A 57,671-nucleotide genomic window follows, 5' to 3' on the forward strand; every position below is an offset into this window, starting at 1 on the left:
CCGTCGATGTTCCTGGCCGTGTTTCTCAAACGAGCCGGCTACCGTGTGAGCGAACGCGAGGTGTGTCACCGCGAGCGCCAAACGGGCATCATTTCGATTCGCCGCTGGAAGCTCCTGCGGTTCTGTTTTCGCGGTTTTCGCCAATTGCTCGCGTTTCGCCGGAGGTTGGGCGCATGGAAACCGGGCCACGCCTGCTGATCGTCGGTGCCGGCCCGACAGGGCTCGGCGCGGCGTGGCGGTTGCACCAGCGCGGCGCGACGCGCTGGCTGCTCGTCGACGCGGCCCAAGAAGCCGGCGGTTTGGCCGGCTCCGTGGTCGATCCGCAGGGGTTTGTTTGGGATCGCGGCGGGCACGTGCTGTTTTCGCACTACGAGTATTTCGATCGGGCCGTAAACACCTGGTTGGGCGACGCGTGGGTCGAACACGTACGCGAAGCCTGGGTCTGGATGCGCCGGCGATTCATCCCCTACCCGTTGCAGAACAACATCTGGCGGCTGCCCGACGCCGAGCTCGAACGCTGCATCGCAGGACTGCGGGCAGCGCGGAAAGAGACCCACGCCGAACGGCCGACGCAGTTTCGCGAGTGGATCTTGCGTCAATTCGGCGCCGGCCTCGCCGAGTCGTTCTTTCTGCCCTACAACCGCAAAGTTTGGGCCTATGACCCGGCGCGGCTGGGCACCGGTTGGATGGGCGAGCGCGTGGCCACGGTCGACCTGGCACGAGTTCTGGCCAACGTCGAACGCCGCCAAGACGACGTCGGCTGGGGGCCCAATGCGCGGTTCCGCTTCCCACTTCGAGGCGGAACGGGCGCCATCTGGCGGGCCGCACTCGACCGCCTTCCGCGCGAGCGCGTGCAATTGGGGCGGCGCGTGGTGCGCATCGATGCGCAGCGCAAGACCGCGGTCTTCGCCGACGGCGGCGAATTGACTTACGACGTGCTGCTCAGCACGATGCCGCTCGACCGGTTATTGACGCTGCTCGTCGACCAACCCCAATTGGCTCAGCAGGCCGGCGAATTCGTCCATTCCCGCACGCACCTGGTGGGCGTGGGCATCGAAGGCGACACGCCCGAGGTGCTCCGCACGAAGAATTGGATGTATTTCCCCGAGCCGGAGCTGCCGTTTTATCGCGTGACGGTGTTCTCGAATTACTCGCCCCACAACGTGCCGTGGCCCGGGCAGCAATGGTCGTTGCTGTGCGAAATGAGTTCGACACCGGACGAGAGCTTCGACGACGAGGCACACGAGCGCGACGTCGTGGCGGCCCTCCGTGGCGAAGGCTTCCTGCAGGCCGACGTAACGCCCGTCACACTCTGGCGCGAGCGGCTGGAATACGGCTATCCGACGCCGTTTGTCGGGCGCGACGAGCTGCTGGCTCGAGTCGATTCGCGGCTCAAGGCCCTGTCGATCTACAGCCGCGGGCGCTTCGGCGGCTGGAAATACGAGGTCTCGAACCAGGACCACTCGCTGATGCAAGGCGTCGAATGGGTCGAGCACGTCCTCGCCGGCGGCGAGGAAACGACTTACTACGATCCCGACACGGTGAACCGCGGGCCCCAGCGCGTGGGTCCCGATTGATCCTTGCCCGGGCGCGCGCCGATCAGCCCACGGGAGCCGCGGTCGGCGCCAACTCGACCACCGGCATGGTGGCGGGCTGGCGAGCGGCCTGCGGCTCGCCCTGTTCTTCGGTCGAATACAGCCGGGTGAGCGACTGCAGCGCTTCGGGCAGCGGCTCTTCGGCGCGATCCTGGCGCGGCGCGATCCCGCTGATGTTCAGGAACAGCTTGAGCCCCTGGACCAAGCTGGTCCACGAGGTGTTCTTCCAGATCCGCCACATCCGCCGCGGGCTGGTCAGATAGAACGTGCGGATGGCATTGCGGCGCATCTTCATCAGGTCGATCTTGTACGCCTCTTGATACCAGCACGTCGGACTGTACTGGTCCAGGAGGATCATCTTCTCGAGCGCCGTCTCGTTCTCGCGCTTGGCTTGCTCGTACAGCGGCGTACCGGGCTGCGGCACCACCTGGAAAAAGCCCGCGTGGGTCAATTGCGAATCGATGGCCCAGTTGATCGTGGCCTTGATCTCGTCGACCGTCTCGGTGGGGAAGCCGATCATGAAGAAGCCCTTGACCACGACGCCGCGCTGGGCCATCCAGGCCACCGAGCGCTTCAGCGCGTCGAGGCGGAGACGCTTCTTGATCAAGTCCTGCAGCCGCGGCGTGACGGTTTCGATGGCCACGGCCGTGAAATACATGCCTGCGCTAGTGAGCGCCTCGACGTCGTCCTCGTCGAGAATGTCGGCCCGCAGGCCGTTGGGGAACGTGATTTTGAAATGGAATGGGGCCAGGCCGCGACAGATTTCCTTCATCCGGCCCGAGTTCATGTTGAAAATGTCGTCGACGATCTGCAGTTCGTCGACGCCGTACTTTTCTCGCAGCAGCCGAACCTCGGCCAGCACGTTTTCCGGCGATCGCCAGCGGAACTTCTTGCCGAAGATGTCGTGGCAGTAGGTGCACAGAAACGGACAGCCGCGCGAAGTGAAGATCGGCGCGTAGCGCTTGCCGCGCAGCATGGCCGCCATGTTCGGCCGCTCGGCATAGGCGTCGAAATCGACCAGGTCCCAGGCCGGGAACGGGATATCGTCGAGGTTTTCGACCGCGCCGACGAGCGGCTTTCCGCCGGGCCCCGCCGAGCAACCATTGGTCCGATAGCCGTCGGCGTCGCGCCAGGTCAGGCCGACAATGTCGTCGAGCTGCCCGTTGCCGCGAAAATGACGCTCGAGCGCCAGCGGAAACGCATAGTCGGCTTCGCCGTCGAAAATCCAGTCGTAGACGCCCGTATCGACGAGCCGCGCGGTGCCACCATGCGCCAGGGGGCCGCCCAGTACGGTGAGCGTGTTGGGCCACCGCTGCTTGACGCGGTGCGCGATGCGGCCCGACTCTTCCGCCTCGAGGTTCAGCGCCGAAATGCCGATCACATGGGGCCGGAACTCGTCCATCACCCCGTCGATGTCCCAATAGCGACGCTGGTCGAGCCGTTGGTCGATAAAGCGGATCTCGAGCGTGTCGCCAAAGCGCTGCCGCAGCGTCGAGGCCAAATACAACAGCCCCAGCGGCGGCATGTGGATCAAGGCCGTCGTCGTCTGATACGGCTTGATCAGCAGGATGCGCAGTTTCTCGGGCCCGGTCGCAATCAAGTTTGCACCCCCAGAAGGCGGGTCGATTGACCTATGCCAGAAGCGCGCAGGGAATCAGCGCGATGAAGCGATTCTAATGTCGTGGCGAGACGGTGCCAACGATTTTTTGCAGAAAATGCTGACAGAATCCCTGCGCGACGTAAACCGTTGGCAGCACAGCCGTAAAATGCCAGCCGCGATTGTCGAAACTTGCCCGTTGAACTGCTAGTCTGAATCCGTAGCCGGCGATTGCGACCTGCCACCTCGAAGCGATCACGATGGCCGTACTTCCCACGGCGCTGCCCAAGCAAATCTACGAGCCGGTGCCGCTGCCTTGGCAGGCGGAACCGTCGGGCACCCACACCCCGGCCAGCGCGAAGCGCGTCTTGCTGGTCAGTCCGGCCTACCGCGCGCATATCGTCGCGCCTCACCTGGGGCTGGGCTACCTGGCGACCGCGTTGCGCCGCGCCGGGCACGAGGTGCACGTCGTCGACGGGCTACGCGAGCCGGTCGTGATTCGGCCCGAATGGGACCTGGTCGGCGTGACGGCGATGACCACCTATTTCCCCGAGGCGGTCGCATTGGTCCAGCAGGCCAAGTCGCTGGGGCTGCCGGTGATTCTGGGTGGGCCGCACGCGATTGCCGACCCGCAAGGCAGCCTCCGTCAAAGCGGGGCCGACTACGTCTGCGCCGGCGAAGGCGAACTGGTGATCACGGCGCTGGCCGGCGGAGTGCCGGCCGCGCAGATTCCCGGGTTGCTGTGGTGGGACCAAGGGCAAGTGCGCCAGAACGGCCAGGCCAATTTCCTGCCGACCGTCGACGACTTCGGCGAACCGGCCTGGGACCTGATCGATCCGCGCAGCTATCCGCCGGCGCCACACGGCATGATTGCCCGGGCCTTTCCGCTGGCGCCGGTCATCACGACCCGCGGCTGTCCCTACACCTGCAGCTATTGCAGCGCTCCGATCACAGCAGGCCGGCGGATGCGTTACCGCGACCCGGTGCGCGTGGTCGACGAGTTCGAGCGGCTGGTTCGCGATTACGGTGTGCGTGAAATCCAGGTCGAGGACGACAACTTTACGATCAAGCGCGAGCACGTACTGGCGATTTGCGAGGAGCTGGTACGGCGCAACGTGCGTGTGCACTGGAGCCTGCCCAACGGCGTGCGGATCGATCGGCTCGACCCCGAGTTGCTGCGCTTGATGAAGCGCAGCGGTTGCTACCTGATGGCGCTGGGGATCGAGTCGGCCAACCAACGGATCCTGGACATGGTCCACAAAAAGCTCGACGTCGGGCTGGTGCGGCGTGTCGTGCAAGACGTCGTCGACGCCGGGATCGAGGCCTGGGGCTTTTTCATGATCGGGTTCCCCACGGAGACCCGGGCGGAGATCCAAAACACCATCGAGTTTGCCTTGAGCCTGCCGCTTACGCGGCTGCAATTCACCCGCACGACACCCCTGCCCGGCACGCCCATCTACGAATGGTGGAAGGCCGAATGGGGGCGCGGGCAGGACATCGATTGGTCGAAGTTCAACTACTACGAGTTCAAATGCGACTGGTCTGAGGTGCCGGCCGACGAGCTGGGTCGGATGCAGCGCCGGGCCCATTGGCGCTTCTATCGCCGGCCGCGCAATTTCCTCAAGATCGTCGGCTCGTTGCGGCCGGCGCAGTATCGCTATGCGTTACGCCGGCTGACCAACCTGGGAGCGTTTCGCTCGCACGATATGCACCGCCCACTGGACGCGAGCGCGGCTCACGGCGTGGTGTCGTCGGACAATTCGCCGCCGAGTTGATCGAAGAGCCAGTCGACCACGGCCGAGCCGCTTGCCGTCTTGCTGACCAGGTACCAATCGCTGTCGGCGCCGCCGGCGATGAGGTCGCGCGAAGAGTCGCTCGTGGCGGTCCCGCCGCCGACGAGGAAATAGTCCTCGTTCAACCGCTCGCCGACCCCCTGGCCGCGAAGATTGGCGACGCGCTCGTTGTAGGTTCGTGCACTGCGCCATTCGGCATGAATGGCGTCGAGCGCGTACTGATCGAACGCCGTGCCCGGATCGGTGAAGTACAGTAGGTCGGCGATGATCAGGTCGTCGCCATCCTCGCCGCCGAGCACGTCGACCCCGGTGCCGCCGACCAGCAGGTCGCGGCCTGCGCCACCACTCAGATTGTCCTTGCCGTCATGGCCGATGAGCTGGTCGTCGCCGTCGTCGCCCACGAGGACGTCGCCGCGCGAGCCGCCGGCCAGCGAGTCGTTCCCCGCTCCGCCGAAGAAGCTGAACGACCGGCGCCTCGAGGTCGTGGACAGGTTGTCGTTGCCGTCGCCGCCGTAGGCATTGACGCGCCCGCTGATTCCCGGCACGAACGTAATCAGGAGATTGCCGCCGCTGAACTCCCAGACATTGATCCCGCCGGTGGCCTCGAAGAACGCCAGGATGTCGTCTCCGGCGGTGCCGCCGTAGTACAAGTCGAGCTTCGCCGGATTGCCTTCATCCGGCCTTGTCTCGTAACGCACGGCGTCGATCGTCGCCGTTTGCGCCGAGCTCGTCGCGCCAAAACTGTTGGTTGCTGTGACGCGGTACGTGTGGCTGCCCAGCGACTGGAAGGCGTGTTCGACCACCGTGCCGCTGGGTCCGTTGACGACCTCGTCGACAATCGTGTCGTTGTTCCAGTCGAAGGCAAAGCCGAACTCCGCGTCGGGCGGCACCGTCGGGTCCGTCACGTTGAGCGTAATGCTCGTCGGCGCCGAGCGCACCGTCGTGGTTGGCGCGTCGATGGCCAGCGTGGGAGGGAGATAGTGCTTGTCGAGCGACAGGCGGTAGTCGCCGAAACCGGAGCCGGCGCTGACGATCACACGATAGGTGTCGGCCGCCGCGGAGAAGAACGTCCACTGAGCCGAGCCGTCGGCCGCCGTCGAGAGCGTCGGCACGACCGGATTGCCCAGGCTGTTGATCACCGCCAGGCCCGGCTGCAGGGTGTTGGCCGGCGTCGTGGCGGCATCGCGGAACAGAGCGTCGGCCGTGAGCGTCACTTCTTGGCCGGCCGCGGCGGTGAACTGGTAGACGTCGTCTTCGAGCACCGGCCGCGGCGCCGTCGCCACGATCTGGCCGGTGAATTGCAGGTTGACGAGCAGCCCTGTGTTGGGCTCGGTCACTACCACGAGCACCCGTAGCGGAATCGTAAGCTGTAGCGTGCCTGGCAGGTCGAGCAATTGGCCCGATACCAACGGCTGATTGCCCGTTTCGGGCGTGGCGACAGGGAACGTGCCAATGGTGCCCAGCAGGTCGTACGCGATCGTTCCATCGATGAATTCGAACTGGACGTCCGAGCCGTTGAACGAACCATTCGGCGCGAGGTCGACTTCGCCGCTGTAGGCCCGCAGCAACACGCCGGTCATCGAGGCGTAGGCCGTGAGCGTGAGGATTTGCACCTTCGCGGCCAGGTCGGCCTGCATGTTGTTCGGCTGATAAAGTCCGGCCAGCGGCAGCAGGTCGACAGTGCTGTCGGTCACCTGCAACATCTGTCCGTCGGAGTTGAGTTCGAGCGTGCCTTGGAAATGCGTGGTCAGGCTGCCCGGCTGTTGGGCCACGATGGGCAACGGGTTTTCACCGTTGGAATCGGTGATCGCGCCCGAAAGCGTGACGGTACTGGCGTTGCTGTCGATCGTGAAATGATAGGCCCCGTCGATCGGCGGGACGCCGATCTGGCCGAGCGCGGCGCCGGCCAGGTCGAGGCTGCGTAGCGGCGCCGCGGGCGTATCGTTCGGTTCGCTATCGGTCACGTTTGATTCGGTGACCACCAAGGCATAGCGCCCGCTGACCGCCGAGGTCACGCGGACGGTGTAGATCCCCGGCTGAGCGACGACGTAATCGAAGATCCCCAGGTCGTTTTCGGTCAGGCCGATGCCTTGCGGCGTGGCGCTGGCCGTGGCCACGACCGTCGTGCCGTCGGGCCCGATCAATTGCACCGTGGCGCCGGCCAGGCCTGCTGCGTCGAGGGCCTGGAAGGCGATGTCGATCGGCTTACCGACGTCGCCGGTGAGGTCGACCGTGTAGTTGTCGACGTCCGGAGCCAGGGCCGTGACGACGACGTCGTCGATATTCCAGCCCGAGAACGTCGTGGTGGCGTTCGTCGTGCCGTGTTGCCAGCGCAGGTAGAGCGTCCCGGTGCTCGTGGCGTCCGCCGGCAGCGCGATGTTTTGCAACGACCAGCTCGTCTCGACGAGATTAGTCGTCGGGTTCTGGTAGAGGTTCGTGAAGTTCGTGCCGTCGGTCGAATACTGAATGCGGGCCTTGTCGAACGAGAAGCCCTGAATTCCCAGCCAGCGGCGGAACGAGAGATTCACGTTCTGCATGCCGGCGACGTTGATCGCTGGCGTCGTCGCGTTGATCGGCACCGCCAGGTTGTTGGTATAAGCACCGGCCAGGTTGACGCCGATCACGTTGGCGCCGGTGTAGCCGTTCGACGGGTCTCCGCCCAAGCCTTGGGGGTGGCCGTAGGCCCAGGCCCCGGTGAGCGTCCAACCGGGGTTGGCGGACATGTCGGCTGAATAAACCGTGGGAGTGGTCGGCGCAGCGTCAGCCACGACCGCCATACGGCCCGACGAGCCAAAACTCAAACGCGATGCGGCCAGCGAAGTCGGCGTGGTGTCGGTCCAGGCCACGGCCGCGTTGCGGTACAAGTCGAGGTGGTACGTGCTCGACGAATTGCCACCGACGCGCACGTCGTAATAGCCCGACGAATTCACTTGGGTTGGCGCGAAGGTCACTGCCTGGCCGGCGGCTCCCGCCACGAGACTCGTCTGGCCGACCAGCTCAATGGTCATGGCCGTCGCACCGCTGCCCGGAGTGACTCGAGCCGCGAGCGTTTCGCCGGCCGCGAGAAAGACTCGGTAGCTGTCCAGGTCGCTGCCGCCCTGGAGCAGTCCGTCGTTCGTCGTGCTCGCGTAGATCAGCCCGCCCTCGGGCCCGAGATGGACGAACCGGTCGGCGTCAGTTTCGGAGACGTCGATCGTGATGGGCAGCGACCAGCTCGACGAGGGATTGCCGAACCCATCGACCAACGCGGCCGGCGGCGAGCCGATCAGCAAAGTGCCCTCGGTCAGAATCCCGGTCAGCGTCAACTGAATCGTCGAAGGGCCCGTGGCCTGAGCGGCGACGACCTTGCCCTCGCTGATGATGAAATCGGTCGGCTCAACGCTGCCGGGCTGCAGCGGCTCGCTGAAATTCAGCGTGACGGTCGACAGGCCGACGTTGACGCTCGCTCCTGCGGCCGGGGTGCTCGAGACGAGCGTCAGCGGCTGCGAGTCGTAGCGGAAATTGGCGCTGAGCGCGAGCGTGCTCTGGGCTCCGCCGCCGGAGGTCAATGCGCCGGCGACCAGGGCGATGGATTGCACGCCCTCGGTCGTGACGGGCGACGACGCAAACGTGTATTGCAGCGTGGTCGCGTTGACCTGGTTGACGCCGGTGGCGGCGATGCCGTTGACGGTCAAATCGCTGGCCTGAACGCTGGCCAGGTCGTAGGGGCTCGACAACACGACCTGAAACGACGTTGGAGGCGCCGCGACGGTCGATCCGGCCGCCGGCGTCAGGCTCGTGATTCTCAAACCCAATTCCTGCAGGCCGCCGGCCGCATTCAGTCGCGCGCCGGTGATCGTGAGGCCGTCGAGCGCGGGAATCGGATCGGCGCCGTCGAGAATCGCCGTCTTGATCTGCTGGTAGCTGGCCAGCGGTGCGGCATCCCAGAGCAGGGCTGCCACGCCGGCAACCATGGGTGCCGCGGCCGAAGTACCGGAGAAATTGCGATAACCGCCGCCCATGGCGGTCGTGTAGACGTTCTCGCCCGGCGCACCCAGATGAACGGTAGCGGCTCCGTAGCTGCTGAAGCTGGCCAGACTGTCGGTCCGCGTCGTTGCCGCGACGGAAATTACGTTGTCGATCTCGAGATTCGCCGGATAGATCGGGCCCAGATCGTTGTCCGAACTGCTGTTGCCCGCCGAGGCGACAACCAGGATGCCCACACCGGCCGCCTCGGCGACCGCGTCGTACAAGGCCTGCGAATACCCTGCCACGCCGTAGCTGTTGTTCGTGACGCGGACGTTGATGCCAAAATCGCGATTCATCCGGGTGACATAGTGAATCGCCGCGATGGCGTCGGCCGTGTTGCCCACGCGCTCGGAGTTCAAATACTTGAGCGCCATCAACTGCGAATCCCAGCTGAGGCCGGCCACGCCGAGATTGTTATTGCCCACGGCGCCGATGATGCCCGCGACGCTGGTGCCGTGCCCTTCGTCGTCGAGCGGATCGTTATCGTCGTTGGCGAAGTCCCAGCCGTGGACGTCGTCGATATAGCCGTTGAAGTCGTTGTCCAGGCCGTCGCCGGCGATCTCGCCCGGGTTGACCCAGATATTGGCGGCCAGGTCGGGGTGGTTGTAGTCGATGCCCGTGTCGATGATGCCCACGACCACATTGCCGTTGCTGGTGGTCGTTTGCCAGGCTTCGGGCGCATCGACGTCGGCGTCGACGACCCCGCCGCTTTGCCCGGTGTTGTGCAGGGCCCATTGCGTACCGAAGCTCGTATCGTTCGGGAACACGGCGTCGGCCCAAAGCACGAGATTGGGCTCGAGGTAGCGAAACTGTGGCTGTGTCGCCAGGGCGGCTTCGAGGGCCTGGCCGTCCGCGCCCGGCGTGGCGTGCAGCAGGAATGTCGCCCCGGCGCCGCGTACCAGCTCCAGGTCACCGGCCACCTGCGCCGCCGCGAACACCTCACGCCCGGTGGGCAGCAAATCCTCGGGCCGCGTGTTGCCCAGGTTCAGCGATACGATCCATTGGTCTTCGTACGCGTAGCTGGTCCGCCCGTCCCAGTCGAGCAGTGTCGTGTCGTCGACTGCGGGGGCGCCGAGTGCGACCAAGGCCGCCGGATCGACGCTCAGGACCAGCCTCGTTTCCAGCGGTTCGGACCGGAGCCAAGCGGCGCGGGGCGAGCGTGTCGAAGCCGCCAGACGGAATCCTCGCCATCCGTGGGAGCGATTGCGCGATGATCGAAGCATCAGGGCCTTCCTCTGTTCTCTGGGGTGGACTCAGCGCATGCGCAGGGAAACACGCAATCCATAGCGATCTCGGTTCCCCCGAAACGGAAGGCGTGCGATGGTCGGCCGACAACGCCTGACGGCGTTGCGCCCTGGGGACACGCCCCCGCGCGCCCTCGGACTTTGCTGGTCGACCACGGTCCGCCTTGCAGCCGCACCACCCAACTGCAGTTCCGGGTAGCAGTCTGGCAGAGGCTGCCGATTGGATCAAGATTTCCACGCCGACGGGCGGCCCCCACGGTACAGCCCGTCGCAGCGCCGCGAACGCCGTGTCCCCCGTTCCCTGACGCTGTTGCGCAGTCTCCGATCCGAAGCCCTATTCGCATCCCAGGCTGAGACTATTCCCGCGACCGGGGGTTCCGCCTGGCAGGCCACCGCCGACAGCTCTCCGCAGCTCGCGGTTCCCAGCTTGCGGAACCCGGCCGGTTGAGGGCATTTCGATGTTGGATTTCCCGTTTCCGCGGGCGTAACGATTGTGGCGATTGCAGCGTCGCGAGCCTGGATGCCGCCGTGCGGCTTTTTTTCCCGGAGCCCCCGATTTCTGAACTAGGCTTAAGCAGCCCGCCTTTGGGTCACGCCTGTTCTCTGCCCTTGGTCAGCCGCTATGTCGCGTTACACACTGCCCCCGATCTCGCAACTCAACGCCCGATTGGCGCGGAACAACGCGCGAGTCGCGAAGCTTTTGGATCTATTGCCCGAGCGGGTCGACGCCTTGATCGCGGCGCTGGAGCGGGAAGATTGGCGCGAGGTGCAAGAGCTGAGCGAGTATTTCGCACGTTTCGGCCTGACCTACGACCTGCCACACCTGCACCGGCCGGCACAGGCCCTGTGCGAAGGGCTACAGCGGCGGCAGTCGAACTCGTTCAACCTGTGCCGTCATGTGCTGCACCTGATCGGTGCCTACGGCCGGCTGCGTTCCCAAGCGACCGTTTGACGCGGTCGGTTGCCGGGTTTCCCAGTCTCGCTTCGGGCGGGTACAATCCCGCCCAGTCTTCCCGGCCCACGCCGGTTGTCGGCCCGTGAAGTCCGCGATCGGGCTTACGGTGTACCCGGCGCCGGTTGGCCGCCCTCCCCGGTTCAATGGATTGATCCTTGCCCGCCATGTCGCGTCCTCGAAATCTCGTTGTTGCCCAAAGCGGCGGACCGACACCGGTCATCAACAACACGCTTCGCGGAATCGTCGAAACTTGCCGCGCGCTGGTCGAGATTGGCACCGTCTACGGAGCCCGGCACGGCATCGAAGGCGTACTCAAGGAAGAGCTGCTTTCGCTTTCGGCGCAACCGGCTGAAGAGATTGCCTTGCTGCGCGTCAGCCCGGCAGCCGGGTCGATTGGCACGTGCCGCTACAAGCTCAAGCCGGCGCAGACCGAAGACTTTGAACGCGTGATCGAGGTGCTGCGCGCCCACGATGTGGGCTATTTCCTGTACATCGGCGGCAACGATTCGATGGACACGGCCCACAAGGTGGCCGAGCTGGCGCGGCAGCGCGGGCTCGACCTGGTCGCCGTGGGCGTGCCCAAGACGATCGACAACGACGTCGGCGACAGCGAGTTTCGCCTGATCGACCACACTCCCGGCTACGGCTCGGTGGCCAAGTACTGGATGCACATGGTCCAGAACGCCAACGAGGAAAACGCCGGTTCATGTCCGGCCGACCCGGTCTTGGTGATGCAGGCGATGGGCCGCAAGATCGGCTTTATTCCCGCCGCGGCCCGCCTGGCTGATCCAGAGCGGGAGATGCCGCTGTTGATCTACCTGGCCGAGCGGCCTTGCACGCTCGACCAGTTGGCCGACGAAGTGAACGACTTGTTGCGGCGCACCGGGCGGGCCTTGGTCGTGGTCAGCGAGGGTTTCGACGTCGGCAATCTTGGCGAGTTGCGCGACTCGTTTGGCCACGTTTCGTTCAGTTCGAGCCAGTTGACTGTGGCGCAGGTGGTCGTCAATCACCTCAATCGCGTCGGCTTGCAGGCCAAAGGTGCCGCGCGTGGCAACGTGTCCGGCACCGATCAACGGCATTCAATGGCCTACGCTTCGACCGTCGACCTCGAGGAGGCCTACCGCGTCGGTCAGCAAGCCGCATTGCTGGCCGCCTCGGGTACCAGCGGTTTCATGGCCACGATCCTGCGAGCTTCGGGGCCGACCTACAACGTGCGCTACGACCGGGTGCCGCTGGTCGAGGTGGCCGGCAGCGACCGGCACTTTCGTAAGGATTGGATCGCCGCCAGCGGCACAGACGTCACCGACGATTTCGTGCGGTACGCCCAGCCCCTGGTCGGTGAAGACATGATCAGCCTGCCGCTCGTGGCGGGGCGACAACGGCTGACGCGGCTCCAGCCCATCTACGCAGCTCAAAAACTGCATTCCTATGTCCCTCAAGCTGACCGGCCGAAACCCGGTGCGGCGAAGAGTTGAGTCCGGCGATTCCCATGTTCACATTCACGCCCCAACACAAGTTTCTCGTCGGCATCGATTCCGACGGCTGCGCATTCGACACGATGGAGGTGAAACACAAGGAGTGTTTCATCCCCAATACGATCAACAGCTACAACCTGCAGGGCATCAGTAAATATGCCCGCGAGGTGGCCGAGTTCGTCAACCTGTATTCGAAGAGCCGCGGCATCAACCGCTTTCCGGCCCTGGTCGAGACGCTCGAGCGGCTGCAGCAGCGGCCCGAGGTCCTGGCCCGGGGCGTGAAGGTCGCGGTGCCGCCCGGGCTGGCGCGGTGGCTGCAGACCGAAACGAAGCTGGGCAACCCGGCGCTGAAGGCCGCCGTGGCGGCCACGGGCGACCCGGACCTGCGGCAGGCGCTCGATTGGTCGGTGGCCGTCAACGCGTCGGTCGAGCACATCGTCCGCGGTGTGCCGCCGTTTCCGTATGTCCGCGCGTGCCTGGAGAAGCTCCAGCCGCAGGCCGATCTGCTGGTCATCTCGGCCACGCCGAATGAGGCGCTCCAGCGCGAATGGGACGAGCATGACCTGACGCGGTTCGTGGCAGCGATCTGCGGCCAGGAGGTGGGCACCAAGAAAGAAACGCTCGCCGTGGCGCGCCAGTATTCGGCCGGCCACGCCTTGATGATCGGCGACGCGCCCGGCGACCAGAAGGCGGCCGAGGCCAACGGCGCGCTGTTCTTCCCGATCAATCCCGGCAGCGAAGAGGCGAGTTGGCGGCAGTTGCTCGACGAGGGCATCGAGCGGTTCTTCGCCGGCACGTTCGCCGGGGGATATCAAGACGAACTACTGGCCGAGTTCGACCGCTGCCTGCCCGACCGTCCGCCCTGGGAAGCCAAGTAGGCCGCGTTCGGCTGGCGCGGCCGCCGGGCCGCCCGCCGCTGGAAACATTTGCCGGCAAGGAGAGACGACGCCATGGCAGAATCCTGTGATCTGGGCCTCATCGGCCTGGCCGTGATGGGCGAGAACCTCGTGCTCAACGTCGAGAGCCGGGGGTATCGCGTCGCGGTGTTCAATCGGACGACCAGCGTCGTCGACGAATTCATGGCCGGCCGCGCCGCGGGCAAGCAAATCGTCGGCTGCCACTCGCTCGAGCAGCTTGTGGCCGCGCTCAAGTCGCCACGCAAGGTGATGATGATGGTCAAGGCCGGTCCGGCCGTCGACCAATTGATCGAGCAGTTGCTGCCGCTGTTGTCGCCCGGCGACGTGTTGATCGACGGCGGCAATACCCACTATGCCGACACCCGCCGCCGCGTCGCCTACGTCGAAAGCAAGGGCCTGCGCTACGTCGGCACCGGCGTCTCGGGCGGCGAAGAAGGCGCGCTCAAGGGTCCCAGCATCATGCCCGGCGGTACGGCCGAGGCCTGGCCGCTCGTGAAACCGATCTTCCAGGCTATCGCCGCCAAGGTTGGCCCAAATCACGACATCCCTTGCTGCGAATGGATCGGCCCGGACGGATCGGGCCATTACGTCAAGATGGTGCACAACGGCATCGAGTACGGCGATATGCAGTTGATCTGCGAATCGTACGCGTTGCTCCAAGGCGCTTTGGGTCTGAAGAACGACGAGTTGTACGACGTCTTCGCCGAGTGGAACCGCGGCGAGCTGGACAGCTATCTGATCGAAATCACCCGCGACATCTTCAGCGTGAAAGACGCGGAGACGGGGCAATATCTCGTCGATTTGATCCTCGACGTGGCCGGGGCCAAGGGGACCGGCAAGTGGATGAGCCAATTGGCGCTCGATTTGGGAGTGCCGACCACGCTGATCACCGAGGCCGTCTATGCCCGGGCGCTCAGCGCGCTCAAGGTTCAGCGCATGCGGGCCAGCAAGGTCCTGCCCGGCTCGGCGCGACATTTTGTCGGCGACCGCCGCGAGTTCATCGAGCAGGTCCGCAAGGCGCTCTACGCCTCGAAGATTTGCAGTTATGCCCAGGGCTTCTTCCAATTGCAGGCCGCGGCGGCCGAGCACAACTGGCCGCTCGATTACGGGGCCATCGCCCTGTTGTGGCGCGGCGGGTGCATCATTCGAGCCCGGTTTCTCGAGCGCATTAAAGAGGCGTTCGACGCCGACGCCAAGTTGGAGAACCTGCTGCTGGCGCCGTATTTCACGGGAGTCCTGCGCGAGGCCCAGGACGCGTGGCGTGCGGTCGTGTCGACGGCAGTGCTGATGGGGATTCCCGCGCCGGCCTTCGGCGCCGCGCTGGCCTACTACGACGGCTACCGCCAGCAGCGCCTGCCGGCCAACCTGTTGCAAGCCCAGCGCGACTATTTCGGGGCGCACACGTACCAGCGCACCGATCGTGAAGGCACCTTTCATACCGACTGGCTGCGCCTGCGGCGCGATCCTTCATGAACGGTCCCGAAGCGTTTCTGACCGACCTGTTCGGCCTGCGGGGCCAGGTCGCCGTAGTCATCGGCGGCACCGGGGTGCTCGGCGGTGCCATCGCCCAAGGATTGGCACAGGCGGGTGCCCGGGTCGTGGTCTCGGGCCTCGGGGTCGAGCGCGGTGCCCAGCGCGTACGGCAGATCGAAGCTGCCGGCGGCGAAGCAGCCTTCGTGGCGGCCGACGTGACCGCGCGCCCGGACCTCGAACGGCTCGCGGCGGCCGCGCACGAGCGCTTCGGGTCGGTCGACATCGTGGTCAATGGCGCGGGAGTCAACTCGGCCAGCAGCTACCTGGAAGTTGCCGACGACGACTGGGACCGGGTCCTGCGCTGCAACCTGTCGGCCGTGCATTGGAGCTGCCAGATTTTCGGCCGGCGGATGATCGATGGCGGTCGCGGCGGGGCGATCATCAATATCGCGAGCGTCACGGCCCATCGCCCGCTGTCGCGGGTGTTTGCCTATTCCGTGGCCAAGGCGGGCGTGGTCAACCTCACGCGTAACGTGGCCCGTGAATTTGCCCCGCAGGGCGTGCGCGTGAACGCGATTTGCCCGGGCTTCTTTCCCGCCGAGCAGAACCGCAAGATCCTCGACGCACAGCGGACCGCGCAGATCATGGCGCAAACGCCGCTGGCGCGGTTTGGCGAGCCGCAGGAACTAGTCGGCGGGGTCCTGCTGCTGGCATCACCGCGCGCGGGCAGCTTTATCACCGGTACGTGCCTGTACGTCGACGGCGGATTCACGGCCATGCGGCTGTAAGCGCAGAGTTGCGCTCGCGCCGCGCCCGTGTCCACTGGTCGCCGATCGGCTAAGGAGGCAACAGCATGGCGCACACGATGGTGATCTTCGGGGCGTCGGGCGACCTGACCAGCCGCAAGCTGATCCCGGCGCTGTACCGACTGCACGGCAAGGGCCGCTTGCCACCCGCGACGCGCATCGTGGGTTTTTCCCGCACGCGGCTGGCGCACGACGCCTGGCGCGACGCCCTGGCCGCATCGACGCGCGAGTTCGTCGGCGACGAGTTTCAGGAAGCGCGGTGGCGCGAGTTCGCGGCCAACGTCTACTACCATCCGGGCGATATCGGCAACGCGGACGACTTCGCCGCATTGGCGAAGTTTCTCGACGAGCTCGACGCCGGCGACGCGACGCGCGTCTATTACCTGTCGACTGCGCCGCAGTTCTACGAACCGGCCATCGCACGGCTCGGTACCAGCGGCCTGGCCGTCGAGGAGCGCGGGCCGCGCCGCATCGTCATCGAAAAGCCGTTCGGCACCGATCTGGCCAGCGCCCGGCGCTTGAACGAGTTTGTGCACACGGTGTTTCGCGAACGGCAGGTGTTTCGGATCGATCACTACCTCGGCAAGGAGACGGTTCAGAACATCCTCGTGCTGCGGTTCGCCAATGCGATTTTCGAACCGCTGTGGAATCGCAACTATGTCGATCACGTGCAAATCACGGCCGCCGAAGAGGTCGTGGTCGGCCATCGCGGCGGCTACTACGACACGGCCGGCGTGCTGCGCGACATGTTCCAGAATCACCTGCTGCAGTTGCTCTGCGTCACGGCCATGGAATCGCCCGCCCGGTACGCGGCCGATTTGATCCGCAACGAGAAGGTCAAAGTGCTCGAGGCGATCCGCCCGTTGACGCCTGCCGACGTGGCTGCCGACACGTTGCGCGGCCAGTATCGCGGCTATCTCGACGAGCCGGACGTCGAGCCGGGCAGCCAGACGGCCACCTTTGCGGCGCTCAAACTGTCGATCGACAACTGGCGCTGGCAGGGAGTGCCGTTCTATCTCCGCAGCGGCAAGGGCATGGACTGCCGCACGACGCAGATCGTCGTGCAGTTCCGCGAGCCGCCGCACGCGCTGTTCAACTCGGGCCGGCAGCGCGTCTACGACTCGAACCGGCTGGTGATTCACATTCAGCCGGCCGAGGGCATCCAAGTGCAGATCCAGACCAAGGTGCCCGATGCGGGGATGCAGATGCGGCTGACCGACCTGGATTTTCGCTTTGCCCGCGAGTTTCGTGGCTCGCTGCCCGACGGCTATGAACGTTTGTTGCTCGACACGCTGTCGGGCGACGCCAGCTTGTTCGCGCGCAGTGACGAAGTCGAGCTGGCCTGGGGCATCATCGATCCGATTCAGCAAACCTGGGACTCCGGTCCTTTGCCCCCCTTGCTCTATTACGATCGCGGTCAGTGGGGTCCCTTGGCTTTGCAGGAGTGGATGGCCGCGTCCGGCCGGCAATGGCTCGATGCGTGCCCGGTGTTGCACTAAGGTACGGGGCTCAACCCTGCACCGAGCGGCCGGCATTCGGCGCTGCCGTGGCGCGCGATTGACGAACGGACGCCCGCCGAATGAGAATCGGCTGCATGTCGCCCCTGGACGCATCACCGATCTCGCGCCTCGCGCCGCTGCGCATCGGGCAGCATGCGTTCGGGTTGCCGGTCGTGCAGGCGGCCTTATCGGGCTACAGCGACTGGGCCATGCGCCGCATCGCCCGGCGGCTGGGGGCCGAATACAGTCTGCACGAAGTCGTGCTCGACCAGATGGTGCTACAGGTCTCGAACAAGCAGCGCCGCAAGCACCTGCGGGTCGATGCCGAGGATCACCCGGTCGGCGGCCAGTTGATGGGCAGTAAACCCGACGAGTTCGGGCCGGCCGCGGTCAATCTGGCGCGGTGCGGTTTCGACGTCATCGACATCAATTTTGGCTGCCCCGTGAAAAAAGTGCTGGGCCGCTGCCGGGGCGGCTACCTGCTGGGTCAGCCGGCGACGGCGCTGGAGATCGTGTCGCGCGTGCGCGATGCGTTGCCGCCGGAGGTACCGGTGACCGTCAAGATGCGCCGCGGCCTCGACGATACGGCCGAAAGCCGCGACAAGTTCTTCGCGATCTTCGACGGTGCCTTTGCCCGTGGCGTGGCGGCAATCACCGTGCACGGCCGCACCGTGGCGCAGAAATACATTGGGCCCAGTCGCTGGGAGTTTCTCCGCGAAGTGAAGACGCACGCCGGCGCACGCACGGTGTTGGGCAGCGGCGACTTGTTCACCGCGCAAGACTGCATCGGCATGCTCGTGCAAACGGGCGTCGACGGCGTTACCGCGGCGCGCGGCGCGATCGGCAACCCGTGGATTTTCTCGCAGGCCCGGGCCTTGGCCGCCGGGCAGCCGTTGCCCCCGCCGCCGAGCCTGTTCGAGCAGCGCGACGTTTTGCGCGAGCATTACGCGCTGGCCGTGGAACTGTACGGACCTGAATTGGGGTGCCGGCAGATGCGCAAGTTCGGCATCAAGTACGCGCGCCTGCATCCCGGTGGTCAGGCGGTCCGCGACGCGTTTGTCGCGGTCCAGAATCCCGAACAGCTCGATGCCGTGCTGGCCCACTGGTACGCGGAAGACCTCCCCGGCCGCGACCCCGGTGCCGAGCCGGACGAGGTGAATGGTGAGATGACGTGCGAGCCGGACTGAACACCACACCCCGTGGGCGCGACGGTGTGGCTAACCAGCGCTCAACAAAGCGGCATTGATCTCGGCCGCCACTTCGGCATCGAGTTCGGCACGTAAGCGCGCCGTCAAAGCGGCGACGGCCTTGGGGCCGCCCATTTGACCGAGGGCCCAGGCAGCAGCGCCACGCACCAGGGGCTCGTCGTCGTCCAAGGCCCGGATCAGTGTAGGTACGGCCGCCCTGTTGCGCTGATTGCCGAGCACGATGGCGGCGTTGCGCAACAGGCCGCGCCGCTTGGGCCGCGCTAGTGGCGTGCCGCGAAAACGCTTGCGGAATTCGGCGTCGTCGAGTTCGAAGAGCGCGGTCAGCTCAATCGCTGCCCGGTCGTCCCGGGGCCAGAACTCGGCGAGGGTCGTGGTCGGCGCCTTGCGGTTCCAGGGGCAAACGTCCTGGCACACGTCGCACCCGAAGAGCCAATCGCCGACGCCGGCGCGCAACTCGGCGGGTATCGCCGTGCGATGCTCGATCGTCAGGTAACTGACGCACCGGCTGGCGTCGAGCACGTGCGGTTCGATAAAGGCCTGCGTCGGGCAGGCGTCGAGGCATGCACGGCACGTTCCGCAGTGATCGCGCTCGAACGGCTGATCGTAGGCAAGCTCGGCGTCGGTGAGCAGCACCGCCAAGAAGAAATAACTTCCCTGTTGCCGGTTCAATAGCAGCGTGTTCTTGCCGGCCCAGCCGAGCCCCGCCACTTGCGCGAAGTCGCGCTCCAAGAGCGGCGCCGTATCGACCACGCCGCGCACTCGGGCACCTGGCACGAGCGTTTGCAAACTGTCGCCGAGCGCAGCGAGCCGCTCGCGAATCACATCGTGATAATCGTTCCCCCAGGCATAGCGCGCGACGCGGCCCCGGCCCTCAACTTCGGCGGGCGGTTCGCTGGTGCGATAGGGCATGGCCAGCACGATCAAGCTGCGCACGCCGTCGAGCACGGCCGCCGGGTCGGCATATGCCTCGCGGCGCGACGCGAAGTAGCCCATCTCGCCGGCAAAGCCGGCCGCGATCCAGCGATCGAGATGGCTCAAGCCGGGCGGCTGCGCCGCCGGACAAATGCCGACCACCGAAAAGCCCAACTCGGCCGCTGCAGTCTTGATCTGCTCGGCGGGCGTGAGTGGCTGGGAATTGGCGAAGTTTGTATTCGACATGCGCTAAATGCGAGATCCTCTGTACGTCCTTTGCTTGCCTGCACGCTTTTCCAACCTTACGATGCTACGAGTGATTCAGGGGGCAATTCGATTCGCACGCGTTGTGGTCGGCCCTCTTCGACCCCGTGACTTCCGGCTTGTTGCTAATGCAGACCATCGAGCGCCCGCGGTTGGCGGCCTGATTTCCTGGTCTCTTTCTTGGCAACTTTTATTCGGGAGTCTTCCATGCATACGCATTTCATTGCGGCTTGCGCCGGTTCGCGCCGAGTCTCGTTTCAATTCGCCCTGGCCTGCTGCTGTTTGGCGACGACGTACGCCCAGGCCGGGGGGCTGTACTCAGTCAATACGCTGAGCGATCGACTCGTCACGATCGATAGCACGACTGGCCAGGTCTCGGTGGTCGGGCCGATCGGCTACGACATGCGAGCCATTCACACCCGCCTGGCAACGATCGGTACACGGCTGTTTGCGTTCACCGCGAACGCCGACGGCAACGACATTTATAATGCGCCTGCGACCTATACGCTTTTGGAATTGAATCCAGCCACGGGGGCCAAGATCTCTCAGCACGACATCAACTTGGCGTCCGGATCCGCTCCTCGACTGATCGAGGGCTTTGGTGCGACCAATGGCAAGCTCTACATTGGGCTGAGCAGCACGTCGGTGGTGAGCACAGAACTCGGTGAGCTCGATCCGGCGACAGGGCAGGTCTCGAATGTGATCGACTACGGTCAGATTCCTGGCGCCGGCCTTTATTTCGGCAGCTTTGGTGTCGATCTCGACGGTCTCGAAGGCGAGTATGGCACCACGAACCTGTTCGCGTACGATGGCGATGGCACGTTCCGCTCCTTTGCGCGCATCGATCCCGACAACGTGACGGTCAGCGGCATCGCGCAATTCAATTGGAACGACGGTATCACCGATCTCGCCTCTGCCGAGTTTGGAGACTTTTGGATGGGCAACACGTCGCTTTATCGGCTCCATGCCAATCCGCAGTCAATCGATAGCATCCCGCTCAGCGTCGCCGGTTCGTTTTATGGTTTGGCGGCGGTCCCCGAACCATCGACCTTCTTGCTGGCTGCTTCCGGCGCTGCGATGTTAGGAATGTCGCTGCGCAAACGAGGGCGTGGCCCCCAGGCACGGCGCGGAGTTCTCGGCCGATGAATGCGGATACACACCACGGCAGTACGGGCAACGTCGCCGCCGCGAGGTGGCGGTGGACGTTGGCCGGGACGATCCTGACGTTTTTGGGAATGGCGCTTGACGGCTGTTCGCATCGGCCGACGGCCGAGGAGTTGGGGCAGATCATTCCCGCGCCGCCGAAGGTCGACAAATTCCCAGGCATGATGCCGGTGCCCGAGCTGGACGAGCCGCAGGCGGCGGTCGATGGCTCGTCGTCGACGCCCGGAGCTGCGGTCCCCGAATCTCCGCCGCCGGCCGAGCCAAAGCAGCCTGCGGCCGAGGTGCCAGCGGTGCCCGAGGTGCCGCAAACGGGCGAAAATACGCCCTGATCGTGGCCCGATCCGCCATCCGAGGACGGGCTCAAGGAAGGTCCGCTTGCAGCCGCCGGGGCCCGGATTAGTGTGGAGTCTAGGCGCGTGGTGGGTGTCCTGCCGCGACGACATGGCTCCTAGGTTCGAGGTATTTGCGATGCTTCGCCCGTTCGGTTGGATGGCGGCGTTTGGCCTGGTCTGTGTCCTGGCGACCGGCACCGCGTCGGCGCAGGGCTTTTGCTACGGCGGCGGCTACGGCTATTACGGCAATCCCTGGAGCGTCTACAGCCTCGAACAGCCGCCGTACTTCGCGCTGCATCCGCCCGTCTATTACAGCCTGCCCGTCCCGCGGACCTATGGGTACAGCCCGTTCCCCTACGGTCCGGAGGTGATGACGCCGGAGATCGAGATCGACGTCGAGCCGCAGACGATGATGAATCCGTACGTGCCGCAGAAACGCGGCGAGCCGGCATCGCACGAACAGGAAAAGGTCGCGGGCCGCTTCAAGCGGATTGACAACCCCTACGTGCAGATCAGCAACCCACAGCCGGCGGACGACGCAGCCGAATCTGTCGGCAGCACCGATGAGCTCGTGGGCTTGCTCAAGGCCTGGTCGAAGCTCTCGGCCGACGATCGGCAGACGATTCGCGCGCTGCTCGAACGTGCCACTGCCGAATAAACTGCCAGTAGCCAGCGGCTAGCGTTGCCGGCATTCCGTCGATCGGGGCAGATTTTCTTGCGCACATCGCGCCCCAGGCCGCGAACCGGTCTGGACGCGATAGGCCGGTTTGGTAGGGTATCGCTCCCATCTTTCCCGATGCCGCTGCGCGCCGCAGGTCTCGCAAGGAGCGTGGCCTGACGACTCATCTTTCGCGGGGCGCACGGCGCGGGCCACGAGGGCAACCTGACCGCCTGGCGGTCGAAAGGATGTCGACCTATGCGCCCCTGCACTGTCTTCGCGCTTTGCGCGAGCCTGTTCTGTACGGCCGGCTGTTGCCAATCGCAGCCTACGGCCGCGGTCAACCCGTTCTTCCGCTCGACGGTTCCACCGCCAGGCACGGTCGCGCAGCCGCCGGGAACCGTGATGCCGGCGCCGATCGCACCCCCCACGATCACCCCGGCGCCCGGCGGGCAATATGCGCCGTCGAGCGGCTTCCAGTTCCAAGGCAGTGCGGTCGAGCCGCGCCGCTCGCCCGCGGGCGGCGCCGGTTCATCTGAACTGGTGGTCGACCTCGACGGCAACGCGGCGCCGCTCGCGGCTCGGCAGACCTACGACGCCGAAGGAGACGACCTCCCTGATGCCGAGGAAGCCACGGCAACTCGGCCGGCGGCCCCCACGGCGGTCGTACGCATGCTCGATGCACCGGAAGAGGCACCTCTGGCCGAAGGCAGCGAAGCGGCTGTGGCCACCCGGCAGCCGACGCGTCCGGCCACCGTGGTGCGCGTGTTGTCGCCGACGCAGCATACCTTGGCCATCGAGGACGATCAGGCCGAGCAAGACTCGGCGGTCGAAACAGCGTCGTACGAAGAACCTGTTAATCCCGAGACGGCCGAGCCGGTCGTCGCCGCGGCCGAACCGTCTGGGCGGTTCAGCCACGCCGACGACTACTCGCTGCTCGAAGGCCGGCTCGAATACTCGCAAAAGAGTCGCCAATGGAAGCTGCGGTACATTCCGCTCGACGGCGTGACCGACGGCTACGGTGGCAGCGTCAACCTCGGCGAATCGTCCGCGCTGGCCGATTACCAGGAGGGCGATTTTGTCGTCGTGCGCGGCGAGGTCAAGGCGCCGCCGGCCAATGCACGATCGTTCGCCCCGCAGTTCGAGGTCGCCTCGGTTGCTCGGCAATAACGCGCACCGCGCATGGCGTAGAATATCGCAGGCAGTTTTCCCGCGAACTCGCACCGGCGTTTCTCTCTGCACATGATGCCCAGCCTGGCCTCGCTGTTCGGGTTCACGTCGCAGGGCCGCATCGGCGCGTACCGGGCCCTGTTACCGAAAATCGCCGGCTACGAGTCCGAATTGATGGCTTTAGGCGAGCAGGAGCTGCGCAAGCGCAGTTTGGCGCTGCGCTATCGCGCCAAGAGCCAGGAACCTCTGGTCGAGTTGCTGCCCGAGGCCTTTGCCCTGGTCCGCGAGGCCGGCCGCCGCACGCTGAACATGCGTCATTTTGACGTGCAGTTGATCGGCGGGATGGCGATGTTCCATCACGGCATCGTCGAGATGCAAACCGGCGAAGGCAAGACACTCACGGCCACGCTGCCGATGTACATCTACGCGCTGGCCGGCAAGGGTGCCCACCTCGCTACGGTCAACGACTATCTAGCCAAGCGCGACGCCGACTGGATGCGGCCGATCTACGAGGCGCTGGGCATGTCGGTCGGCATCATCCAAACGGGCATGCAGCCGGCGGCCCGCCGCGGGGCCTATGCCAGCGACATCACCTACGGCACCGCCAAGGAGTTCGGCTTCGATTTTCTCCGCGACCGGTTGCTGCTGCGCCGCATCCGCGAGGGGCAGTTGGACGTGCTGGCCGGCATGCTGGGCCAGGCGGGCGGGATCGACGGCGACAAGCCGCTGCAACGAGACCCGTACTTCGCCCTGGTCGACGAGGCCGACAGCATCTTGATCGACGAAGCGCGAACGCCGCTGATCATCAGCGCCCTGCCGACCGAGGCACAGAAAATGGCCGTGGCCTGCTACCAGTGGACGGCCGAGGTCGTGCAGCATTTCGTCGAGGACGAACACTTCGAGTATGACCCGCTCAAGCAAAAGGCCGAGCTGACCGCCGCCGGACGGCAACTGGTTCGCCAATTGCCCAAGCCGACCGCCATGGACGCGATGGGCATGTTCACCATCTACAACTTCATCGAGCGCGGGCTGCGCGTCGAAAAGGCCTTTACCCGCGACCGGCAGTATGTCGTTCGCGACGGCGAAATCGTGATCGTCGACGAATTCACCGGTCGGCTGTCCGAGGGCCGCAAATGGCGCGACGGCGTGCACCAGGCGATCGAGGCCAAGGAGAAAGTCGACGTCACCGTCGAAACCGGCCAGGCGGCCCGTGTCACCGTGCAGGACTTCTTTCTTCGTTACGAGCACCTCGCCGGCACGACGGGCACCGCCGCCAGCGCCGCGGCCGAGCTGCGCAAGATCTACAAACTGCAATTCGTCGCGGTGCCAACGAACAAGCCGGTCATTCGTCAGCGGCTCGATGATCGCGTCTACGGCACCGCCGACGCCAAGTGGCAGGCCATCGTCGAGGAAGTACGCGATTTGCACGCGACCGGGCGCCCCGTGCTGATCGGCACCCGGTCGATTGACAAGTCGGAGTTGCTGTCGCGAATGCTGCTCATGGAGGGCATCACGCACCAGGTGCTCAATGCCCATAAGATCGCCGAGGAGGCCGAGATTGTCTCCGACGCCGGCCAGCGCGGGCGCGTGACCGTGTCGACCAACATGGCCGGCCGCGGTACCGACATCAAGCTCGGTGAAAGCGTCGCGGAACTCGGCGGCCTGATGGTGATCTGCACCGAGATGCACGATTCGGCGCGCATCGATCGCCAGTTGGTCGGCCGTTGCGGACGCCAGGGCGATCCCGGCACGTTCCGGCAATACCTGGCGCTCGACGATGAAATCCTGGGCAATGGCCTAGGCGCCAAACGCGGAGACAAGCTTCAGCAGCGAGGCGAACGCAATCCCGGCCTGATCAACGGGATGACGGGCCTGTTTCGCCGGGCACAGCGCAAGATCGAACGCCGCCATTTTGTCGATCGCAAGACGCTGCTCTACTACGAGAAGGAGCGGAAGAAGATGCACCAGCAGATGGGGCAAGACCCCTATCTCGATTTTCCCGGCTGATGCGCTGCTGGCTGCGGCGCGTCTGGCGCCAACCGGGGCCGCAGCAGCGCCGCGATCACCAACGCGATCACGGCCAGCACGAACAGCTTTGGCCACAGGGCGAGCACCAGCGCCAGCGCGAGCAGCGCGGCCATCACCAACCGGCTCGTCCAGGCTTGCAACTGCGGCAGCGCCAACCAGATCGCGCCCAACACCGTGCCGATGCGCAAGCACGCCGCCGACGCTTGCGCCGTGGCAGCGCCCGCCGGTCCGAACAGCCACAACAGCCCGGCCACCACGCCCAACAGTAGCGCCACGGCACCGATCCGTTTGCGAGACATGAGCGGTTTGCCTGCGGGGTCGTCTAGGCCGGATGCAATTGCCGGCGGCTTCAGATGCGGTCGAGCAGTTCAAGCCAGCGGGCCACGGCTTGCAAATCTTCGCCCGTCGGCAGATGTGCCGTGCCGCTCTGCGAAAGCACGTTGACCCGGTAGTTCATTTGCCCAATGGCCTCGAGCGATTCCTGGATGCGGCCGGCCTGCGCCGATTGCTCAGGCACGAATGCAAGCACGTCGAGCCGATAGGCCGGCTCGTTCTCAGGGGGCTTCTGCGCGAGCACCGTATCAATCGCGACGACGCCCGCGAATAGTTCCCGATTCCGCAAGGCAAACACGTACGCCGCGGTGCCGCCGGTTTGCTGCCCCATCGCCACGGTCCGTGCCCGATCGACGGCATATCGTTGCTCAAGCTCGGCATACACTCCACGGGCAAATTCGACGTCGGGCAGTGTCCAGCGGCCCGGCGTCGCTGGGCTCGGTGCGACGAGGATCAGGCCGCGCGCATCGCACAGCGGTTGCCAGGCACGCAGCAGCTCATCGCGGTCGACCGGCTCGGCTCCGTCGAACCAGAACACCAGGCCGTAGCGCATACCGGACTGGTAAGTCTCGGGGACGTAGGCGATGGCTTCCTGCGGCAGCTCGGGCAGCTTGAGCGTTTGGCGCCCTAGGGCCGGGTGTTCGGCCTCGGGCGCTCCATTCGCCGCTTCCGCCGGGCTCGGCGCGGCCGGCACCTCGTAATCCAGTTCGCCGGGCTGCGGTCCAAGTTGCGGCTCGAGCACGACGATTTGGTCGCCCCGTTGCACGGTTAGCTTGACCGTGTCGCCGGGCTGATAACGCGCAAGCGCGGCGGTCAATTGCGTTCGATCAGCGATGGCCGATCCTGCGACTTCGGTGACGACGTCGCCGACCGCCAGGCCGACAGCCGCAGCGGGGCTGTCGGGCAGGACCGATCTCACTTCGACGCCGGCCGGCGCACCGGCAGCGCGCTCGCCGCGCGAAGGGAGCAGGCCCAAGTACGGATGTTCGTACGGTTCCAACTCGCCCACCAGTTCGACTTCGAACGACTCGCGCGCGTTGCCCCGTTCGACCACGATCGAAGTCCGATCGCCGGCGTAGAGCGGCTGCAGTTGGCGGTACAACTCGCCTTGGCGCGTGACGGCGACGCCGGCTACTTCGACCACGCGGTCGCCCGGCAGCAGGCCCGCCTTGGCGGCCGGCGAATTCGGCCGACAGGTATCAATTGTCACCGGCTCGGCCAATGGGCCTTTTTCCTTGAGCGTGATGCCGAGAATCCCCGGGCGCAGATCCGTACCTGCCTGCCACCGAGGCAGCATGCGCATGACATGCGCCAAGGGAACTGCGAAACCAATGCCGGAGTCGTACCATTCGACGCCAGCGATCTCGTCGCCGCCCTGCGGCGAAAGCGGCACCAACACGCCCAGCACCCGGCCACGGATGTCGATTAGCGGTCCACCGTAATTCGCTGGCGAGATCTTGGCGTCGGTCTGGATGACCCGGCCGCCCAATCGTGCCAAGGCGCTGACGATGCCGACCGAAATGTTCGGCTCGTCGGCGGCATACGTTCGCCCCAGGGCAATGGCCCAGGCACCGACCGAAGTCTCCTCCTCGGGCACGATCTCCGGAATGACCAGCGGTGACGGCGCATCGACCTTGAGCAGCGTCAACTGCCGGCTCCGGTCGTTGGCCACGCGCTGTGCAGGTAGTCGAGTGCCATCGGGCAGTGTGACCAGGATCGATGCCGGCTGCTGCACGAAGTTGAATGAGCTGGAGACGATGTAACCATCGGCCGTGAGCACGACCCCGGTCGTCGGTCCCGTGCCGACGAGCAACTCGCCGACGCGCTCCAGCCCGCCGACCGTTTCGATGCGCACGACGCTGGGCGCCGCGCGCATGGCGGCTGCGCGGATGGCCCGCTCTTCGGCGGCCGGATCGGCGGCGCACGCCACCGCGGCCTGGCAGAGCAAGCCGAGACCGAGCGTTAGCCTGATCGACGCATGACGGAGTGATCGATTCACGGCGCGGCCTCCGTCGCCGGCGCCGACTCTTCTGCGGGCGCACGCAGCGTGAAATCGCGCAGCTCTTGTCCCCGCATGATCGTCAGCGTCAATGGGTCGGCGCGATCGACGAGTCCGACTTCGGCGACGAGCGATTTGCACGATTGCACGAGCTTGCCGGCAACGAACACCACGAGATCGTCGGGCAGCAAGCCGGCCGTTTCGGCAGGCGAGTCGGGTAGTACGACGTCGACATAGGGCGGCGTGCGCTCGACGACGTCGGGCACCAGTACGATGCCGAGCTGCTCCAAATCGTGAGGAAAGTCGGGGCGTTTTGTCGCGTCCTCCGCGCTGCTAGCGACAAACTGGCCCGCCATGATCTGTTCGACCGACGTGCGCAGCTGCGACAACGGAACGGCATAGTTCAGCCAGGTGTTCTGCTGCGCGTCGCGCAACTCGCCGCCCAGCATGCCCACGGGCCGGCCCAAGAAATCGGTCAGCAGCCCACCGGCCGAACCGGGGTTGTTGGTCATGGCATCGAGCACGTAGACGGGGCCCTTGTAGGGCGTCTCAAAAGCGCCGCTGCGCGCGTCGAGATTCCAACGCGCGGCGACCTGGCCGTGCAGCAGGCTTGCCGGCTCGTCGCCCGTCGCGATGCCGAAAAGATTGCAGAAAGCCAGCACACGCGTGCCTAGTGCGGCGTCGGCCGCCTGTGCGAGGTCGATATACGGCAGGTCCGTTGCATCGATCTTGAGGACGGCCGCCTCGACGCGTGGGTCCGCGCCGACGAGCCGGGCATCGAATTTGCGCCCGTCATCGAGCGTCACGGAGACAAAATCGGTATCCAGCACGTGGCTCCAAGCGGTCAGCACGTGCCCCTCGGGAGAGATCACGATGCCCGACTGGTAGGGCTCCAGGCCGCGCAATCCGCCGGCGCCGTAGACCTTCACGATCTTCGGGAGGTTAGCCGCGATCGCCTCGCTGAGCGGCTCTCCCGGCGGTTCCTGTGCGCGTGCGAGGCTATTGGCGCAGACGCATAGCAAGAGCGCGGGCAGCACCGGCAGGCAGCGTAGAAGCGATCGGCCGACCATCGATTACTTCGCCTCCTTGGGTTCGCCGGCAGCAGCGAGATCGACGACGTCGAGCTTCCAATCGGCGAAGACCTGGTCGCCGTGGCGCACGAGAATTCGCGTGGGGACAAGCCTGCCTTCCCGTTCCTCATAGTCCAACAACGACACCTCACAGGGATCGTCAACGGTGTCGGTGAACAATTCGACGCCGATTAGCCAGCCGCGCTCTTCGTCGCAGTAGAACCGCGCCTCGACGCCCCCGGTCGTGGCGATGATGGTATGCGCCGGCTGCAGTTCGATGCCGAACGGATAGATCCCGCCGTATTCGACTTGTTCCAGTGCGGTCGGTCCGCCCACGAGCAGCCGCCGCCACAGGAAGAGCGCCGGCAACAGGCCGCCGGTGCCCTCGGGCACGACGTTCGCCGCGAGTTGATCGGCCCCGACGAGCGCTGCTTGCTGGCCGGCCCACGTCAGCCGCGCCGAGTCGGCACTCAGTTCTATCTCGACAGGTGCGCCGGTCGCATCGGCGCCAGTCAGCTTCCACAGACCGTCGACCGCGGCGAAGCTGGCTTGCGTGGGCACGGCGCGCCACACGCGGTCGCGCTCGGGTGTGTTGAAATAGAAGTTTGCAAAGCCCGGTCGCGGCACGAGCAGTGCCTTGATCGCGTCGGGCACCGACGGTTGCTGGTGCGCGTGGCCAAATGGCATCTTCGGCCGCGGCGCGGGCCGTTGTGGCGGCTCGTCCTGGGGCTCATCCGAGTCCGGCTTGTCGGGTTGGTCGGGGGCCGGCTCCGCCGGTGGCTCCGGCTCGAAGCCGCCGGCCAGCTCGTTCAGCTCCCCGGCGGCGTGCAGGCTGGGCAACCGCACCAGGATGCGGAATTTCTCACCCTCGCGACGAAACACCAGCGGCACGCGCCAATCCGCCGGAAAGATCCCCAACACATTCTTGAAGGCGTTGACCGTACGAATCGGCCGTCCGCCGAACGACACGATTTCGTCGCCGTGGCGCAGGCCGCGCCGATAGGCATCGCAGTCTTCCAACAGGTTGCTCACCACGACGCGCCCTTCGGCATCGGTCGTCACCGTCGCGCCCAACGTCGCATGATCGACGAGGCGGCCGCCGCGCAGCGCGCCCAGAAAGTGCTTGATCTGGTTGATGGTGATCGCGTAACCGACGCCCACGTTGACGCGCCCACGCTTTTCGAACGAGCCACGGCCGTTGATGCCGATCAGTTGACCGTTGGCGTTGAACAGCGGTCCGCCCGAGTTGCCGGGATTGATCGAAGCGTCGGTCTGCAGGCAGTCGGCATACTCGAGAATCGTGCCCGATGGGTACTGATAGCGATGCACCCCGGAGACGATGCCGTAGGTGACGGTCGGTTGAAAGTCGCCGGCCAGCAGGAACGGGTTGCCCATGGCAAAGACCCAGTCGCCGACGCGCACTTCGTCGCTGTCGGCCATCTGCGCGACGGGAAAGTCTTCGCGACCCAGCAGCTTGATCAGGGCCACGTCGCCCGTGGGATCGATACCGACGATCACCGCGTCGTACAGGCGGCCATCGGCCAGACCGCATTTCATGAAATCGCCGGCCCCCTTCGTGACGTGAAAATTGCTGAGCGCGAATCCGTCGGCGGTGATCAACACGCCGGAGCCGCCGTTGGTACCAGCCGGATCAAAGATCGCCACCACGGCCTGGCTGGCGCGCGCCATCACGTCGACGCGCTGGGCCTCGGCCTGCAGCACGGCATACGGCACGTCCTCGGCGTTTACGCGGCCGGGCGAGCCTAGACACGCGACGGCGAGTAGTAGGGCACAAGCGATGAATCGGCAGGTCATTTTTCCAGTTTCGCCTCGCCGAGGTCGAGTTGATCGCCGATATCGAGGTCCGCACCAAAACCGACCCGAAACTTGAGTCGATTCACGCCCTGAAGATCAAGCTCCAGCGGCATGCCGGGGGATCGGCCGTCGAGCGTGGCTTCGAACAGCAAACGGTCGTCGCCGTAGATCGCAAGCTGCACATTGCCTTGCGGGCGCACGGCGTCGTCGATGCCCGCCACGGTAGTAAAACGCTTGAACTTGTCGGGCAGACGGTACACCAGTTCGGTCCGGCTGCGCAGGGCCACTCCGCGGGCGAATTCTTGACCAGCGATGCGCATGGGGCCGCCGTCGAAGGCGGCATCGATGCGCGGTGCGTAATGGGCCGCCAGTGCCGCCGGCAACTCGGCCGGTGCGAAATAGGGGCTCCAATTCATGAGCTCCGGCCGCAGATCTCCCAGCGCCACGACCTTGCCTTGACTGAAATCGATCCGGGCGAGCATCGACCAGGGCAGCTTCAACTCCAGTCCTGCCGGCGTGGTCACGTTCAGGACGCCCGCCGCCAGCTCGACCAGGTGCAGCAGCACGCGCGTGCCATTGGTCAAGGTCGCCTGGGCCGCGGAACCGAACGCCGGCGTTGCTCCGTGGGCATAGATCAGCGCCGCTGCCCGCGCGCGTTTGACCGCCAGTGTTTCGCCGTCGGTTTCGAACGCAATCGTCGCTTCGGTGACATCGCCGAGCACGCCTTCGACATAGTCGAGCGCCTCGCGCTTGGCTACGACGATACGATCACTCTTGGCCGGGTGCTCGGTGAGATCGGCGACCAGGGCCTGCCATTCTGTGCCGTGCGCCGCGAGCGCTTCGGCTTGCAGGCCGACGAAGCTGATCGCAGCCGTGCCCGACTCGACCGACAACGGCTGGCCATCGGGACCAACGGCCGCAATGGTCGCGCGGCCGCCGGCAACCTGGTAGGCCGTGGCCGGCAAGCTCGTGCCGTCGAGCCAGGTAACCTGGATCGGCGCGGCGGCCGCGGTACCGGTGTCGCCGGGCGATACGGGCTTGAGGTCCAAAAGCCGGGCGATCGGGTGCTCGACGACGCCTGCGGCCGTTTCGACGCGAATCTGCCGATCGGAAAGTTCGACCACGATGCCGTGCACCGAGCCGCCGCCGGCCAGCGACAACTCGATCTCTGCGGGCTTGCCTGCGCCCAGCAGCGCGGCGGCGATCGACATGACCAGAACCGGGTTCATCGTCTTCTTCCGCTCGCTACGGTTGCTGGTCGTCGTTGCCGCCGTCGGCGCCTTGTGCGCTGCGGCGGAAATATTGTTCGATCGCGTCGCGATAGTGCGCCGGAAACTGCTGGCCGATCTGCTGCAGAGCTTCTTCCCGCGCTTTGGGAGGCAAGTCGCCCCAACCGCTTTGCGAGCCGATGGCGCGCGGCGTGATCTCGCCGGGGCCCTTGCCTTCCATCGGCCGGCTGTCCTGCGCGGGCATGCTCGGCGCTGCCGCCGCGCCGGCTGCGCCCGATTGTTGCTGCTGCTGTTTCTCGATTTCTTCGATCAGTTTGTCGAGCGAGGCGATAACTCCGTCTTCGACTTCACGAGTCTTCGGCCCGGCTCGGCCCAGGTCGAGGCGTCGTTCGATGTCGGCCATGCGTCGCGCGATATGATCGAGCGAATCGTCTTTGAGTTGTTCGAGGTCTTGCTGCATGAGCGCTGCCACGGAGGTAAACCGCGCCGGCACATCCTGGCCGCGCTTCAACTGACGCAGCGCCGCAAGCCCGGCATCGCGATCGAGCAGCCGGTGCGCGGCAACGGCCTGGTAAAAGAGCAACCCCGCCGGGTCGACGACGTCCGTCGACGTCACGCCGCGCAGATGGGCCGCGGCTTCCTCGTACAGGTCATAGGCAATCAGCCACCGTCCGACGAACAGCCTCAGATTGTTGCGCTCCAGCGGCGAGACGGCCTCGTCGAACAGCCAAGCGGTGTCTGGCAGTTGTGCTCCCGCGAGCGGGCGCGAGCACCACGCGAGCAAATGTGCCGCCCGAGGCTCGGCCACGGCCAGCGTGGCCACGAGACGGTCGAGTAATTCGCCGCCTGGCACGGGACCGGCGGCCGCGGGCCAGAGGGCGAGTGCCACGGCGCGCTGCTGGGGTGTCGCGCCGCGCTCGTCGAGCCAGGCGAGGGCCATGGCCTGCGCTGCATCGGCCGTGGGTGTACTCCAAGCGGCCGCCACGGGGGCGACCGTTCCGGCCGGAGCAGGTTCCCGGGCGAAGGCTTCGCCCGGGGTTGCAAGGCACGCGGCCACGCAACCCGCCAGGGTCAGCAGTACGCGATTCACCGTCATCAGCTGCACCATTCAAACGCCAGTATGCCGCGGGGGGTCGCCGGCGAACAAGCAGAATTTCCGCGGCCAGGTAATTATTGGTTGCGCCCCGAGACGATGTCCTTCGTGGCGCGATAAATCCGTTGCTGTCGGTCGGCCAGCTCGCGCAACGCTGCCATCAGTTCCGGATCGGCCGTTTGTTCGCCCTCGATCAGCGCCGTGTACCGCTCGGTCCGCTTGTTCACGCGTAGCTGTAGGGACCGGATCATCTTCAATTCGGCCAGCGCGTCGACCAGCGGCGGGTCGCCTTGCTCGCCCTGCTGACCGGGTTGACCCTGTTGCTGTTGGCCCAATTCGGCCAGCTCTTTTTGCAGCACCGCGATCATCTCTTGGAGCGCGGCGATGATGTCTTCCTCGACGCCTTGGGTGATCAAGTCCACCTGCGTGCGGCCCAGACGCTCGGCCACTTGCTGCATATCGGTCCGCGCTTGGCCCAGCGCCTCGGGCAGCGCCACGGCCGTGGCGTCCTCGCGCAGCAGCAGCAGCGCCTTGTCGGCCATGGCGACCAGTTCCGCTTCCTTGCTTCCCAAGCGAGCGGCCTCGATTTCGTCATCACGGCCACGTTCGGCAGCCGGTACGCCATCGAGCCGGAGCGTGCCTTCATAGATCACCGTTTGCGCTTCGAGCATCTTGGTGAGCCGCTCTTCGAGCATCGTCAGCAGACGCTTCATTTCTTCTTCGCGCAACTGACGCAGGATTTCTTCCAGCTCGGCCTTGGCTTGTTCCAGCTCGTGAATCGCGGCTTCCTCATCGCCCGAGGCATCGCGCTTCCGGGCCTGTTCCAATTTCTTCTGTGCGGCCTGCATGCGCTGTTGCGCCGCTTCGAGGCGCTGTTGCGCGGGGTCCGTGGCGGGTGCCTCCTCCGCTGGCGTCTCGCCCTGTGGCGGCGAGCTCGGCATCGGCTCTCCACCGGGCATCGGCTGACCACCGGGCATGGGTTCGCCACCGGGCATGGGTTCGCCGCCCGGAGGCGTCTGCTCGGCGGGTTGGCCGTCGGGAGTTTTCGACGGCTCGGGCGCGGGGTTGTCCTGAGGCTCGTCGCCTGGCGGCTCGGCAGCGTCGGGTTTGGACGACGGCTCATCGCCGGGCTTTTCCGGCACCTGGCCGGCGGGCGCTGCCTCGTCCTTCATTTGCCGGGCGAGCTTGCCCGTGCGTTGGGCGGCACTGGCCTGGCGCTGGGCCAAGGCCTTCGGATCACCGCTGCCCTCGGTCGCGCCTTGGATCGCCTTTTCCTCCTTGATGAGCTGATTGACCTCCTTGAGATACTTGCGCACGCGCGCCTGTTCGTCGGCCAGCCGCTTGGCGCGATCCTCGCTGAGCAGCAAATCGAGCAAGGCTTGCAGGTCCTGTTGCAGATCCTGCTGTTGCTTGACGGCGGTCGCCAGTTTCTCCGACTTCAGCAGCTTGACGACTTCCAAGAACTGCATCCCGACCAGACGGTCTTTGCTCTCGGCGACGGTCTGACGCAATAGCGCGGCCCGATCCGGATCGGTCTTGGCCGCTACCTCGGCGACGCGCAGCAGGACCTCTTCGAAGCGCTTCCAGCGCGCGGCGACTTGCTCCTGGTCGAGCGCCAAGGCGGCGTCGCCGTCGGCGGGCTGCTGTGCCGATGCCGCGGGCGCCAGCCACGCGACCGGGCCGAGCATCAGCAGCGCGGCCAGGATCGTCCAACGCGGGTGGTGGTGTCGGTTCATGGCCTTCACTCCAGCAGATCCTGCAGTTGGGCCTTGCGTTCGGCCTGGGTCTTGGTGGTGACGTCACCTTGGGCCTCGATGATCTGCCGGAGCAGCTCGACGACTTCATTGTACGTCTCCAGCTCCAGCATCTTACCGAGCACCCCCTGCATTTCGCGCAAGATCGCGGCCGTTTGCTCGGCGGCCGCGTCGCGGTTGTGGCGCGACACGTCGCCCGGCGAGAGGTTCTCGGCCAAGGCTTTGACCCGGCGATCGAGTTCCGGGAACTGCTGCTCCGAGATCGTGCGCAGCGGCTCGGCGACGCCGTCGCGAAGCCGGGCCAGCAGCTCGGTAGAGTCGACGCGGTTGTTCACCAGCTCGGCACAGATCTCGGCAAAGCTCACGGACAACCCCAAGGTCTCGTTGGCGTTCTTGGTGGCGTTCTGTCGGGCCCGTTCGACGGCCAATTCGTTTTGCGCCGCGCGCCGGACGGCCGGATCTTCGGCCGCGCCATCGGCCCCTGGCTGATCGTCGCTCGGCGCCGTGCGCGGTGTAGCTTCGAGATCGAGCCGTACGAGCAGTTCGTGCGTGGCTGTGACCTCTTCGATCAAGGTCTCGAAGCGGCGGCGGAGATTCAGTTCGCGCGAGGCCAGCATGGCCCGCAATTCCTCGGGCGTCACCACGTCGAACAGGTATTTCTCGCCGGTCGCGAGGTTGGGCTCGGCCGACACGGCATCGTTGTCGCGGGCCTTGAGCACCAGTTCGAGCTTCTGGCCGGGCCGGACGTTCAGGTCGCGGGCTTCGAGGGCCAGATCGACTTCGAATTCTGCCCGGTTTGTGGCTGCTTCGAGCGGCAGTTCGCGTGCCGGCTGGCCATCGACCGTCGCCTCGAACCATGCGGCGCTGAGACCATAGTCGTCGGCCAATTTGCCCAGCCACGGCAATCGCGCCTGGGGCGTAACTGCGGTGCCGATGCCTTGCGGCCGTACGGCGATCTGGGGCGGCGCGTCGGCCAGGGCCGTCAAGGTGACGCGAATGGGTTCGCGATTCTCGATCCCGTCGCGATCTCGCAGCTTGAACGCCAGGACCACGTTCTCGAGCAGCTTCGGAATCACCAGCGAGAACGCTTGTGGATCGTCAAGTCCCGGTTCGAGTGACAGAACCTGGGGATCGGTGCCCGAGGCTTCCAGGCGAACTTCGACGCCTTGCAGCGGCTTGTTGGTGCGCGCCGCTAGCGCCACCTCGACGCCGCGCGCCAATTGCATCGTGCCTGTGACAGCCAGGCTCCGCGGCGCGAGGCCCGTGTAGTCGGGATACCGGCAATCGAGTGACATTTCGGTGATGGCCGGGCTATCGACGACCTCGAGCTTCAAATCGCGCAGGCGCGCGTCGCCGCCCAGCACGTCGAGGCTGCGCGACGAAGGCACCGACTGAAAAGTGAAGGCAAACACCTGATATTCGTCTCGGTCGGCCTGCGCCTGGCCTTCGCGGCTGAGATTCTCCCGGCCGCGCACGCCCTCCTCCGTGCGATACCGCACCGAGACAATCTCGGGTACGACCTTTTTCGTATTCGCTTGCACAACCAGCTCGAAATCGCTACCGCGAGCTATCTTGCGGCGGCCTTGCTCGTCGAAGCCGACGACCTTGAGTTCGGACCGGCGCGGCCACAGCTCATCGGCCAGCAGCACGTTGCGGCGAAACCAGATGCCCCACGCCTGCGGCGCGAGCAAGCCGCTGGTCACGAGGATCGCGGCCAGCAGGCCGAGCCCCGCCAGCGCTTGCCGCAGTTGTCCGTAGTCGAACACGGCCGCGGCGCTTTTGGTCAAGGAGCGCTGGGCAGCGAGATAACAGACGTCGTCGAGCATGGCGCTGGCCAAACGCCCTTCGACGGGCGACTCGGTCAGCTCGACGGCCGTCAACAAGCTGTCGTCGAAATCGCCAAACCGGCGTTCGAGCAACAGCGCGATGCGCCGATCGGAAAGCGGCACGAAGATCCGGCGCAGGACCAGACGCTGCAACGCAACGACCGCCAACACCCCGGCGCCGCCCAGCGCGCACATCCGGATGACCCGTGCCGGCTCCAAGGCCCAATCGAACACAAGCCACGCCGCGCACATCAGGCCGACCGCGGTCAGCCACCGGGCCACGCTTTGCGTCCACACATAGCGGCGGAAGCGCGCGCGGACCTCGCCCAGCAGGTCGTACACCTGGGGGGCCAAGCGTCGGTTTGTCGCGAGAGTGGACATCAAGACTGTGTGTCGTCCGGTGTTGGTCGGTGTTCGTCGATCAGGCCAGCCGGCTCAGTCGGCGCACGAGCCATTCGAGGCCCAGGCTGCCAACCACGAAGCCCATCATCCAGAAATTGTTCCACAACGGGATCGCCTTGTCGGTGATCACCCGGGTACGCGTGCGGTCGCGCAATTGATCAACGAGCGGCGCTTTGCCGTCCAGTCCCAGGGCGTCGTTCAGACCGACGTAGTACTGCCCGCCCGTATCGCGCGCCAGGGCGGCGAGCAGGCTGTCGTTGCGCCGCGGGTCCTCGCGTTCCAGGTCGGGCACCCGGACTTGGATCCGCCGGCTGATCGACGGATTCGCCTCGTCGTCGCCGGGAATCTCCAGCCGGTAGATGCCTTCCTGGCGGACGCTGAACTGCCCGGCAAAGTTGCCAGCGCGGCTGGCGTCGGCCGCCAGGGTGAGCGTCTGCGAGCCACCGTCGGGACGCACGATCTGCAGGGTCACAGTCGGCAGCGTCAGCGGCTCGTGCTGCTCGTTGCTCAATTGTGCGCGCACCGCGACCGATTGGCCCACGAAGTACCGATCGCGCTCGACGAGTAGCGTGCCGCGGCTGCTCCCGCGCAACAGCCGTCCTTGCGTCACGTTGCGCACCAGCTTGGTATAGAAAGTTTCGAACAGCGCCTCGTCGACGCTGCGCAGGCGCCACATCTCGCCGCTGCCGAGGTAGAACACCCGCCCTGCGCCATAGAACTGGCCGGCCATGTAGATCGGCGCTTCACCGCCCGCGGCAACCTGGGGATCGCCAAAGCGGGCATAGACGGTGGCCGCGGGTTTTGCCCCGCGGACGGCGTAGTAGCCATACACGCCGGGAAACGACTCCCAACGTGCGGCGCTTTCGCTGGGATTGTCGGCCAGCCAGAGAAACTCGGCTTCGAGCCCTTCGCGCATCCACTCGAGCGGCCACGGCGTCGTCGATCCGTAACGCTCCTCGTCACCCAAGACGATGCGCTGATCGAGCTCGACCGGGAACAACGCCCGTAGCGGCGCCAGTTGCTGGTCTTGGACCCAATGCGACATGTGCACGGGGCCAGCGATCAACACCAGCCCTCCGGCCTGATCGGCAACCCAGGTTTCGAGCAGCTCGATCTGTGCCGCGCTCAACTCGGTCCAACGCACGTCGAAGGCCACGATGCCGTCATAGGCAAACATCTCGTCGCGCGTCGTGGGAAACTCGGCGAGAATCTCGTTGGCGTCCTGAGAGATGCCGGCCTGGCCCGATTGCAGCAAGACGTCGACGGTGGTGTACTTGTCGCGCTGCAGCAAGTTGCGCACGAATTGGTATTCGCGCGTCGGCCCGCTGGCCAGGAGCAGGATCCGCAGATTCCGGTCGACGATCTCCACATCGGCTTCCTGCGCGTTGTCGGTCGGCACGCGATCCGCGGTCGGCGCCTTGATCCGCAAGGCCAGCGTGCGGCGGCCCGTTTCGGCCGGGGTCAGCTCGAAACGGACCGGCGTCATTTCCGAGTCGACGCCCAGCGTCACTTCGCGCGATTCTTCGAGCCGCTCACCGCCGGCGGCTTCGCCTGCGGCCCGGCTGAACAAGTCGACCACCACGGTCTGGCCGGCGAGCCCCTGTGCCTGGATAAACCCGGTCACGGTGAAACGGTCGCCCGGCTGTGCTCGGACCGGTGCCAACAGATCCGCGACGCGGACATTGGCCGGCAGTTGATCGGTACCGAGGCCCACGGCGTGGATCGGCAGCTTGGCTTCTTGCGCAGCGGCCACGGCCGCGCGTGTGTCGGGGCCCGCGTTTTGACCGCCGTCGGTCAACAGGACCACGCCTGATACGGGTCCGCCCCGCTGATCGTCGATCACCTCGCGCAGCGCAGCGCCCAGACGCGTTTCCGCGCCGGCCGGCGCGAGCAGGTTGGCCCAATCGGGCACAGGTGCCGGGTCTTTCGCCGCAGGCTTCGCCGCGTCGACCGGCAGTCGCTTGGCCAGCGTGGCCACGCGCTCGGTCGTTTGTCCAAAGCGGAAAACGAGCACGTCGTGCACGTTGCAGAGCTTGTCGAGCCAGTCGCCGCCGCTGAAAGTTTCGATCACGCGCTGGGCGCGCGTCATGCCGCCGGCCGTTGCGCCGGGCTCGGTATCATCGAGTTGCATGCTGAGACTGTTGTCGACCAGCATCAACACGCGGCTGTTCTGCGGCTGAAAGTGCTCGCTGCGCCATTGGGGACGCAAGTAGATCGCCACGATGCCGGCGAGCGCCAGGACGCGCAAGGCCGTGCACAGCCAGCCCACCGGCCGCTTGAGGTCGACACCGTCGCGCCGGTACCAGAAACGGACATACAGCACCAACACCGCCAACACGCCGAGCGGCGCCAACCAATCGGAGTTGGACTGAATGCGACCCCATTCAAAGGTCGTCCGCGACGCAGCCTGGGCCAGGAGGAGGAGCTGGTTCATCTGGCCCCTCCCGGCGTTCGCGCGTGATAGCTCGCGGCATAGGCCAGGGCTTGTTCGCCCACGAGGAGCAAGATGAGCAGCCCTAATAATGCGTCGCTCAACTGCAGCCCGGCTTCCTCGGGCGAGGCGAGCGCGAAATCGTCGGCCAGGCGCCAGTTGTAGGTCAGGCCGCTCAAGCGGCCGGCAAGCTGAGTGCCGTCGAGCAGCGCGAGGTCCCCTTCTTCGGGGGCGACATTGAGCGCGAAACGCCGGACTTCGGTTTCGCCCGTGTTGCGGGCGACCTCGGCTGCATAGACGCCGGCGGCCGGGGTCGTGGCAAGCCGCGCGACGAGCTGTGCGCCGTTGCGCGCCGCGTCGACGACTTGCGGCGCGGCTTGTTCCTGGTGCGGGGCCGTGAATCGCACCTGCGCAGCATAATCGGCCGCATCCAGGACCACGTCCAGCGGCGTGCCGACGCGCAACGTGTCGTCGGCCGGTGGCTGCGGCGTCAGATAGGCCTGCAACTCCAGCATCGCCACGATAAAGCTGGGATTGCGGGCCCAGTTATTCCAGACCGGTGCGGCCGTGGTCAGGAACGCCACCACGCGGCCGGCGCCAAATCGTTGTTCGACCACCAGCGGCGCGCCATTACGCAGCGTCGCCAGCGTGCGGACCGTCGAGTCGGCCGCAGGCTTCCAACCGGGGGTGATCGCCAGGTAGCGGCTGACCAGGACCGAGTTGAGAAAGCTGTTCCGTTCGCCGGCAAACACACGGAAGATTGGGTGATCGGTCACTTCCAGGTCGGTCGCGCGTTCTACGCGGTCGACGATCAGTTCGGCGACCGCCGCCGGCGGCACAGGCAGCAACCCTTGCCCCGCGCGGTGCCAATCGCGCGCCAACGCGACGGGATCGTTCAGTTCCCCCGCGAAAAAGGCCAGGCCTCCACCCGCGGCGACGAACTTCTCCAGCGCTGCCAGCGCCGCCTCGTCGAGCTGCGGCACGTTCGTGACGTAAATCACGCGGAATTCGTCCAGCGAATTCGTGGTCAGAAACCGCGGGCCTTCGACGCGCGGCGTCACGCCCGTGGAAACTGGTCCGCCCGGGGACAGGGCCAAGGTGAGCAGTTGCCCGTCGCGCTGTTGGGGGTCGCCGTCGATCACCAACACCGGCACGGTCAGCGGCAAGTCGACGAGGCAATAGCGGCGATTGTCGACGTCCAGCGCATCACTTTCGAGCTGGGCCGTGACAAGATGTTGACCGGCCGTGGTGAACCGCACGGGAAAGCGGCGGACCTCGGTCTTGCCGGGCGGCAGCGACTCGATCGCCAAGGCCGGACGCGGCGATTCGTCCTCGGCCAGCGCGACGGCAATGTTGTTCGCCGTCTCGCGGCCAAAGTTGTGGATCGCCACTTCCATGAACAGCGGCACCCCGGCGGCGCGCGTGCCGTCGAGCGCACGCAGACGCAGGATCGCCAGATTCTCATGCGGCTGGTCGACGCAGGAGATCAATTCGATGCGTGCCCCGGCGGCGGCGAGCTTGCGCAGCTCGGGCACGATGGCCTGCGGATCTTGCCATTGGGCCGCGCGGAAATCGCTGACCAGGTAGATCACGCGCGATTCCCCTGCGGACGTACCCAACAGCTTGTCGAGCCCGGCCAGCGCCTCGGCCGGACCGACGTTCAGTTCCGACGGTGCCAGCGGCCGCAGTACGTCGTCCAAGCGGTTCGGCAAATCGGTACTCACGATTTCGGCGAGCAGGTCGGGCTGCGCCGCGGCCTGCGAATAGCGCAACAAGGAAAGCTGTTGCGAGATCCCCTGCCCCGCGGCCTGGCCGGCGAGCGTGCGCACGACCTCCTTGGCGCGGTTGAAGGCCGTCGTGTCGGCCCAGTGATCGGCCATCGAGAAGCTGTCGTCCAGCAGCACGACGTGGTGCACGGTGGTCGAGCCGAACAGTTGCGCCCAATGACTGCGCAGCGCCGGCTGCGCCAAGGCCAGCACTAGCGCGATCACCGCCGCGACGCGCAGGGCCAGCAGCAGCAATTGACGCAACAGCACCCAGCGGTGATTGCGCTTCTGGCTCTGCAGCAGAAACTCCATTGCTGCCCACTGCACCCGCTGCTGCCGCAGCAGGTTGATCAGGTGGATCAACAGCGGGATCGCGATCAGCGCCAATCCCCAGAGCAGCAGCGGTGAGAGAAACACGGGCAACACGGCGGTCAGCTTCGTTCTGGCAGGGGGTTTGTGGTAAATGGGCCGCCGCGCTCGAGGCGCGGCTTTGTTAATTGCGGTGGTGCATTCCCAGGCGGTTGCTCAAGAATGCCGCCAGAGCCGCGTCCAGCGGCTGGCTGGTGCGCAGCAGGGCGTAGTCGACCATCTCCCGCGCGCAGCCCAGGCGGACTTCTTCGAGATAGCTGGCGAGCGCGGCCAGGTAGCCGTCGCGCAGGGCCCGGGGATTACAGGTCAATTGTTCGTCGAGCTCGAGGCCCTCGAAGCGCGTCGTGCCGTTGAAGGGAAAATCGAGCTCGTCGTCGTCGAGCACATGCAGGACGAGCACGTCGTGACCGCGCTGGCGCAGCAGCCGCAGCCCGCGGAGCAGCCCCGGCCGCTCGACGAGCAGATCGCTGACCAGGACCACCATGCCGCGCCGCGGTTGCTGCTCGGCGACCGTCCCCAGGATGCGCGCCAGCTCGGTCTTTTCCCGTGGGTGGCTGATGTCGAGCGCCTGGATGATCGAGTCGAGATGCGTGTGCCGCGAGCGGGTCGGCACGGTCACGCGAATCGCGTCGTCGAAGGTGACGCAGCCTACGGCATCGTGCTGCCGTAGCAGCAGGTGCGCCAGGCACACGGCCGTCGTGCAGCCGTACTCGTACTTGTTCAGCGGGCCTGACCCATAGCGCATGCTGGCCGACACGTCGACCAGCAGCACGCAACGCAGGTTCGTGTCTTCCTCGAATTGCTTGACGTACAGCCGGTCCTGGCGCGCCCACACCTTCCAGTCGACGTGTCGCAGGTCGTCGCCGGGGGTGTATTCGCGGTGCTGCTGAAACTCGACCGACTGCCCGAAGTACGGGCTGCGGTGCATGCCCGACAAGAACCCCTCGACCACGTGACGCGCACGCAGATCGAGCCGGTGGATGCGGGCCAGCGTTTCAGGATGCGAAAATCTTTTGGAATCGGGCATCGGAGGTCAGTTCGTCTTCTTTCGTGGGAGTCGTCCGCAATAACTCGTCGACGACCGTATCGGGCGTGATACCGTCGCTCTCGGCGGCGAAATTGACCACCAGGCGGTGCCGCAACACCGGATAGGCCAGCGCCTGGAGATCTTCTGTCGTCACGTGGGTCCGGCCGTGCAACAAGGCCCGGGCCTTGCTGCCCAGGATCAAGAACTGCACGGCACGCGGACCGGCGCCCCAGCGCACCTGCTCGGCGACGAATTTGGGCGTGCCGGGTTCGCCGGGGCGTGTCTGCCGCACCAGCGCCAAGGCCAACCGCACGAGGTGATCGGTGATCGGCACTTCGCGCACGAGGGCTTGCAGCCGCATGATTTCCTCCGCGGCCAGCACCGGCACGATGTGATCGCTGATCGTGGTCGTCGTCCGCCGGGCGATCTCGAACTCTTCCTCGAAGGTCGGGTACCGCACGTAGACCTTGAACATGAACCGGTCTTGCTGGGCCTCGGGCAGCGGGTAGGTGCCCTCCTGCTCGATCGGGTTTTGCGTGGCCAGCACGAAGAATGGATCGGCCAACGGATGCCGCACGCGTCCGACCGTGACTTGCCGCTCTTGCATCGCCTCGAGCAGCGCCGCCTGCGTCTTGGGAGGCGTACGGTTGATCTCGTCGGCCAGGACGACGTGCGAGAACAGCGGGCCTTCGAGAAACCGGAATTCGCGCGCGCCGGTCGTGCGGTTCTCCTCGATGATCTGCGTGCCGGTGATGTCCGCCGGCATCAAGTCGGGCGTGAATTGAATGCGGCTGAAGGAGAGATTGAGCGTCCGGGCCAGCGTGCTGATCAGCAAGGTCTTGGCCAGCCCCGGCACGCCTTCCAACAAGCAATGGCCGCGGCTGAACAGGCAGATCAGCAGCTCTTCGATCACGTGGTTCTGGCCGACGATCACCTGGCCAAGTTGCGCCAGGATCTTTTCACGGGCCTCGTTCAGCCGGCTGACTGCCGCCGTGTCGATGGGGGAAGCGTTCATACGGGTCACTCTCGTTGGTGTCGTGCGCTACGGCTGTGCGATGGCCGTCAACGCTGGTAAATGGGCAGGTTGGCCCGTTCGAGTTGCAGAATCGTCAGATTGATCGCCGTGGTATAGACCGGGCCGATGTAGCCCTGGGTCCACGAGCCGTCGGGGCCGATCTCGGCGATCAGCTTGGCCTCGATCTTGTCCAGGTAGTCGCGCCACGAATCGCCCCCTTCGCGGTACAGCACCTGGGCGTAGTAATAGTGTGCGTAGTGCCAGTGGCCGAAGCCTTCGTTGTTGATATTGGCCAGGTTCTTTTGGCAGTAGTCGAGCAGTTTGGGCACGTACTCGCTGTCGTAGTCGCCGGCGTTGAACAAACAGGCCACGGCGGCAGCGGTAATGGCCGGGCGGGCGCCGCCGCCCTTGGAGCTGTATTGCACGCCGCCCTCGGGCGTCGTGCATTTGCGGATGTAGGCGATCGCCTTGTCGATGATTTCCTTGGGCACGGGGATCCCCGCGTTGCGGCAGCCGCGCAGACCTTGCACCTGGGTGATCGTGGTCGAGCCCTCGTCGAAACCGTGGCCGTCCTTGGCGCTGACGTAGCCCCAGCCGCCGGCCTCGGTTTGGGCATTTCCGGTGAACTGCACGGCGCGCGTCAGCACATCGACGAGCAACTCGCGTCGCTCGGCGTCTTCTTCCTCGCCGAGCACCTGGGACAAGAACAGCATGCTGAAGCCGTGGCCATACGTGTACCGATCGTCGCGCGTCGGATCGCCGATCAGGCCGTTGGGCCGGCTGCGGCTGACCAGGTAGTCGACCGCGCGGCGAACGTTACTGGCGTATTTGCCCTGCGTGGCCGTCGACCCGTTGGACAGCAACGCCAACCCCGCCAGCGCGGTCATCGCCGTCGGATAGCGACCTTCGTTGGCCGACCAATGGCCCAGCCGCGACTGGGTTCTGGCCAGCCACTCGAGTCCCTGTTCGACCGAGCGGTCGACCTTCGACGAACGAGGGCTCGCTTGCGCCGCCGTGGCACCGAACGCGGATAACACCGCTACGCACGCAGCCATGCGGCATAGCCAGCAGCGACGAACGAGATTCATGATCCAGCCTCCGTCGCGGCGCTGGCCGGCGTTTCCGCGCCGGCGGGTGCCTCGTTGGCGGCGGCCGGCGGCTCGTCGGTAAACTTGAATACCAGTTGGGTCTTCTGGTTCGGCTGTTGCAGCCCGAGCGCGACCGTCCGCGCTTGCGCATCGGCAGACACGTCGTAGAGAATCTGCTGCGCGAACCGCTCTTCGTGCAACGTCTCGCCGGTGCGCTTGTCGAGGCACAAAACCAGCGACTCGGCCGTCGGCGTACTGTTGGGGCCGTTTCGGCCCGCTGCGACGTGAGCCGCCAGCACGAGCATCGGTGTCTCGCTCGGTTGCAACAGGTACAGGCCCTGTGATTCGACTTCCCGCACCCAAAGCCGTGCCCGGGTGCGGCGATCGAAGCCGTAGACTCGGCCGTTCACCAACGGATTGAGCGGCGAGGGGTTCATCTGGGGAATGGGCTGCGCGAAAATGATCTGGCCCGAGCGCTGCCACGTGTGGTTGGCGACCAGGATGTAATGGTCGCGCGACCGCAGCACGGCGATGTCCGATAGGTTCTCCTCGGGCTCGAGCAATTGCTCGGTGACGATCCGCCCTTCGGGCAAGGATAGAATCACGAACCGTCCCTGCGGTTCGACGACGGCGATCTCGTCATCCTCGATCACCACGGCCTTGGCATCGAGCGAAAACGTCTGCCGCCACAACGGCGTGTCGGGCCAGACGTCGCGCAACTCGAGCACGCTACGGCCGTTTTCGTTCGTCCAGACCAAGAGCCTCCGGCCGATGGTGCCGAGGCGCTGTTCGACCGGCGGTACGATGCAGGTCCCCAACTGTGCGCCATCAGCCGCGCGGAGCACGGCTGCTTCGACGCCCTCGGGTGGCACGACGGCCACCACGTCGCGATCGCCCCAGATCAACGAGCCGATGGCGAAGCCGCGGCGCGCCCACAGCGTTGCGCCGGTGTGGAGATCGGCCGCGGTCAGCGTGCGATTCATGATGAAATAGGCTTGCGACTCGCTGAGCAGACCCAGCGGCCCCAGCGACTGCATCGACTGGTCTCCACCGGGAATCCGTCGCCAGTTGATGCCGAATTGAAACTGGCGCGGATTGGCGAAGAGGTTCACTCCTCCAGGCAGCGAGTCGGCGAGGTTCTTCCGCCAGAGGATGCGTCCAAACGCGTTGCCTCCGCCGGCCGGGTCGCCGGCTTTCCCCAGCGTGTCGATGGCGAACAACTCGGCGCCCACGGCGGCCACGAGCAAATGCCCCTGGACCATAGCGGGGTTGATTTGCTGATTGAATTGCAGGTTGTTGTCTTGATCGCTTTGCAGCGCAATGCGCCACACTTCGTTCCCCAGTCCGTCGCGACCCACCAGCCCGCGGCGGTGCAGGTCGAATTCGATCGCGGCGTCGGTGAAGAAGGGGCCGCGCCTGCCGCGCAGGTCGAAGGCCGGAAACTTGACGTACGGCGCTTCGCGCACCGAGCGCTCGATCTGCACGTGACCCTTCGGCCAAGGGAGTGGCGCGAGCAGCGCCTGCTGGACGGCCTCGTCGCCGCCGAGCGACTCGACCCAGGCACGCCCCGTTAGCTCGCCGGCACACGCGACGTCGGCAAACTCGCCACGTAATCGCTGCACATAGGTCGCCGCTTGCAGCGGCCGCGGACCGGCCAGCGCCAACTCGGCCATGATGCGGCACGCCCTGGCCGCCGTGGCGGCTTCGCGCGATTCGACCAGTTGCCGGACGAGCAGCTCCCGCTGCAAGGGATCGTTCTGGCTGGCGAGCCTTTCGGCCAGCTCGAGGCGCGCCATGTCGGTCCCGGGAAGCGTCGCGAAATACCCGACAAACTGGGCCAGCGTCTGGGCGTCGGGCGCGGCCTGCGCCAGGGCGAACTGTTCGGCCACCACGCGCTGCATCTCGGCCCGCAGCGCCTCGTCGGCCTGGGCCCAGATCGCTGCGAATTGGGTCTGCACCCAGCGATCTCGCCGCACGGCCAGTTGCGCGTCGATCTGGTCCAGCGCCGGGGCCTCGGCGCCGGTATCGACGAGCTGCAAGCAGGCTTCGAACGCCGCGCGCGGTTGGCCGTTGGCCAGCAGTCCTGCGGCCAGATAGTGCAAATACTCGCCGCGTTTCGCGGAATCGTCGAGCAATGTTTCCAGTTCGGCCCCGCTCAGTTGATACTTGGCGAAATCGCTCCGCAGTCCCTCGAGCAACGCCTCGACCAGCAGGCTGCGGGCACGGGCATGGTCGGGCGCGGCCTGGTGCGCCCGTCGCAGCGCGGCGATCGCGTCGTCCAGTTGGCCGCTATGCCAGAGAATTTCGCCGCGCAAGGTCAAAGCCTCTGCATCCTGGGGCTGCGCCGCCAGCTTGTCCTTGACTTGGCGCTCGATTTCATCGAGCTGGTAAAAGCAATCCACGCCTTCCGGCCCGGAACCCAGCACCATCCCCGCGTATGCCACGAGATTGCCTGGCACGCGGCCGTCGCGGGCCCGGCTGCGGGCGATCGTTTGGCCTTTGTCCAGGTCGATCGTCAGCACCTCGGCCGACGAGACCGGCAAGTAGTACTTGTCGCCGGCGAGGAATCCGCGCCCGCTGGGCGAGCTGCCGTCGGTCAAGGCGATGGGCGGCCAGGTCGCGGTGCCGTCGGCGATCTTGTACCCGCGCACTTGGGCGCCGCCGACGACGATCAACGAGTCGCCGTGGACGCCGGCCACGTACACGCCGTCTTCGCGGGGCGCCTTCCACACGAGCGACCCCTCGAGCAGGTCCAGGCAATGCAACTCTTGCGACTCGGCCGGCGTCAGGAAACAGCGTCCGCCGGCGAGCGTAATGCTCGAATCGACCCAGGCCTCGGCCATCGCTTGCCGCTGACCGGGTATGGCCGGGCGCTGCTGCGCGATCTGCAGCCGCGCGCCGACCGTTTGCATGGGCACTGCAGGATAGCGATAGCCCCAGAGCAGCGACCGCGACGTCAGGTCGACCGCGACGACCGCGCCCGCGCCCGTTGGACAGACAAGTACGCCGTCGGCATAGGACGGCGAAAGCCCCGCCACGCGCCGACCCAGATCCTGCGCGATGCTCCGTTCGAGCAAGGCGAGTTGTTGCGACCATTCGAGCTTGCCCGTTTCGGCGTCGACTGTCAGCAGCCGGATTTCGCTGTTGATCTCGGCCAGGCAATACAGCCGGTCGCCCAGGGCGAGCGGCGGGCCCAGGAAGAATGCGCCGGCCTGTTCGAGCGCGTCGTCGCCCGGTTGTCCACCAATCTCCCAGACCAGCTTGCCCGAATGAATGTTCCGGGCCGCGAGTCGATTGAACGCGCCCGTTTCGACGAGGTGCCGCCGTCCGCCACGGCCCACGGTGAAACGCGCGGAAAACATGCCCGCAGTAAGCGGCAAATCCTCGATGCTGAACACCAGGGTTCCATTGCTGGCCAAGGTGCCGAAAGTCGCGTCTTCCCAGATCCGCTGGTCAAGGCTCGGAGCGAGTTGTGGCGAGACGCCTGGATCGTTCTGCGCTTCGTCGTCCAACAGCGCATCGGGCCCATCGACCGAGGTGGCCCACCAGAGTCGCTTGCCCGTCTTCAGATCGACGGCCAGCAGTCGATTCGTGGTTCGCATCAGGACCACGTCGTCGACGACCAGCGGGTGTAGATTGACGACGGTCGACAGGTTCTGATCGAGATACATCTGTCGAAGTTGAGCCAGGATCCGCTCCGCCAGCGGGTCTTCATAGGTCGGCATCCTCCAGCGCGCATTGAGCAAAGGCGCGCTGCCCACCGAGGGCGCACTGCGCGAGGGGTCGCCGCGGAACATCAGCCAACGCGCGTCTTGTGCGGCGACTGCAGCCGCAGGCTCGCCCGAAACGGCGGCGAGCCAGGTGCCATATTCACCGGCCGAGTTGGGCAACGTCGCGGCCTCGCCTCCCAGCACGAGTTTTGCGCGGCCGGCTTGCTTGGCTCCCTCGGCCAAGGTGGCTTCGGCTTGGGCGCGCATGCCGGCCCGCGCCCAGCAGACGGCGAGTTTCACGCCGAGCGCCGGTTGCCAGGCATCGGCTTGGGGGCTTTCGGCCAGCCGCTTCAAACACAGCGCCGCCGACAGCGGGCGGCCATGGTCGAGATGATCGTCGGCCAGCAGCCAGGTCGCTTCGTACCCGGCCGCGGTGTGAAAATATCGCCGGGCGAGGTCGGCCAAGGCGCCAGATCCGCCGGCGGTTCGCGCAAGCTCCAAGAGGCGGCGCGCCTCGGCGCCAAACTGCAACTCGTATGATTGCCGTCCGGCCGGTGGCAGATTGCCCACGATCCGCTCGGCCTCGGCCTTCAGGCTCCGGTGCAAAGGCTGCGCGCGATCGGGCTGAAAGAAATAGTCCTCAGGGCCGTGCAGGATGTCGCCGAGCAACCTCACGGCGTCGTCGAAATGCTCGCCGTCGATGGCCTTCTTGGCGCGATCCAATCTCTGCAGCATCTCCCGGTCGGTCGGAAAAACCAGGTCCTCCGTCAATTCCGCCGCGGCGTCATTCGCCTGCCCTTGCGGAAAGATCATTCGCCCGCGCTGGATCTGCAAACGAATGTTGGGGGGCAAGGCAGGCGCGTTTCCCGGCTGCACCTGGGCCAAGGCCTGGCCGTTCCATCCCGGTGCGAGCGGCCCCGCCAGCAGGAGCAGAGCAACGGCTTGGCCTGTCTCGCGGAGGCGACGAATTGAACGCTGACCACGGGCCGCTCGATTCGTTCCCTCGTTGACCCCGGGGCGGTCCTTGGCGGCTGGTCGCATGTTTGAGTCGACTCCTAAGTTCATCCGTGAAGCCCCGGCTCGGGGCCCCGATCTCGGCTATCCGCCCGGCAACGATCCTCGGATTAGTCGCGCCGCTACGGTCGAAAGTTCAACACCGTCACCCGGCGCGGGACGGGAAACCGCCCCGGCGGAAACGACAGCGTTTGTAAGCTTTGCCGCAACAATATCTTACGGCTTTGCCACAAGACTGGCAATTTAGCTGGGTTGCTAGGGGATTTGGCGATTGTAGGGGGCGCAAACCCCGACGCATCGCCGCGCACCGTTGGGTGCATCGCAATATGCGGGTTAGAGTGCGTCTGAACCTGCGGCGGCAGCCGGCGGCTGATCAACGCAGCGTTGGCCAACGCGACTGATATTGCCGGTGAGAAGTCGACCGAAGCGGAAGCCCGAGAAGCAGGCTTCAGCCGGGGCCGATAGTTCTTTGGGTTGCTTTTTTCCCGGCAATTCGTCTAATCATCGCGATCCGGCCTGCGGGCGATCGCGAACAGCGCAGAATTCTTTCTCAACGATCTGGGAGGGCGTGCAAGATGGCCAAAGGCGAAAGCGCAAGTAAGAAAGCGCCCAGCAAGTCCGAGCTTTTGAACTCGATTGCTGAACAGACCGAGTTGTCGAGGAAGCAAGTGGGCGCCGTGCTCGACGCCTTGGCGAAGGAGATCGAGAAGGCCATGAGCGACCAGGGGCCCGGCGTGTTCGCCATTCCTGGTCTGATCAAAATCACCAAGAAGACCGTGCCCGCCCGGCCCGCGCAGATGAACGTGCCGAACCCGTTCAAGCCGGGCGAAACGCGCGATATTCCCGCGCGACCGGCCTCCAGCAAGATTACGGTGCGGGCACTGAAGACGCTGAAGGACATGGTCTAGCCAGCGGCTGGACGCAGGCCTCGGCGGCCCTGGACCTCCCGCCGGACGTCGCCGGCGAAAACCAGCGACGATTCGGCAAGGCGTGTCCTTGGGGGGGCGTTTCTTGAAGCGCCTTGTTGCACAGGGCCCAGGCGGCAACGCCCTGGTCGGTGCGGTCGTCAAGGCTGCGCGGGTCGCGGGTGCATACGTCGACAGGTTAGCTGGCACAGAGTCGGTCGATCGCTGCGCAGATTCATGGGACGGCCGTGCAGTTATTCTGCACGGTTTGTCTGCGCAGTTCAGGCTGTCCGCAGCCGGGCGCTGGCTGTCTACATCCGGGCCAGCTTGTTCAGCTTGACCTTGGCGAGCTGTACGGCGAACTGCCGATCGTTCTTCCGGGCCAATTCGACGATGTGATTGATCAGCTTGCGCTGGTTCGCCGCCACGGGCTTGAGATCGATCGTTTCCTGGTCGGCTTCGACGGCGCGAATGATTTCGAGCAGCGAAATCTGGTTGGCCTTGCGCGCCAGCGTGTAGCCGCCACCGGGCCCGGACACGCCCGAGAGCAACCCCGCGTCAACCAGGCGCCGCAGCACGCGGTAGAGAAAGCGCGGCGGGAACTTGGCGCCTTTGGCGATGGCCGCGGCGGTCAGCGGACCGCTCGCCTTCGAACGCTCGACGCGTACGAGAATACCGACAGCATAACTTACGGAGCGCGTCAACTTCATGGAGCACTTCCGCGATCAAACCAGACGCCCCTTCGAGCATTGTGCACGCCGCGGAACTTTCCTGACCGGGCTCGTGCACAACGTCCGTGGCGGTCGTCGCGCCACGCGTAAATCATCACGCTTTGGCCCAGACGGATCAAGGCGATTTATACCGCCTGGGTATTTCTTTGCTGCGCGGCCCAGGAATGTGTGCCGCAGATGTGGAAAATTGAAACAACCAAGTTCGTCCGAACACGTGGTGCGACGAATTGATCGGGCGCGGACCGATGGCACCGTGTCGGCTCAAGGTGCTTCGCGATATGCCTGTTGCTCAAAGGGGTTATCGAGATAGGCACGGCGACCTGACGCCCAAAGCACCAGCGAGCACAACAGATACGCCGGCAAGAAGAACGGGCCCCATCGCTCGTATTGCCGGACGTGCACGCGCTCGTGCAGCGCTGCTCGGTCGAGTCCGCATTCGTCGCGGCCCACGATCACGTGCCCAAGTGTCATGGCGACCGGCCCAATCGGCAGCCGATCGAACAGCGGACGGGCCGCGCCGCCGATAAACTCGAGTGCCCCCGCTACGTAACGCGCACGGCCGCCCGTCGCCAGGACCAGCGCACCCAGCAGCAGGCCGATCACACTTGCCGGCGAGGCCCAGGCGATCAGCACCGCTTTGCAGAAGCCTCGCCAACAGTTCGACAACGCCATCCGTCGCAGATTCCCTGGATGCCTAACGCCATGGCCAACCCGCGCGCCGATGCCTCGACCCGTGCACGACGAACCTGGTCTCGGCTCGACCGCCAAATCGTGGCGTGCGAGCGCTGCCCACGGCTGCGATCTCATTGCGCGACAATCGCCCAGTTGCGCCGCCGCGCCTACCAGGACCAGCCGTACTGGGAGCAGCCCGTACCCAACTTTGGCGATCCGCAGGCTCGAATGCTGATCGTCGGCCTTGCACCCGGCGCCCACGGGGCCAATCGCACGGGCCGGATGTTCACCGGCGATCGCAGCGGCGACTGGCTGTATCGGGCACTGTATGAGACGGGATTTGCAAGTCAATCGACCAGCAGCTCGCGGACAGACGGTCAGCGGTTGATCGATTGCGCGATTACGGCGGTTTGTCACTGCGCCCCGCCCGGCAATCGCCCAGCCCCTGAGGAAATCGTCGCCTGCGGCTCCTGGTTGGCGGCCACTTTCGCCCTGCTACAACCGAGGGTTTTTGTCTGCCTGGGGCAGATTGCTTGGACTGCGACGGTCCGCGAATTGATCGCGAGCACAACCGCGCCAGGCGGCCGTCGGCTCAAGCTCCCCAAATTCGCTCACGGGGCCCAGGTCGAGCTGGGTGGTGACCGCTGGATCTTGGGGAGCTACCACCCCAGTCAGCAAAACACCTTTACGGGCAGGCTGACGAGCCCCATGCTGCAATCCGTGTTTCGGACCGCAAGGAACCTGCTGCCGGCCCCGCAAAGGGCCCGCCGGGGCCGTGGCGAGAGGGGCTAATTCTTGGGAGCGGTTGAACTCCCCGCGGCGCCTGGCAACGAGCGTCGCCCGCGTCGATCAAGTGGACAGGGCCGGGATTGAACCGGCGACACCTGAATTTTCAGTCCAGTGCTCTACCAGCTGAGCTACCTGTCCAACCAGACGTTTGCCGCTCGAGGGCAAGTCGTCTGCGTGAGCAGCGCATACTAAGAATCCACGCACGCCTTGTCAATCGCCTCGGGATTCAGTTTCGCGGCGCCAAATGCTTTTGGGGAAATGACTTCCGGCGGATCGCTAGCTTGACGCTCGCTGCGCAGCCAAGTAGGATCAACCGCGGGAATCGTTACGCCGCATGAGGGTCGTTCCAGGATGCCAATCGCGCCTTAGGTTCGACGTTCGGCGATCGTTGCGGGTTCGTCGTTTTCGCGCTGCCCAGGGTTTCGGAACGCCTTGGGCCGTCGGGCTTCGGGCCCGCGCGCACAGGCTGATCGTTGATGCCGGAGGCCACGGCGGGCAAGCGCCGTTGCCCGCCTTCGGATAGCGAGTTGAGGTCGCGTCACGATGTTGCTGGCCAGTCGAAGCCCACGAGCCAGCCTTTTTGCAGCGATTTGCCGTGGGGTTGCCCGCTGTCCAAGGCCAGGAGCCATCTCTCCCGTACCGGTTCATGACGCGCCTGGATCGGACCGCAGGCTACGCTTGGCGATTCTGCTGTTCACGGCCGCGCTCGCAGTCGCCAATTGCCCCTTGAGCGTGCGAGCAGCCGAGCCGTTCCTGACGCCGGAGAGCCCCGAAGTCATCGCGGCGGTCGACCGGGCGCTCGAATTCCTGGCGAAAGCACCCGCGGACAAACGGCCCGGCGCTCGGGCGTTGGTCGGCTTGTCGTACGTCAAGCACAACAAGAAAGACCATCCGAAGGTGCAAGAGGCATTGGACGCGGTTCGCGAGATCGCGGCCACGGACAAGCAATCGGCGGACGAGATCTACACGATTTCCGTGGCGATCGTGTTTCTCACGTCGCTCGACCCGAAGGCCCATAAGTCAGACATCGAGCAGTTGCTCGCGCGGCTCATATCGCGGCAAAAGCCTCACGGCGGTTTCGGCTATTTCACCCGAACGACGGGCGATACGTCGATGACGCAAAATGCCGTCCTCGCCATGTGGGAAGCGGCGCAATACGGCATCGATGTGCCCTTGCCAGCCTGGGAACGCGTCACCGAGTGGCTGCTTCAGACGCAAGACTCGGGCGGCGGGTTCGGCTACCAGGGCGAACCCTCAGGCGGCGGCTCGCGGCGCAAACAGAACGATCTGCGTCCGTCGATGGCTGCCGCGGGTCTCGGCAGCTTGTACATCTGCCAAGACTATCTCGGCCTGTCAGGCGATCTCACCGCGGCGCGCTCCGACAACGCCCCACCGCCGACAGTCCGCCAGGCGGGCGCGAAGAAAAGTGGCCAGCCCAAGACCCGGCTGATCAACGGCAATCGGCTCGTCGAAGCGCAGGAATTCGGCCACACGTACTGGGAAACCAATTTCAAGCCCGCACCGCGCACCTACCGCCATTACTATCTCTATGCCTACGAGCGCTACCGCTCGTTCGAAGAGCTGATCACCGGCACGCCCGAAGACGCCCCCCAGTGGTACCACGACTGCGCGCGGCCCTTGCTCGCCGAGCAGCAGCAGGACGGGAGCTGGTCCAGCGCTAACGACGTCGGGGCGACATGCGACACGGCGTTCGCAGCGCTGTTCTTGCTGCGTTCGACCAAGAAGAGCCTGAAGCGGGTGAATCGTTTCGGTTCGGGGCGCTTGATCGGAGGCCGGGGCCTGCCGGGCAGCGGCGAAATTGACGTCGAGCGAGGTACGATTCGCCCGCGGCCGTTGCGCGGTCCGGCGGAGGAGCTGCTCAAGCTGCTTTCCGATGCGGACAATCCCGAGCACGAGGCCGCGGCCGAGGGATTTCGGCAGTTGGCCCTCGAGGCCGATCAGGCGACGCTCAACAAACATGCCGCCAAGCTGCGGCAACTGGCCGGCGCCGAAGACCCCGAGGCGCGGCTCGCGGCCGTGCGTGCGCTCGGGCGAACCCACAATCTCGACAACGTGCCGACGCTGATTTACGCGCTCACCGATCCGGACCCGCGCGTGTTTCTCGAGGCCCGCGAGGCGCTCTTGTTCCTGAGCCGCAAGTTCGACGGCTTTGGGTTCGAGGGCGTGCTCGACGAGGTGCGGCGGAAAGAAGAGATCGAGCGCTGGAAGTCGTGGTACCTGGTCATCCGTCCGGATGCAAAGTTCGAGGACTGACCAAGGATGGCACAGGCATCGACACGCCCCCAGGCATCGGCAATTCCCACGGCGGTCCGTGTGACGTCGTACGATCGCGCAGCCAGTTGGCTCGTGGCCTTGCTGGTGCTCTCGGGCACTTCGTTCGCGTTTCTGCTGGGGGCCTGGCTCGCGGGCAAACCGCCAATGCGGCCCAAACCTCGCCCGGTCGAAATTCCCGACGTCGGCGGCGGTAGCCCCACGGGCATTCCCGGCGAAAGCATGCAGATCGACTCGCCGAACAAGGACGAAATCGCGGCCGAGACCGACCTGCAACAAAACGAGTTGCAGGACACGCTGGCGATGGTCGTCGATGCCGTGGCCACGAATCAGGCCGCGATTACCGATCCTTCGTTGAGCTCCGACGTCGAAGTCGGCGGACCCTCGGGTCCCTCGAAAGGCGACGGCCGTGCTGTGGGCTTGGGCTACGGCAACGGCGAGCCGGGGATTCCGCGCGCGCAGCGCTGGGAAATGCGGTTCGCCGAGGGGGCCACGCTCCAGGACTACGCCCGGCAGCTCGACTATTTCAAAATCGAACTGGGCGCCGTGGGAGTCAACAGCGAAGTGCAGTACGCCTTCAACTTGTCGGCCTCGCGCCCGGAATTGCGCGTCGGTCCGGCGAAGGACGAACAGCGGCTGTACATGTCGTGGCAACAGGGCAGCTTGAAGGAAGCCGACCGAGCGCTGTTGGCGCGGGCGGGTGCGGCCCTCCCTGGCCGGCAGATCGTGCAGTTCTATCCCCAGGACCTTGAGAACGAGCTGGCCGGTTTGGAATTGGCCTATCGAGGCCGAGAACAAGGCCAGATTCGCAAGACCATCTTCGGGGTGCGCGCCGCCGGCGACGGCTACGAGTTCTATGTCATCGAACAAATCCCCATGTGAGACCCACAGCGCCGATCGCCGACGAGCTGCGCCGCCGCCGGATGGACCGCCCGCTACCCGAGCCCGAGCCGATGATTGACACGCAACAATTCTTGAAGCTGCTTGCCGGCACAAACCTGATGACGCCCGAGTTGCTCGGCAAGCTCCGCGCGCGTATCGCTGGGACACCGGGGGTCGATGCGCTGAAAGTCGCACGGAAGCTGGTCGAACGGGGCGACCTGACCGCTTGGCAGGCACAACAGCTCCTGGCCGGCCGCAATGCGTTTTATTTGGGCCGCTACCAGCTCGCGGAATGCATCGGTGAAGGCGGCATGGGCATCGTGTTTCGCGCCCGCCACGCGATGATGGATCGCACCGTGGCGGTCAAGGTCTTGTCTCGCGACTTGTTACGCAAGCCGCGGGCAGTCGCGCGGTTCAACCGCGAGGTCAAGGCCGCCGCCGCACTGCATCACCCGAACATCATCGTGGCTTACGACGCCGACCGGGTCGGCGATTCGCACTTTCTGGTGATGGAATACGCCCAGGGGCGCGACCTGAACTACTGGCTGCGCTGCAAAGGTGCCTTCCCCGTCAGCGCGGCGTGCGAATGTGGTCTACAGGTGGCCGAGGGGTTACAGCACGCCTTTCAAAAGGGGATGGTGCACCGCGATATCAAGCCCGTGAATCTGTTGGTCACCTGGGACAAGGATCACGCCCGCCCGGTCATCAAGATCCTCGACATGGGACTGGCGCGATTCGCCAGCGAGGCTCAGCAGGACGACGAGGGGTTGACCCGTGCTGGCCAGACGATCGGCACGCCCGATTACATCGCTCCCGAAGCGGCCGACAACTTCAAAGCGGCCGACATTCGCGCCGACATTTTTAGCTTGGGCTGCACGCTGTTTCGGCTGCTCACGGGCAAACTTCCCTTCGGCGGCAGCAACACTGTGCAAAAGCTGCTTGCCCGGGTGCAGAACGACGCCCCGCTGGCCAGCAGCCTACGCGCCGACGTGCCGCCGGAGCTCGATGCAGTGCTGGCCAAGATGATGGCCCGGACGGTGACCGATCGCTACCAGACGCCCGCCGAAGTGATCGAAGCGCTGGCGCCCTTCGCGGCATCGCGCATCGGCGATCAGGCGTCCTTGGAGTTTTTCAGCGTCGTGCCGCCCGATCCGTCGCCGAACGAGCTGGTCGCCGAGGAAGACGCCGACACGAGCATGGAAGAATTCTTTCGCGACTTCACCGTGGCGCCCCAGCGCGACGATAGCGCCGACGCAAAGGAAGAAGTGCTGAGCCTGATTGAGTTCGACGAGGATGACGACGAGGAGCCGCTCCCGCTCGACCAGGAATTGCCGAAGCCAAAGCAGCCTGCGCCGCTCGTGGCCAAGCTGGTCACGCCTGGCTCGGCGCCGGCCAAGTCGGCGTCGCCCCGCAAGGCCGCCGCGGTCGCTGCGTCGGAAACAATCACCGAGATCGCTCCGCTCGAGGGCCTGCCTCAGGCGCTGGCCGACGATCAAGCGGGGCTCGACGTCGATCCGTTGCCGCTCGAGGGCTTCGACGATGCGGCCGCCGAGTCCGACAAGGAATCCCAGGAACAAGGCAAGAAGTCGCGCAAGTGGCTCAATGTCGGCGGTCGCCGACGCGAGGCGCGGCGCTGGGACTCACCGTTCATGCTGTATGGCGGCGGTGCACTGCTGTTGTTCGTCGTGGGCGGCATCGGCATGGCGCTGAATCTCCAGTTTCGCTCCGGCGAGAAGAAGCTCGAAGAAGCCGAACGGGCTTACGGCCAGCAAGATTTTGCCCAGGCCGCCTACAAGTTGGACGAATTCATCAAGGAATATCCCCAGCACGTCGGCGCACCACAGGCACACGTGCATCGCGGCATCGCGCAATTGCGCCAGTTGGTCGACACGGGCAGCGAATGGCCGACCAAGGTCAAGCAATGCACCACGGTGTTGGCCGATCTGCAAAAGAAATATGCCAAGCCCTTCACGGCCGCGTCGAACGACATCCAGGTGCTGTTGACGCGGCTCGCAGAGGGGCTGGCCAACACGGCCCGCAAGAACCAGCAACCGGAGTTGCTCGACGAGTCGCGAGCCGCACTGACGTTGATCGACTACTACGTCGTCAAGTCGCTGCGTCCGGCGGCCAAAATTGCCGAGATCGAAACGCTGATTGCCAACGTCGGCGAGGAGATCGGCCGCAACCTGGCCCTCAAGGCGGCGCTCGAAAAGATCAATGCCGCGATCGCCGCCGGACATTTCGACGAAGCCTATGCCGAGCGGGAGCGGATTCTGATCCGTTATCCCGTGTTGGCCGACGACCCCGCGCTGGCCGAAGTGTTGACCCGCGCTGCCGCGGCCTTGCAGGCCAACGTCAAGG

General features: G+C 65.6%; 39 protein-coding genes and 1 tRNA gene (2 of these 40 cut by a window edge). 20 read left to right on the forward strand and 20 right to left on the reverse strand.

All coding sequences use genetic code 11. The features are described 5' to 3' along the window. Together K1X74_08825 and K1X74_08830 are read left to right on the forward strand one after the other, a co-directional pair. Nucleotides 1-198: the final stretch of a glycosyltransferase family 2 protein gene (locus tag K1X74_08825; protein MBX7166441.1), read on the forward strand. Its footprint begins 528 nt before the window's first position; 198 of the gene's 726 nt are visible here — the last part of the coding sequence; its start codon lies beyond the left edge, outside the window; the stop codon is at nt 196-198. After that, complete coding sequence (locus K1X74_08830) at nt 174-1,577, forward strand: FAD-dependent oxidoreductase (protein MBX7166442.1); 1,404 nt, start codon at nt 174-176, stop codon at nt 1,575-1,577. The genes K1X74_08825 and K1X74_08830 overlap by 25 nt, the downstream gene beginning before the upstream one ends. Before the next feature lie 22 nt (nt 1,578-1,599). On the opposite strand, the gene K1X74_08835 is transcribed toward K1X74_08830, so the two are convergent. Next, entirely contained in the window at nt 1,600-3,195 is a 1,596-nt protein-coding gene (locus tag K1X74_08835; GenBank protein ID MBX7166443.1) for a B12-binding domain-containing radical SAM protein, read from the reverse strand. 257 nt (nt 3,196-3,452) lie between these two features. Here K1X74_08835 and K1X74_08840 point away from each other — a divergent pair, with 257 nt between their 5' ends. After that, nucleotides 3,453-4,967, forward strand: coding sequence for a B12-binding domain-containing radical SAM protein (locus K1X74_08840; protein MBX7166444.1), 1,515 nt, complete (start codon nt 3,453-3,455; stop codon nt 4,965-4,967). Here the strand turns inward: K1X74_08840 and K1X74_08845 are convergent. Continuing rightward, nucleotides 4,928-10,216: a S8 family serine peptidase gene (locus K1X74_08845; protein MBX7166445.1), complete on the reverse strand. Its 5,289-nt coding sequence runs from the start codon at nt 10,214-10,216 to the stop codon at nt 4,928-4,930. The genes K1X74_08840 and K1X74_08845 overlap by 40 nt on opposite strands. 643 nt (nt 10,217-10,859) lie before the next feature. Here K1X74_08845 and K1X74_08850 point away from each other — a divergent pair. The 7 genes from K1X74_08850 (at nt 10,860) to K1X74_08880 (ending at nt 18,549) form a co-directional block, all read left to right on the forward strand. Next, nucleotides 10,860-11,189 (forward strand): hypothetical protein, encoded by a 330-nt coding sequence (locus K1X74_08850; GenBank protein ID MBX7166446.1) that lies wholly within the window; start codon nt 10,860-10,862, stop codon nt 11,187-11,189. A 167-nt stretch (nt 11,190-11,356) separates the two neighbouring features. Continuing rightward, nucleotides 11,357-12,667 carry a diphosphate--fructose-6-phosphate 1-phosphotransferase gene (locus K1X74_08855; GenBank protein ID MBX7166447.1) on the forward strand — a complete coding sequence of 437 codons (1,311 nt, stop codon included), beginning with the start codon at nt 11,357-11,359 and terminating at the stop codon, nt 12,665-12,667. A 14-nt stretch (nt 12,668-12,681) separates the two neighbouring features. Beyond that, nucleotides 12,682-13,545 carry an HAD hydrolase-like protein gene (locus K1X74_08860; protein MBX7166448.1) on the forward strand — a complete coding sequence of 288 codons (864 nt, stop codon included), beginning with the start codon at nt 12,682-12,684 and terminating at the stop codon, nt 13,543-13,545. Nucleotides 13,546-13,617: 72 nt separating this feature from the next. Further along, entirely contained in the window at nt 13,618-15,057 is a 1,440-nt protein-coding gene (gene gndA, locus K1X74_08865) for an NADP-dependent phosphogluconate dehydrogenase (GenBank protein MBX7166449.1), read from the forward strand. Beyond that, nucleotides 15,054-15,845, forward strand: coding sequence for an SDR family oxidoreductase (locus tag K1X74_08870; protein MBX7166450.1), 792 nt, complete (start codon nt 15,054-15,056; stop codon nt 15,843-15,845). The genes gndA and K1X74_08870 overlap by 4 nt, the downstream gene beginning before the upstream one ends. 65 nt (nt 15,846-15,910) lie before the next feature. After that, nucleotides 15,911-17,362, forward strand: a complete 1,452-nt coding sequence (gene zwf, locus K1X74_08875) for a glucose-6-phosphate dehydrogenase (GenBank protein MBX7166451.1) — start codon at nt 15,911-15,913, stop codon at nt 17,360-17,362. Between the two features lie 80 nt (nt 17,363-17,442). Then, nucleotides 17,443-18,549, forward strand: coding sequence for a tRNA-dihydrouridine synthase (locus K1X74_08880; protein MBX7166452.1), 1,107 nt, complete (start codon nt 17,443-17,445; stop codon nt 18,547-18,549). A 30-nt stretch (nt 18,550-18,579) separates the two neighbouring features. Here K1X74_08880 and queG read toward each other — a convergent pair whose 3' ends face one another. After that, complete coding sequence (gene queG, locus K1X74_08885; GenBank protein MBX7166453.1) at nt 18,580-19,728, reverse strand: tRNA epoxyqueuosine(34) reductase QueG; 1,149 nt, start codon at nt 19,726-19,728, stop codon at nt 18,580-18,582. A gap of 300 nt (nt 19,729-20,028) precedes the next feature. Between queG and K1X74_08890 the strand changes: the two genes are divergently transcribed. The 5 genes from K1X74_08890 (at nt 20,029) to K1X74_08910 (ending at nt 25,077) form a co-directional block, all read left to right on the forward strand. Next, the gene (locus tag K1X74_08890) at nt 20,029-20,892 is read left to right on the forward strand and encodes a PEP-CTERM sorting domain-containing protein (GenBank protein MBX7166454.1); all 864 of its coding nucleotides are present in this window, start codon (nt 20,029-20,031) and stop codon (nt 20,890-20,892) included. After that, a complete protein-coding gene (locus K1X74_08895) occupies nt 20,889-21,239 on the forward strand; it encodes a hypothetical protein (GenBank protein MBX7166455.1) in 351 nt (116 codons plus the stop codon). Before K1X74_08890 ends, K1X74_08895 begins: the two co-directional genes overlap by 4 nt. 139 nt (nt 21,240-21,378) lie before the next feature. Continuing rightward, nucleotides 21,379-21,900 (forward strand): hypothetical protein, encoded by a 522-nt coding sequence (locus K1X74_08900; protein MBX7166456.1) that lies wholly within the window; start codon nt 21,379-21,381, stop codon nt 21,898-21,900. A 258-nt stretch (nt 21,901-22,158) separates the two neighbouring features. Further along, nucleotides 22,159-23,070 (forward strand): hypothetical protein, encoded by a 912-nt coding sequence (locus K1X74_08905; protein MBX7166457.1) that lies wholly within the window; start codon nt 22,159-22,161, stop codon nt 23,068-23,070. A gap of 72 nt (nt 23,071-23,142) precedes the next feature. Then, complete coding sequence (locus tag K1X74_08910) at nt 23,143-25,077, forward strand: preprotein translocase subunit SecA (GenBank protein MBX7166458.1); 1,935 nt, start codon at nt 23,143-23,145, stop codon at nt 25,075-25,077. On the opposite strand, the gene K1X74_08915 is transcribed toward K1X74_08910, so the two are convergent. The 14 genes from K1X74_08915 to K1X74_08980 form a co-directional block, all read right to left on the reverse strand. Next, the gene (locus K1X74_08915; protein ID MBX7166459.1) at nt 25,056-25,397 is read right to left on the reverse strand and encodes a hypothetical protein; all 342 of its coding nucleotides are present in this window, start codon (nt 25,395-25,397) and stop codon (nt 25,056-25,058) included. The genes K1X74_08910 and K1X74_08915 overlap by 22 nt on opposite strands. A 50-nt stretch (nt 25,398-25,447) precedes the next feature. Continuing rightward, the gene (locus K1X74_08920) at nt 25,448-27,430 is read right to left on the reverse strand and encodes a PDZ domain-containing protein (GenBank protein ID MBX7166460.1); all 1,983 of its coding nucleotides are present in this window, start codon (nt 27,428-27,430) and stop codon (nt 25,448-25,450) included. After that, nucleotides 27,427-28,500 (reverse strand): S1C family serine protease, encoded by a 1,074-nt coding sequence (locus tag K1X74_08925; protein MBX7166461.1) that lies wholly within the window; start codon nt 28,498-28,500, stop codon nt 27,427-27,429. Before K1X74_08925 ends, K1X74_08920 begins: the two co-directional genes overlap by 4 nt. 3 nt (nt 28,501-28,503) lie before the next feature. After that, entirely contained in the window at nt 28,504-30,315 is a 1,812-nt protein-coding gene (locus K1X74_08930; GenBank protein ID MBX7166462.1) for a trypsin-like peptidase domain-containing protein, read from the reverse strand. After that, nucleotides 30,312-31,544 carry an NPCBM/NEW2 domain-containing protein gene (locus tag K1X74_08935; GenBank protein ID MBX7166463.1) on the reverse strand — a complete coding sequence of 411 codons (1,233 nt, stop codon included), beginning with the start codon at nt 31,542-31,544 and terminating at the stop codon, nt 30,312-30,314. The genes K1X74_08930 and K1X74_08935 overlap by 4 nt, the downstream gene beginning before the upstream one ends. 16 nt (nt 31,545-31,560) lie before the next feature. After that, nucleotides 31,561-32,640: a hypothetical protein gene (locus K1X74_08940; protein MBX7166464.1), complete on the reverse strand. Its 1,080-nt coding sequence runs from the start codon at nt 32,638-32,640 to the stop codon at nt 31,561-31,563. 74 nt (nt 32,641-32,714) lie between these two features. Continuing rightward, nucleotides 32,715-34,373 carry a hypothetical protein gene (locus K1X74_08945; protein MBX7166465.1) on the reverse strand — a complete coding sequence of 553 codons (1,659 nt, stop codon included), beginning with the start codon at nt 34,371-34,373 and terminating at the stop codon, nt 32,715-32,717. Between the two features lie 5 nt (nt 34,374-34,378). Beyond that, nucleotides 34,379-36,601, reverse strand: a complete 2,223-nt coding sequence (locus K1X74_08950) for a DUF4175 domain-containing protein (GenBank protein MBX7166466.1) — start codon at nt 36,599-36,601, stop codon at nt 34,379-34,381. Between the two features lie 37 nt (nt 36,602-36,638). Beyond that, nucleotides 36,639-39,053 (reverse strand): hypothetical protein, encoded by a 2,415-nt coding sequence (locus tag K1X74_08955; protein MBX7166467.1) that lies wholly within the window; start codon nt 39,051-39,053, stop codon nt 36,639-36,641. Continuing rightward, nucleotides 39,050-41,242 carry a BatA domain-containing protein gene (locus tag K1X74_08960; protein MBX7166468.1) on the reverse strand — a complete coding sequence of 731 codons (2,193 nt, stop codon included), beginning with the start codon at nt 41,240-41,242 and terminating at the stop codon, nt 39,050-39,052. Before K1X74_08960 ends, K1X74_08955 begins: the two co-directional genes overlap by 4 nt. A 67-nt stretch (nt 41,243-41,309) precedes the next feature. Then, nucleotides 41,310-42,212, reverse strand: a complete 903-nt coding sequence (locus K1X74_08965) for a DUF58 domain-containing protein (protein ID MBX7166469.1) — start codon at nt 42,210-42,212, stop codon at nt 41,310-41,312. Beyond that, nucleotides 42,181-43,227 (reverse strand): MoxR family ATPase, encoded by a 1,047-nt coding sequence (locus tag K1X74_08970; GenBank protein MBX7166470.1) that lies wholly within the window; start codon nt 43,225-43,227, stop codon nt 42,181-42,183. The genes K1X74_08965 and K1X74_08970 overlap by 32 nt, the downstream gene beginning before the upstream one ends. Nucleotides 43,228-43,274: 47 nt before the next feature. Beyond that, nucleotides 43,275-44,315 (reverse strand): terpene cyclase/mutase family protein, encoded by a 1,041-nt coding sequence (locus K1X74_08975; GenBank protein ID MBX7166471.1) that lies wholly within the window; start codon nt 44,313-44,315, stop codon nt 43,275-43,277. After that, the gene (locus tag K1X74_08980; protein MBX7166472.1) at nt 44,312-49,066 is read right to left on the reverse strand and encodes a PQQ-binding-like beta-propeller repeat protein; all 4,755 of its coding nucleotides are present in this window, start codon (nt 49,064-49,066) and stop codon (nt 44,312-44,314) included. The genes K1X74_08975 and K1X74_08980 overlap by 4 nt, the downstream gene beginning before the upstream one ends. Nucleotides 49,067-49,614: 548 nt before the next feature. On the opposite strand from K1X74_08980, the gene K1X74_08985 reads away from it, so the two are divergent. Beyond that, entirely contained in the window at nt 49,615-49,947 is a 333-nt protein-coding gene (locus tag K1X74_08985) for an HU family DNA-binding protein (GenBank protein MBX7166473.1), read from the forward strand. 308 nt (nt 49,948-50,255) lie between these two features. Here K1X74_08985 and K1X74_08990 read toward each other — a convergent pair whose 3' ends face one another. After that, entirely contained in the window at nt 50,256-50,654 is a 399-nt protein-coding gene (locus K1X74_08990; protein ID MBX7166474.1) for an Rrf2 family transcriptional regulator, read from the reverse strand. 282 nt (nt 50,655-50,936) lie between these two features. Next, the gene (locus K1X74_08995) at nt 50,937-51,347 is read right to left on the reverse strand and encodes a hypothetical protein (protein MBX7166475.1); all 411 of its coding nucleotides are present in this window, start codon (nt 51,345-51,347) and stop codon (nt 50,937-50,939) included. 30 nt (nt 51,348-51,377) lie between these two features. On the opposite strand from K1X74_08995, the gene K1X74_09000 reads away from it, so the two are divergent. Further along, the gene (locus K1X74_09000; GenBank protein MBX7166476.1) at nt 51,378-52,139 is read left to right on the forward strand and encodes a uracil-DNA glycosylase; all 762 of its coding nucleotides are present in this window, start codon (nt 51,378-51,380) and stop codon (nt 52,137-52,139) included. Nucleotides 52,140-52,201: 62 nt separating this feature from the next. On the opposite strand, the gene K1X74_09005 is transcribed toward K1X74_09000, so the two are convergent. Beyond that, nucleotides 52,202-52,274 (reverse strand) — tRNA-Phe (locus tag K1X74_09005). A gap of 540 nt (nt 52,275-52,814) precedes the next feature. On the opposite strand from K1X74_09005, the gene K1X74_09010 reads away from it, so the two are divergent. The 3 genes in view from K1X74_09010 to K1X74_09020 are tightly spaced (at most 6 nt apart) and all read left to right on the forward strand, a layout consistent with a single transcriptional unit that may run on beyond the window. Continuing rightward, entirely contained in the window at nt 52,815-54,410 is a 1,596-nt protein-coding gene (locus K1X74_09010; GenBank protein ID MBX7166477.1) for a HEAT repeat domain-containing protein, read from the forward strand. 6 nt (nt 54,411-54,416) lie between these two features. Beyond that, nucleotides 54,417-55,310, forward strand: coding sequence for a hypothetical protein (locus K1X74_09015; protein MBX7166478.1), 894 nt, complete (start codon nt 54,417-54,419; stop codon nt 55,308-55,310). After that, nucleotides 55,307-57,671, forward strand: the 5' portion of a protein-coding gene (locus K1X74_09020) for a protein kinase (GenBank protein MBX7166479.1). The gene runs 2,114 nt beyond the window's last position; only the first 2,365 of its 4,479 coding nucleotides appear in the window; it begins with the start codon at nt 55,307-55,309; its stop codon lies beyond the right edge, outside the window. The genes K1X74_09015 and K1X74_09020 overlap by 4 nt, the downstream gene beginning before the upstream one ends.

It is taken from the genome of Pirellulales bacterium, assembly GCA_019694435.1.
Taxonomy (GTDB): Bacteria; Planctomycetota; Planctomycetia; order Pirellulales; family JAEUIK01; genus JAIBBZ01.

Coding starts and splice junctions, on each gene's coding strand:
- K1X74_08860 (MBX7166448.1), top strand. CDS start 12,682: ATGTTCACATTCACGCCCCAACACAAGTTTCTCGTCGGCATCGATTCC.
- K1X74_08975 (MBX7166471.1), bottom strand. CDS start 44,315: ATGAATCTCGTTCGTCGCTGCTGGCTATGCCGCATGGCTGCGTGCGTA.
- K1X74_08870 (MBX7166450.1), top strand. CDS start 15,054: ATGAACGGTCCCGAAGCGTTTCTGACCGACCTGTTCGGCCTGCGGGGC.
- K1X74_08880 (MBX7166452.1), top strand. CDS start 17,443: ATGAGAATCGGCTGCATGTCGCCCCTGGACGCATCACCGATCTCGCGC.
- K1X74_08850 (MBX7166446.1), top strand. CDS start 10,860: ATGTCGCGTTACACACTGCCCCCGATCTCGCAACTCAACGCCCGATTG.
- K1X74_08990 (MBX7166474.1), bottom strand. CDS start 50,654: ATGAAGTTGACGCGCTCCGTAAGTTATGCTGTCGGTATTCTCGTACGC.
- K1X74_08955 (MBX7166467.1), bottom strand. CDS start 39,053: ATGAACCAGCTCCTCCTCCTGGCCCAGGCTGCGTCGCGGACGACCTTT.
- K1X74_08845 (MBX7166445.1), bottom strand. CDS start 10,216: ATGCTTCGATCATCGCGCAATCGCTCCCACGGATGGCGAGGATTCCGT.
- K1X74_08830 (MBX7166442.1), top strand. CDS start 174: ATGGAAACCGGGCCACGCCTGCTGATCGTCGGTGCCGGCCCGACAGGG.
- queG (MBX7166453.1), bottom strand. CDS start 19,728: ATGTCGAATACAAACTTCGCCAATTCCCAGCCACTCACGCCCGCCGAG.
- gndA (MBX7166449.1), top strand. CDS start 13,618: ATGGCAGAATCCTGTGATCTGGGCCTCATCGGCCTGGCCGTGATGGGC.
- K1X74_08980 (MBX7166472.1), bottom strand. CDS start 49,066: ATGCGACCAGCCGCCAAGGACCGCCCCGGGGTCAACGAGGGAACGAAT.
- K1X74_08915 (MBX7166459.1), bottom strand. CDS start 25,397: ATGTCTCGCAAACGGATCGGTGCCGTGGCGCTACTGTTGGGCGTGGTG.
- K1X74_08840 (MBX7166444.1), top strand. CDS start 3,453: ATGGCCGTACTTCCCACGGCGCTGCCCAAGCAAATCTACGAGCCGGTG.
- K1X74_08905 (MBX7166457.1), top strand. CDS start 22,159: ATGCGCCCCTGCACTGTCTTCGCGCTTTGCGCGAGCCTGTTCTGTACG.
- K1X74_08935 (MBX7166463.1), bottom strand. CDS start 31,544: ATGAACCCGGTTCTGGTCATGTCGATCGCCGCCGCGCTGCTGGGCGCA.
- K1X74_09000 (MBX7166476.1), top strand. CDS start 51,378: ATGGCCAACCCGCGCGCCGATGCCTCGACCCGTGCACGACGAACCTGG.
- K1X74_08895 (MBX7166455.1), top strand. CDS start 20,889: ATGAATGCGGATACACACCACGGCAGTACGGGCAACGTCGCCGCCGCG.
- K1X74_08970 (MBX7166470.1), bottom strand. CDS start 43,227: ATGAACGCTTCCCCCATCGACACGGCGGCAGTCAGCCGGCTGAACGAG.
- K1X74_08985 (MBX7166473.1), top strand. CDS start 49,615: ATGGCCAAAGGCGAAAGCGCAAGTAAGAAAGCGCCCAGCAAGTCCGAG.
- K1X74_09015 (MBX7166478.1), top strand. CDS start 54,417: ATGGCACAGGCATCGACACGCCCCCAGGCATCGGCAATTCCCACGGCG.
- K1X74_08910 (MBX7166458.1), top strand. CDS start 23,143: ATGATGCCCAGCCTGGCCTCGCTGTTCGGGTTCACGTCGCAGGGCCGC.
- K1X74_08945 (MBX7166465.1), bottom strand. CDS start 34,373: ATGAACCGACACCACCACCCGCGTTGGACGATCCTGGCCGCGCTGCTG.
- K1X74_08965 (MBX7166469.1), bottom strand. CDS start 42,212: ATGCCCGATTCCAAAAGATTTTCGCATCCTGAAACGCTGGCCCGCATC.
- K1X74_08925 (MBX7166461.1), bottom strand. CDS start 28,500: ATGGTCGGCCGATCGCTTCTACGCTGCCTGCCGGTGCTGCCCGCGCTC.
- K1X74_08855 (MBX7166447.1), top strand. CDS start 11,357: ATGTCGCGTCCTCGAAATCTCGTTGTTGCCCAAAGCGGCGGACCGACA.
- K1X74_08940 (MBX7166464.1), bottom strand. CDS start 32,640: ATGACGGTGAATCGCGTACTGCTGACCCTGGCGGGTTGCGTGGCCGCG.
- zwf (MBX7166451.1), top strand. CDS start 15,911: ATGGCGCACACGATGGTGATCTTCGGGGCGTCGGGCGACCTGACCAGC.
- K1X74_08900 (MBX7166456.1), top strand. CDS start 21,379: ATGCTTCGCCCGTTCGGTTGGATGGCGGCGTTTGGCCTGGTCTGTGTC.
- K1X74_08930 (MBX7166462.1), bottom strand. CDS start 30,315: ATGACCTGCCGATTCATCGCTTGTGCCCTACTACTCGCCGTCGCGTGT.
- K1X74_08995 (MBX7166475.1), bottom strand. CDS start 51,347: ATGGCGTTGTCGAACTGTTGGCGAGGCTTCTGCAAAGCGGTGCTGATC.